Source organism: Luteibacter sp. CQ10, from assembly GCF_040900725.1.
Lineage (GTDB): Bacteria > Pseudomonadota > Gammaproteobacteria > Xanthomonadales > Rhodanobacteraceae > Luteibacter.
The window spans coordinates 1,753,478-1,807,367 of the sequence record NZ_JAEUYM010000001.1; the positions used below are offsets into that span (position 1 = coordinate 1,753,478).

Here is a 53,890-nt window from a genome sequence, read left to right on the forward strand (position 1 = left end):
ACCGGGCGTGCGATACGCATAGCCATCGAGGAAGACGGCGCCCGCCACGCGGGGATCGGTCGCGGCCACGGTATGCGCGTTCTGCGCACCGGAGCACAGCCCCACGAGCACGAAGCGTTCGCACCCGGAACGTTCGGCGAGCAGCGCCATCGCGTCCGACAGGTCGGCGCACACCTGCTGCGTGCGCGTGAGGCTGCCGCCCGCCGCGCCGCTGTCGCCGAGCGTGGACAGGTCGAAGCGCAAGGTGGGGTACCCGTCCTCGTTGAGACGACGGGCCATCTCGACATGCAGCCGGAACGGCCCGATGCGGTGGACCAGTCCGGCGTTGATGACGATGACGCCGACCTTCCCCCGCGCTTCGTCCGGCAGCCCGGCAATGCCGACGAGGTGTCTCGCGCGTCCGAAGCGATGGGCCTCTTCGCGGATCATGCGGCGGCTCCCAGGTGCGTGGTGACGGCCTGGATCAACGGGTGCGAGAGGATCGCGCTCTCCAGTCGGCCGAGGTCGTCCCAGGTGGTGGGATGGCCGAGCGACACCACGCGAGCGCCGTTGGCCGAGGGTTCGCCATGGCCCGACTCGATGAGCAGCGTAGGGACCGGCGGAGAGGCGATGCGCAACCCCGACAGCTGCGCGCGCAAACGCTCGCCGACGTTGAAACCCAGCCACTGGCCGGCCACATCGTCGTGCCCGCGCGGATGATTGAACCGTCCCGTGTCTTCGCGAAGCGCGACCTGCAAGCTGTCGAGGCGAGCCACGTGGGCCGCACCGTCGAGCACCGCGTCCCAACCGATCACCTCGGTGAAGCCGGCGCGCGTCGCGCTCATCGCGATGCTCGCGCCCAGGCGCGCACCGAAGGCCACGATGCGATCGGTGCCCGCGCGCAGGCGCAGTTCGCCCGCGGCGGTCGCCGTATCAGCCACGCAGCGCTGCCAGTCGACCTCGACACTGTCGCCGGCGGAATCGCCCGTACCGTGGTAATCGAAGCGCAGCACCGCCACGCCCTTGCCGGCGAGCGACTGCGCCATCTGCCGGTAGAGACGATGGCAGCGGATGAGGTCCTGGCCCAGGGGCGGGCACATCAGCACGCCCAGGCGCGCGCGTCCCGCGGGTGCGTGGTACATGCCGAACAGGCCGGCATCGGGTCCGAAGAAGAACGGAAGGTCCGAATCGGTGCGCATGGTTATCTCCTGTAGACCACGCCGACGAAGAACTGCGTTTCGCGGTAGCTCTGCCCCACCGCGTCGCTGGTGCGGCGCTCCCTGGCCACCGAGGCATGCCAGCTCCAGTGGCGGTTCCACTGCTGGGAGAGGTCCAGGCCGAGACGCACGGTGGTATCCCTGCGGTCGAGGGTGTCGTAGCGAAGCTTTTCGAACGTGCCGAATCCCGACAGCGTCAGCGTGGGACGGATGCGATAGCCCAGGCCGACGCTGACGCCGCGCGCCGTCTGGTCGAACGTATGGTCGTCGCGGTACCGAAGTGTGTTGAACGCCGGCGACACGGTGAGGTTGATCCGCTCCGACCGCCAGTTCCACGAGGCTTCCAGGCGCCGCTCCTTGTAGACCTGCGACCCGATCACCGCGCTGCCCACGCTGATGCCGGAGGCTGCGCCGCGGCCCAGGCCGCCGGTGTTGGCGAAGGGATCGAGCGACTCGACGCGGTCGGCCGCGTCGCCCAGGCCGCCGGCGCCGGTGGTGCCCGGCGCGGCGATGATGTCCTGCGCCGCATCGGCGTACTGGTAGGCACCGGCCAGCGTGAAGGCGTTGCGCGGCGTCGGCTGCCAGCCGATGCGCAGGCGCGCCAGCGGCGCGGACGAGCTCCCGCCGGTATTCCATTCCATTCGGGTACCACCCAGCACCACGTCGGCATCGAAATGCGCCAACGTGCTCGTGTAGCGCACGAAGGCTTCCTCGCGATCGTAGTTCGCGCTCGAAGGCTGGTTATTGAAATCGACGTGCTGGTACTCGACGTTCGCGGAGATCTGGTCGGTGGGACTGAGGTCGCGATAGAGGCGATACGCGACGAGACCGCGCCTGGAATCGAAGTCGTCCACCTTGGATGCGTAGCTGTCGATGTAGCGCAGTTCGAGCTGGCCGCGTGCCGCCCCGCCGAAGCGCATGCGCCAGGTCGGGCCGATCACGAGCACGTTGGTCTGCTGCTGGTTGTCCGGCGAATCGGATGCCAACTGGTCCACCGGCTGCACGCCGGCGTAATCCTCGACGGCCAGGTCGAAGCGGTCGGGCACGATCGTCCAGTTGAGCTGGCCCGCCAATTGGGTCTGGGTCTGCGAATCAAACCGGTTTTCCAGGTAACGACGGTATTCGAACGTGCCTGCGATGTTCGCCTGCAGGGTGGAACCCTGCTGGAGGAACTGGAACGTCGCGCCCGGCGTCAGCACGTTCTCGCTGAGCGGCCGGTCGGACGACAGGGCCACGTTGTTGCTGTGCTCCAGCCCCGCATACACCGTGTAGTCGAGCGTGCCGGCGCTCGCCACGACGGGAGCCGCGGCCAACGCAAGCAGGATCGCGCGAGCGAGCATCGTCGATGCCATGAAAGTTCCCCTTGCCCCCCTTCCGGCATGGCGTCCTGCCATGCACCGGACCGCCGCCGTCACGGCGTCTGGTTGAACACCACGCCGGCGAGCTTGGCGGGATCGAAATTGGCCACGGCCTGGTTGATCGACGCGGGCGTGTCGCGCCCGTAACCGGCCACCAGCACCACGACGTCCGCGAGGTCGGCGAGGATGCGCGCATCCGGCGACCCCTTCACCGGCGGCCCGTCGAGGAACAGGTAACGGTCGGGATAGCGGCAGCGCAACGAATCCAGCACCGCGCGCATGCGGAACGACGAGAAGTATTCGGCACCGTTCTCGCGCGACTTGCCCGCAGGAATCAGGCGCAGGCGCGGCACGCCGGTCTGGTACATGATCGACGCGATGCCGCGCGACGGATGCTCCAGGAAATCGATGAGCCCCCCGGTGGCCGGCTCGATGCCCAGCGCCTTGTGCTGGTTCGGATAGCGCAGGTTGCAGTCCACCAGCAGGCTGGTCTTGGCTTCGTCGAAGGCGAAGGCCGTGGCCAGGTTGCGTGCCACGAAGCTCGCGCCGGAGCGCGGGCTCACCGCGACCACCAGGGTCACGAAGTTGCCCTCGCCGGACATCTCCAGCAGGCGCGTGCGGATGCCACGGAACGCGTCCGACTGCTGGCGTACCGATTCCTCGCGATGGATGAGTCGCTTGCGCTCGCAGTCGATCGGCGCAAGCGCATGGGATTCCTCGCGCATCCGCGCGATGGTGCTGCCGGTGGACACGTGGGCGTCGGTGTCCACGAGGTCGGCGTAATCGATGGGGTCCACGGCGGTCTTTTTCATCGGTCAGCCCTTCATCCGGATCCAGAACATCAACAGGTACACCAGGCCGACGAGGGCTACGATCAGCACCAGCGTCATGTTCTGCAGGTAGTCGCGACGGCGGTCGCGGGGGGTCGGATAGAACGGCACCGTCGCCAGCACCGGGAACCCGGTGGCCTTTTCCAGCTGCGCGGCCGACCGTACGCGCGGGTCGAAGCGCGCCACGGCGAAGAGCAACCCGAACGGCACCGCCACGGACAGCAGGAGGCCGGCCAGGCCGAAATGCATGAAGCGCAGGCCCGACGGCACCAGCGGCAAGACGGCGGGGTTCTGCACCAGGAAGGTAAGGCCGCGCTGCTCGGCGTCGAGGTTCATCGACACGCGCGCGTTTTCGCGCCGCTTGAGCAGATCCTGGTAGACATCGCGGTTCACGGTGTAGTCGCGGGTCAGCTCCGCCGTGACGTTCTCGGAATTGGCGATGCGCTTGCTGCGCTCCAGTTCGGCCTGCAGCATCGATTCGCTGGCCGACACGCGGGCCGCGCTGGCGGCGGCATCGCTGCGTACGGCCGCGAGCTGGATGCGCATCTGCTGGTACACCGGGTTGAGCGTGGAGGCGTGGTCGATCGGCATCGGCGCGCCGGCCGCGCGGCGTGCGTCGGCCACCTGCATCTGCTTGCGCACGTCGTCCATCTGGTGACGCACGCGGATCACGTCGGGATACTCTTCGGTGTAGTTCATCAGCAGCTTGTCGAGCTGGCCCTGCAGGTCGGCGAGCTGGGTCTGGTAGATGCCGCCGACGGTCTGCACGGCGTTCACTTCCGATTCGCCCGACAACTGCCCCGCCATCGCCGCGGCCTGCGACTGTTTCTGCATGTAGTCCATGCGATTGGTTTCGATCTGCGTGCGCAGCTGGCTGATCCGCGAATTGGTGTCGATCTCGCTGCCGGGGCGCGCGTCGGGATTGGCGTCGCGATACGCCTTGAGCTTGTCCTCGGCGTCGGTCAGCTTGGTGCGGTAGGCCTCGACCTGGCTGTTGATGAACTCGTAGGCTTCGCGGCTTTCGCGCTGCTTCGAGGCGAGGCTTTCGCTGATGAAGAGCTGGCCGAAGGCGCGGGTGACCTCGAAGGCGCGACGCGGGTCGGAGTCGAAGTAGCTGATGGTGATGAGGTTGTCGCGCACGTTCGCGATCTTCGTGCGCGACTTGATGCCCTCGATGAGCTTGTCGCGTTCCAGCGGCGACGGCTGGGTGGCCGCCCAGCCGCCGCGCTCGAGCACGTCGTCGAGCACCTTGCGGCTGAAGATCACGTCGCGGGCGATGCCGGCACGGTTCTTGTTGCCCGTGGCGGCGGCGGCGCCCTCCATCAGCGGCGTGATGATGCTCGATTCCTGCGCGAGGATCGTCACCGAGGCCTCGTATTTCTTGGGCCACGCCACGCCGATGGCCAACGCCAGCAGCGCGATCGCCGCGAAGACCACGCCGATGGCGAGGCGCCGGCGTTTCGCCTCGCCCGCCAGGGCGGGCAACATGCCCGCGAAAGGAACCATTTCACCGCTCATCGATTACCCCTTGCCCCGTGTCGCGGGCACGTCAGAAGGCGCGCTGCGGCACCGTGATCACGTCGCCCGGCTGCACCGGGTAGTTGTTCTCCAGGTCGCCCTGCTGGAGGATCTTTTCCAGGCGCACCGCGTAGGACTGCGTGGCGCCCTTCGTGTCGTGGCGGAACAGTTCGGTACGGTCGGGCGCGGCGAATTCCGTGGTGCCGCCGGCGGCGAGCACCGCGTCGAGCACCGTCATGCCCTGGCGGTAGGGAATGGAGATCGGCGAGCGCACCGCTCCGGTGACGCGCACGCGCGAGAGGTATTCGTGACTGCGCAGCGCGGTGAGGATCACCGCCACCTGCGGATCGCGGATGTACTGGGCCAGCTTGCCCTGGATCTCGGCGCCGACCTCGTCGGTGGTGCGGCCGCCGGCGTCGACATCGCCGACCAGCGGCACGGTGATCTTGCCGTCGGGCCTGACCGGCACGCTCACGCTCAGGTCGGGGTTATGCCAGACCGTAATCTGCAACTGGTCGTCGACACCGATGCGATAGGCATCGACCACGGGAGTGGTCGCCTCCTGCCTCGGTGGCGGCAACGTGCTTCCGCCCGTGGCGCAAGCTCCGAGCAGCACGGTCGCGAGCACTACGGCGACACGATTCAGATACGTCATGGTGATCACCCGCCCCTGTGACTTCATTCGAGCGGTATCGTCATCGACGCGACGCCGTCGCGCCATTCGTCAGCCCGCCTATGCCGTTCGACCGAAGGCGGCCAGGGCCGGTTCGCGCGATCCTAGGCCCCCGTCATCGCGGCTTACCACCTTCGTCTTGGACTACGCGAGCCGCCTGCTGCATCCCGCGATCCAGTCCCTGCTGCTCGGACTGCTCGCCCTGCTGTTCATCGGCCTGCGCCATCCGCGCAAGGGCCTGGCCCTGGGCGCGCTCGCGATCGGATGGATATGGCTCGCCTCCACTCCCGTCCTGGCCCTCGCCCTGCGCGGTGGCCTGGTCGGTTTCTCCCCACCCGCGCCCTCGCGGGTGGGTGCCATCGTGGTGTTGGGCGGGGGCAAGCTGCCGCGCGACGGCACGGTGCCGGAGGGCACGCGCGCCGGCACGGCGTTACGGTTGTGGCATGAGGGGCGAGCCCCGCTCCTGCTGGTCTCCGGCCGCGACCAGGCCAACGAACTGGCCAGGCGCTTCCGCCGGGCGGGCGTGCCCGCCGACGACCTGCGCGTCGAGGGCGTCAGCGCCAACACGCACGAGAATGCACGCGACTCGGCGGCCATCCTCAAGGCGAATGGCGTGGACACCGTGGCGCTGGTGAGTTCGGATATCCACCTCCGGCGCGCGGCGGGGTGCTTCCGGCGCGAGGGGATCGGCGTCGTGCCGGTGGCGGCGAGGGAGGATCGCGACGGGTTGCTTCGGGCGCCAGCATGGCTGCCGCGAAGGGATGCGCTGACACTGACGGCGCGCAGCCTGCATGAGTATGTCGCGCTTTGGTTCTATCGTAGGCGGGGATGGCTGTAGACGTGGCGATCCTCCAACGGCGAAATCGACTACGGATCGCCCGTCTCGATCTGCAACGACGTCTTCCCGTCGCGCCGGATCAACCCCGGTCCGAACTGGGTGACCTTCCCGTCCTTCAACACGACGGTGTAGTCCTGATGGGAGAAGGAAAAGCGCGACGGCCGGCGATCGATCCAGCTCAAAACCTCATAACCGACCATGGTGCGATCGGAATCGGGCCGCCCGAGGCGATCGATGACCTCGTCGCGACCGGTGCCGACGTCGAGCCGGGCCATTTTCGCGCCCATGCCCTGACAGCCCGCCAGCACGACGGCGAGGGTAGCCATGGCGAACGCTCGTTTCATCGCAACTCCCCGCGGGACGGTATCCGCCGGATGGTAACGCACGCCCGCAAGAGCGTGCGAGCCCGTCAGCGCGACGAGGCCGGCGCCGGCGACTGACCCACGGGTTTCCCGTGGGGGTCGAGGGTATGGCCCTGCGCGTCCACGTCGTGCGTGTTCGCTTCGCGCACGCGCTGGGTCACGCCGGAGGCGGGCTGTACCGGCGGGAGGTGGCCCGCGGTCGTGGAGGAGTGCACCGGCGCCATGGCGGGGTTGGGCCTGGCGGCGTCGGTCGGGGACGGCGCGCCGGCCGGGTTGGTCGCATTCTGGGCGAAAGCGACCACCGGGCACAGCGCGAGCATCAGGACACGCAATCGCATGGACCTCTCCGGATGCGCCACGACGGCGGCGCTACCGGCACGACCCTAGCCTCGCCGACGTGAAGCCCGCATCGCGATCAGTTCAAGTCGTCCGGATGCGGGCCCATCCGCTTGCCCTTGTCGAGCCGCGCGATGGCGGCCATGTCTTCGTCGCGCAGCTCGAAATCGAATACCTGGATGTTCGAACGAATGCGTTCGGGCGTGGCCGACTTCGGGATCACCATGTGGCCCAGCTGAACGTGCCAGCGCAGCACGACCTGCGCGGGCGTCTTGCCGTGCTTCTTCGCCAGCGTCACGAGCGTGTCGTCCTTCAGCAGGTCACCGCCCTGCCCGAGCGGACTCCATGCCTCGGTGATCACGCCATGCTTCCGATTGGCGGCCACCACGTCGTTCTGGGCGAAATCCGGATGCAATTCGATCTGGTTGACCACCGGCACCACGCCGGTTTCCTGCACGATGCGATCCAGGTGCGCCGGCTGGAAATTGGATACGCCGATCGAGCGGACACGGCCCTGCTTGCGCAATTCGATGAAGGCCTTCCACGTGTCCACGTAGCGATCTTTCTTCGGCGTGGGCCAGTGGATGAGATAGAGGTCGAGATAGTCGGTGCCGAGCTTCTTCAGGCTTTCGTCGAAGGCGCGCAGCGTGGCGTCGTAACCCTGCTCCGAATTCCATAGCTTCGTGGTGAGGAAGATGTCCTCGCGCGCGACACCGGACGTGCGCAGGGCCTCGCCCACGCCTTCTTCGTTTTTGTAGATGGCGGCCGTGTCGATCGAACGATAGCCGGCGTCGAGCGCGGCCTTCACGGCCTGGGTGGTTTCGTCGTTGGGGATCTGGAAGACGCCGAAACCGAGTTGCGGCGCGGCGTGGCCGTCGTTGAACTTCAGCTTGGGTACGGACTGCGTCATGCCTGTCTCCTGCAGTGGTATGCCACCCATCATGATGACGGTGACGGCGCATGCAAGGTGTGACGGTTGCGCTTCGCAGGATTCGCCGATGAGATCGGCTCCCACGCCTTCGGCAGGAAACCTGCTACCGAAGGGGTGGGAGCCGATCGTATCCGCGAATCAATCGTGCCGAACCGCGTAATGCGTCTCGACGTAGTTGTCGAGGATCGCCACGAACTCGTCGGCGATGTGGTCGCCACGCAAGGTCATGGCCTTCTCGCCGTCGATGAACACCGGTGCCGACGGCGCCTCGCCATTGCCCGGCAACGAGATGCCGATATTGGCGTGCTTGGACTCGCCCGGCCCGTTCACCACGCATCCCATCACGGCGAGGGTGAGGTTTTCCACGCCGTCGTACTTCACGCGCCACTCCGGCATGCGCTCGCGAACGTGGCCCTGCACGGTCTTCGCCAGTTCCTGGAAGAATTCGCTGGTGGTGCGCCCGCAACCCGGGCAGGCCGTGACCAGCGGAGTGAAGGCGCGCAGGCCCATGGTCTGCAGCAGTTCCTGCGCCACGATCACCTCGCCCGTGCGCGACTGGCCGGGCTCGGGCGTGAGTGAGATGCGGATGGTGTCGCCGATGCCTTCCTGCAGCAGCACCGCCAACGCGGCGCTGGACGCCGTGATGCCTTTCGAACCCATGCCGGCCTCGGTAAGGCCCAGGTGCAGGGCGTAATCGCCACGACGCGCCAGGTCGCGATACACGGCGATCAATTCCTGTACGCCGGACACCTTGCAGGACAGGATGATCCGCTCGCGTGGCAGGCCGAGGTCTTCGGCGCGCGCGGCGGAATCCAGCGCGGAACGGATCAGTGCCTCGCGGGCCACGTGGCCGGCATCCCAGGGATCGGCGCGCAGCGAATTCTCGTCCATCAGCGCGGCGACCATCGACTGGTCGAGCGAGCCCCAGTTGGCGCCGATGCGCACGGGTTTGTCGTAGCGGATCGCCATCTCGATGATCGAGGCGAACTGGGCGTCCTTTTTCTTGCCGAAGCCCACGTTGCCCGGATTGATGCGGTACTTGGCCAGCGCCTCCGCGCAGGCCGGCTCGCCTTCGAGCAGTTGGTGGCCGTTGTAGTGGAAATCGCCGATGAGCGGCACCGAGATGCCCATCATGTCGAGCCGCTCGCGGATGCGCGGCACAGCGGCCGCCGCGGCGGGCGTATTCACCGTGATGCGGACCAGCTCCGAGCCCGCCCGCGCCAGCTCGGCCACCTGCCTGGCGGTGGATACCGGGTCTTCGGTGTCGGTGTTGGTCATCGACTGGACGACGATGGGCGCGCCGCCGCCGACCGTCACGCGGTCGATCTGCACCCCCGTGCTGGGGCGGCGGGCGCCGGCTTCCGCGGGTCGCGGGCGGCTGGAGAGGTCTTCGGTCATAGCCGGGCATTTTAGCGCAAGCGCGTGACAGGCCGGAGGACGGCTACACTCGCCGGCATGAACGTCCGCTACCGCCACGGCCTTTTCAACCGCCTCTTCGCCGAACAGGCACTCAGTCGCAGCGCCGGCGCCCCGCTCATCGAGGGCAACGCCGCCGACCTGCTGATCGACGCCCAGGCCCACTACGACGCCTGGCTGGAGGCCATCGCGGCCGCGCGAAGCCACGTGTTCCTCGAGAACTACATCATCCGCGACGATCCCGTGGGTCGGCGCTTCCTCGATGCCCTGGCGGCGCGGGCACGGGCGGGCGTCTTCGTGGCCGTCATCGCCGACTGGGGCGGCTGCCTGGGCCAGTCCCGCAGCGCTTTCTGGAACGACCTGCGCGCGGCCGGCGGCCAGGTGCGCATCTACAATCCGCCCAAGCTGGGCAGTGCCTTCGGCTGGGTCAGCCGCGACCATCGCAAGGTGCTGACGGTGGACGGCGCGGTGGGTTTTCTCTCCGGCGTCTGCATCAGCGAGAAATGGCTCGGCGATCCCTCCCGTCATGTGCCGCCCTGGCGCGACACCGGCGTCAGGCTGCGCGGCCCCGCCGTGGCCGAAATCGAGCAAGCCTTCGCCGATAGCTGGCGCGAAACCGGGGATCCCCTGCCCGAGGGCCTGCCCCCTTCCGCCGCCCCGCCGGCCGGTGACGTTTCGCTGCGCGTGATCGCCACGCAGCCCAGCACGGCCGGCATGTACCGCCTCGACCAGATGGTGGCGGCGATGGCGCGCGAGACGCTGTGGCTCACCGACGCCTACTTCGTGGGCGTAGCGCCTTACGTGCAGGCGCTGTCGGCCGCCGCGCGCGACGGCGTGGACGTGCGCCTGCTGGTCCCGGGAAGCAGCGACATCCCCATGGTCGCCGGCATGTCGCGTTCGGGATACCGCCCGCTGCTCAAGGCGGGCATCCGCGTGTTCGAGTGGAACGGCTCGATGCTGCACGCGAAGACCGCCGTGGCCGACCGCCGCTGGGCGCGCGTGGGCTCGTCCAACCTCAACATCGCCAGCTGGTTGAGCAATCGCGAGATCGACGTGGCCATCGAGGACGTGGGTTTCGCCTCGCAACTGGCCGAGCAATATGAGGCCGACCTCGAAAACGCCACCGAGATCCTGCTGCGCCCACGGAGCCGCCGCACGGGCAACGAGCGCATGCGCAGCCGCTCGCCGCGGCCGCCGCGACCGCGTCGTGGCGGTGGCAGCTCGGGCCGGGCCGCCGCGGGCGCGTTGCGCCTGGCCAATACCGTGGGTGCGGCGATCACGCAGCACCGCGTGCTGGGCGATACCGAGAGCGGGCCGTTGCTGGCCGGTACGCTGGTGGCGCTCGTGCTGACGGCGGTGGCGGTGATCTGGCCCGCGGTGATCGCGTGGCCCCTGGCGCTGGTGGGAGCGTGGTTCGCAGTGAACCTCGGCATCAGCTGGTGGAACATGCGCCGACGGCGCAAGCAACGGCATGATTGATGTCGACGAAGCCCCGCCTGGCAAACCCTGCTTGGTAGGAGCCGCTTCAGCGGCGATTCCTAACCGTGTCGCGACCTGGAATCGCCGCTGAAGCGGCTCCTACCAAGCGGGCCACGCGCCGGTCGTCATCACTGACGCGACTTGAAGGTCAAAGGCTGCGCGTCGCTACGCGCCGGCGCCGGCGCCGGGCCGCAGCTGTTGCACGAGCCGCACCCGTCGCCGCAGCTTCCCGTGGCCGCCGCGGGCTGCAACCGCCGCCCCATGCCACGCACGAAGGCCGGGCGGCCATCGTGGTTGAGGCTCGCCGATACCCGGGCCATCACCCGCGTCGACGACTTCGGCAACAACTTGCGATAAGCCACGTACGCGCTGACGAGTACCGCCAGCCCGATGACCGCACCCTGCACGATGTCGAACGTATTCACGAGAGCGCCCTCGCGATCTGATAGGTGAGCAGCGAACCGAGGTAGGCCAGCCCGAACAGGTAACCGGCGGCCACCGCGACGTTGCGCCAGGAGTTGGTTTCGCGGCGGATCACCGCCAGCGTGGACATGCATTGCGGTGCGAACACGTACCACGCCAGCAACGAGAGGGCCGTGGCGAGCGTCCACTGGTGCGCGATCACCGGGCCCAACTGTGCGGCCATGCTGTCGTCGCTGCCGGACATGGCATACACCGTGCCCAGCGCCGCGACCGCCACTTCGCGCGCGGCGAGGCCGGGCACCAGCGCGATGCAGATCTGCCAGTTGAAGCCGATCGGCGCGAACACGTATTCGAGCAGGCGGCCGAGGCGGCCGGCGATGCTGTAGTCGATGGCCGGTGCGGTGGCGCCTTCCGGCGGCCCCGGAAAACTGGACAGGAACCACAGCAGCACGGTGAGCGCGAGGATGATGCCGCCCACGCGTTTGAGGAAGATGAGCGCGCGTTCCCACAGACCGAGCGCCACGTCGCGCACGTTCGGCAGGCGATACGACGGCAGCTCCATCAGCAGCGCGTGTTCGCTCTTATCCTTGCGCAGCCGCTTGATCACGAAGGCGACGGCCAGCGCACTGAAGATGCCGGCGAAATACAGCACGAACAGCACGATGCCCTGCAGGTTGAACACGCCCCAGACGGCGCGGTCGGGAATGAACGCGGCGATCAGCAGCGTGTAGACCGGCAGGCGCGCCGAGCAGGTCATCAGCGGGGCGACGAGGATGGTGGTGAGGCGATCGCGCGGGTCCTGGATGCTGCGCGTGGCCATGATGCCCGGAATGGCGCAGGCGAAGCTCGACAGCAGCGGAATGAACGCCCTGCCCGTCAAGCCCACGCGGAACATCATCTTGTCGAGCAGGAAGGCCGCGCGCGGCAGGTAACCCGACTCCTCGAGCACCAGGATGAACAGGAACAGGATGAGGATCTGCGGCAGGAAGACCAGCACCGCGCCCAGGCCGGCGAACACGCCGTCGTTGAGCAGGCTGTGCAAGGCACTGCCTTCGGGGAGGAAGCCCGTGACCGTCGTGCCCAGCGCGGCGACGCCCGCCTCGATGGCATCCATCACCGGCTGCGCCCAGGAGAACACCGCCTGGAAGATCATGAACATGAGTACCGCGAGGATGCCCAGGCCGAACACCGGGTGGAGCACCCAGCGGTCGATGGCATCGTCGAGGGCGACCGTGTTGCGCGGCGTGGTCACGGTGGCCGCGAGGATGGCGCGTACCTCGGCGTGCAGCTGTTCCACGCCCGCCTCGTCGACGGGCATCGGCTCGATGGCGGGCACCACGCTGTCGATGCGCTCGACCAGCGCCTTCGCGCCGCCGCGACGCACGGCCACGGTTTCGACCACGGGCACGCCGAGACGGCGCGACAGTTCGGCCACGTCGATCACCAGGCCGCGACGGCGCGCGGCGTCCATCATGTTCAGCGCGAGCACCACCGGGCGGCCCAGGCGGCGCACTTCGAGCACGAAACGCAGGTGCAGCCGCAGGTTGGTGGCATCGGCCACGCAGACGATGAGGTCGGGCACCGCCTCGCCGGGATAGCGGCCCAGGCAGACGTCGCGGGTGATGGCTTCGTCGGGACTGGTGGCGTCGAGCGAATAGGCGCCCGGCAGGTCGAGCACCTGGAGCGTGCGGCCGGAGGGCGCGACGAAGCGGCCTTCCTTGCGTTCCACCGTCACGCCCGCGTAGTTGGCCACCTTCTGGCGGCCGCCGGTGAGCTGGTTGAACAGCGCGGTCTTGCCGCAGTTGGGATTGCCCACCAGGGCGATCCGCATCGACGAAGCGCTCATGCGGCGCCCTCCAGGCTCACTTCCACGCGATCGGCCTCGTTGCGCCGCAGGGCGAAGCGCGTGGAACCGATGTGGATGAGCAAGGGATCGCCGCCCAGCGGCCCACGGGCCACGAGGCGCACCGGCTCACCCGCGACGAAGCCCAGGTCGCGCAGTCGCTGTGCGATCTGATCGGCGGGATGGGCATCACTGACGGACTGGACCACGGCTTGGGCACCTTTCGGCGCGTCGGAGAGGCGCACTGGGCATACTCAAATAAGAACTGTTCGCATTATATGCCCTTGGCACGTGGCCTGCATCCCACGTCGGGGTGCGGCCGAAGAGCGCGCGCCGTGGGCCGACGGACGGCATCCACCGTTTATGATCGTGAACTTTGGTTTTCCGGAGTCTTTCCGCATGTCCGCCGTCGAAATCAGCCGCTCGGGTGCCGTCGCCCGCCTCACGATGAACCGCCCCGAGGTGCACAACGCGTTCGACGACGCGCTGATCGCCGATCTCACCGCCGCCATCGACGAACTGGATCGTGACGACGCGGTGCGTGCCGTGGTGCTCACCGGCGCCGGGGCCAGCTTCTCCGCCGGCGCCGACCTTCATTGGATGCGCGGCATGGCGAATGCCGGTGAGTCGGAGAATCGCGAGGATTCGTTGCGTCTTGCCCGGCTGATGCGCCGCCTGCAATTTCTTTCGAAACCGACGGTGGCGCGCGTGAAAGGCGCCGCCTTCGGCGGCGGCGTGGGCCTGGTGGCCTGCTGCGACATCGCCGTGGCCGCCGAGGGCGCCAAGTTCGCGCTATCGGAGGTGAAGCTCGGGCTCGTACCCGCGGTGATCTCGCCCTACGTCATCGCCGCCATCGGCCTGCGCCAGGCGCGGCGGTTGTTCGTCACGGGCGAGGTGTTCACCGCGCCCGCCGCGCAGTCGATGGGGTTGGTGCACGAGGTGGTGCCGGCCGATGGGCTGGATGCCGCGGTGGACGACGTGCTCGACCTGCTGGGCAAGGGCGGCCCCCTCGCGCAGGGCGAAGCGAAAAAGCTCGCCTTGGGCATGGGCGGCATGACCGAGGCGGCGATGGAAACGGTGGATGCCGAAAATGCCGCGTTAATCGCGCGGCTTCGGGTATCCGCCGAGGGCCAGGATGGCCTTTCGGCCTTCCTTTCGAAAATCCAACCCTCGTGGCTGGCTTGATTCCCGTCGCTCCGCCCTTCGGTATCAACGTGTCCGGACGTCTTGCTATCGAGGATTCAGGAGTGCCCGGGATCCTTCCCGCCAAAGCGCTGGAAGTCTTCGGAAGGGGTGCTACCGGAGGGGTGGGAGCGGACCGTGTCCGCGAATCCCGCGGAGCGCGCCGACGACGTCGGCTCCGAGGGTTGCTGCTGGGATGGTTGGCGTTCGCCCTCCCTGCGCACGCCGACACCCTCGCCCAGCGCATCGACGCCCACCTCGCCCAACCGCGCTTCGCATCCGCCTCCTGGGGCATCGCCGTGGTCTCCCTCGACGACGGCCACGTCGTCTACGAGCACGATGCCGGTCGCCTGCTCCTGCCCGCGTCCACCGCCAAGCTCTACACCGCCGCATTCGCGCTCGACCGGCTGGGGGCCGGCTACCGTACGCACACCGACGTCATCGCCGCGGGCGAGGTGAAACGCGGGCGCCTGCGCGGCCCGCTGGTGCTCCGTGGCCGCGGCGACGCCACGCTTTCCGGCACCGCATGGGCCGACACGCTCGCCAGCCAGGTCAAGGCACGCGGCATCCACCGCATCGACGGCGGCATCGTCGGCGACGACACGGCGTTCGCCGGGCCACCGCAGGGCAACGGCTGGGAGGTGGACGATCTTTCCCACGCCTACGGTGCCGCCACCGGTGCGCTCGTCGTCGACGAAAACACGATGACGATCGACATCGGAACGTCGGGCGTCGAACTGTCACCGGAAGACGCGGCCATCTCGGTAGCGCCCCAGGCGGCCGCCACGGCGGAGCTTTACCGCGAGCCGGGCAGCGCCACGGTTCACCTGCTGGGTAACGTCACCGGTCGCCAGCGCCTGTCGCTACCCGACCCCGCGCTCACCGCCGCGCGCCGCCTGCAGTCCGCGCTGGAACGCGACGGCATTCGCGTGAACGGCGAAGCCCGCAGCGTGCACTGGCCGGTACCCGCGCCGACGGGCGAGACGATCGCCTCCCTCCCCTCGCCGACGCTCGCCGAGATACTGCGTTCCGGCCTGAAGCGTTCGCAGAATCTCTACCTGCAGAGCGTCTTCCTGCTTACCGGGCTGGCGGCGGAAGGCGGCGAATCGCATACGGAAGACCGCGCGGCCGCCGCGCTCGCCGACTGGCTGGCCACCAAGGGCATCGGTCCGTCGTCGGCCACCCTCGTCGAAGGCACGGGGCTTTCGCGGCACGACCTCACCACGGCCGCCGCGCTGACGCACCTGCTCGTGGGGATGGACGGCGTTGCCGGCTGGCGCGATCTCCTGCCGGTGGCCGGGGTGGACGGCACGCTCGCCCGTCGCATGCGCGGCACGGCTGCCGCCGGGAACGTGCAGGCGAAGACCGGCAGCATGAGTTTCGTCAATGCGTTGGCGGGCTACGTCACCACGCGCTCGGGGCAACGGTTGGCCTTCGCGATCGTGTTGAACAACTATCGGGCGCCGTCGAGCGCGGCACCGGTGTCGGCGGAGGTGGATGCCATCGCCGTGATGCTGGCCGAGGCTAACTCGATTCTCTGACGCTCCGTAGCATTCGCCGATACGATCGGCTCCCACCCCTTCGGTAGGTGAGCCTGTTACCGAAGGGTGGGAGCGGACCGTGTCCGCGAAGCTCCCGAAGCATGCCTTCAGCCGGGAAGCCCGCTACCTAAGGGGTAGCATTCGCCGATGCGATCGGCTCCCACCCCTTCGGTAGGTGAGCCTGCTACCGGTGGGTGGGAGCGGACCGTGTCCGCGAAGCTCGCAAGGCATGCCCCCGGCCAGGAAGCCCGCTACCGAAGGGGTGGGAGCCGATCGTATCGGCGAAGCTCTCAGCCGAGCACTTTCGGAAGATCCTTGCCGATCTTCTCCGGCGTATCCGTCGGCGCGTAACGTTCCACCACCTCGCCGCGACGGTCGATCAGGAACTTGGTGAAGTTCCACTTGATCCCCTCGGTGCCGAGCAGGCCTTTCTTGCTCGACTTCAGCCAGCGATAGAGCGGATGCGCGCGGTCGCCGTTCACGTCGATCTTGGCGAACATCGGGAAGCTGACGTCATAGGTGGTCGAACAGAAATTCCGGATCTCGGCCTCGTCGCCCGGCTCCTGGTGGCCGAACTGGTCGCAGGGAAACCCCAGCACCTCGAAACCCTGGGCCCCGTACGTCCGCTGGAGGTCTTCCAGGCCCTTGTACTGGGGCGTGAAACCGCACTTGGATGCCACGTTCACCACCAGCAGCACCTTGTCGCGGAATTCGGCGAGCGAGCGCTCGTTGCCGTCGATGTCGCGGGCGGAGAAGTCGTAGATGCTGGTCACGGGCAGCCTCGTGCGTGGCGGGAGTGCGCGCAGTCTACGCCGGACTCGCCCGTGCGTGCGTCCGCTTCGGATACCATGGATGCCTTTTCCGGCCGGAAGACGCCCTCCGTGATCCGCTTCGCCGCAGCCTCCAAGTCCTATCGCGTCAACGGCTCGGCCGTGCCCGCCCTGCATCCGGTCGACCTCGAGATCGCGCGTGGCGAGGTGTTCGGCATCATCGGCCATTCGGGGGCGGGCAAATCGACCCTGCTGCGGCTGATCAACCTGCTTGAACGCCCCACCTCCGGCCAGGTGCTGATCGACGGACGCGACGTCACGCACGCCCAGGGCGCGGAGCTACGCCGCCTGCGCGCGGGCATCGGCATGATCTTCCAGCACTTCAACCTGCTCGCTTCACGCACGGTGGCCGACAACGTGGCCTTCCCGCTGCGCCTACACGGCGACATGGATGAGGCCGCCATCGGTGCGCGCGTGAGCGAACTGCTCGCCCTCGTCGGCCTGTCCGATCACGCGCGCAAGTATCCGGCCCAGCTCTCGGGCGGCCAGAAGCAGCGTGTCGGCATCGCGCGCGCCCTGGCCAGCAAGCCGTCGATCCTCCTCTGCGACGAAGCCACCAGCGCGCTCGACCCGCAGACGACCGCGTCGGTGCTGGAACTGCTGGCCGACATCAATCGCCGGCTGGGCCTCACCATCGTGCTGATCACCCATGAGATGGACGTGATCCGCCGCGTCTGCGATCGCGTGGCGGTACTCGACGCCGGCAAGGTCGTGGAACTGGGCGCCGTCACCGACGTCTTCCTGCATCCGCGCCACCCCACCACGCGACGCTTCGTCGCCGAGGCCGATCATCGCGAAGGCAAGGGCCCCGACTACCCCGGCGTGCCCGGCCGCCTGTTCCGCCTGTCCTTCCGCGGCGACGCCACCTATTCGCCGCTGCTTTCGCGGGTGGTGCGCGACACCGGCGTGGAATACAACCTGCTGTCCGGCCGCGTCGACCGCATCAAGGACACCCCCTACGGCCAGCTCACCCTGGCCATGCAGGGCGAGCGCCTCGACGACGCGCTCGTCCAGATACGCGCCGCCGGCGTCGATGTCGAGGAAATGGCCCGATGAGCTTCATGCAGACCCTGTTTCCCAATATCGACTGGGCCGAGATCGCCCAGGCCTGCCTCGACACCCTCGTGATGCTCGGCGGCTCGCTGGCGTTCACGCTGGTGCTCGGGCTGCCGCTGGGCGTGTGGCTGTTCCTCACCGCCCGCGGCCAGCAACACGCCCGGCCGGGACTCTACGGCGTGCTGTCGGTGGTGGTGAACGTGCTTCGTTCCATCCCCTTCATCATCCTGATGATCCTGCTGATTCCGCTCACCAAGGCCATCACGGGCGTGAGCATCGGCATCCGCGGCGCCATCGTGCCCCTGGTGATCGGTGCCGCCCCGTTCTTCGCGCGACTGGTGGAAAGCGCCCTGCGCGAGGTCGACCGTGGCGTCATCGAGGCCAGCCAGGCCATGGGCGCCACCACCTGGCAGATCGTCTCGCGGGTGTTGCTGCCCGAGGCCCGGCCCGGCCTGATCGCGGCCACCACCGTCACCACCGTCGCCCTCGTGGGCTATACCGCCATGGGCGGCATCGTCGGCGCGGGCGGCCTGGGCGCCCTCGCCTACCAGTACGGTTACAACGGCTACAAGTCGGACTACATGCTGGTCACCGTGGTACTGCTGGTCGTACTCGTACAGGTGCTGCAGATGCTCGGCGACCGCCTGGTGGCCCGTTACAGCCGACGCTGAACGCCGCCTCCCGGGACTTTTGCATCCGGACGTATGGACGTCTATGCTGACGCACCGCAGCATACGATCGGACGCGCCCGCCATGAAGAACTACCTCCTGCCCCTCGCCGCCGCCCTCGCCCTGCTCGTGGCCGGCTGTTCGAACGGCGGGGACGGCAGCAAGGCCGACGGCGGCATGGCCACCCTCACCGTGGCCGCCACGCCCGTGCCGCACGCCGAGATCCTGAAGGAGATCAAGCCGCTGCTGGCGAAGGAAGGCGTGGATCTCCAGATCAAGGTGTTCACCGATTACGTGCAGCCCAACCTGCAGGTGGCGCAGAAGCAGATCGACGCCAACTTCTTCGAATCCGACCCCTACCTCGCCGCCTTCAACAAGGAGCGCGGCACCGACCTGGTGAAGGTGATCGGCGTGCACATCGAGCCGTTCGGCGCCTATTCGCGCAAGTACACCGCCATCGACCAGTTGCCCGACGGCGCGAACGTGGTGATCCCCAACGACCCCAGCAACAATAGCCGCGCGCTGCTGCTGCTCGCCCAGCATCACCTGATCGAGCTGAAGAATCCGAACGATCGCCTCGCCACGCTGAAGGACATCGCGGCCAATCCCAAGAACCTGAAATTCCGCGAGCTGGAAGCCGCGATGTTGCCGCGTGTACTCGACGAAGTGGACCTCGCCCTCATCAACACCAACTACGCCCTGGCGGCCAAGCTCAACCCGATCAAGGACGCCCTGCTGATCGAGGACAAGGAGTCGCCGTACGTGAATTCGCTGGTGGCGCGTCCGGACGACAAGGACGACCCGCGCGTGCAGAAGCTGGCGAAGGCCCTCACCTCGCCGGAGGTGAAGGCGTTCATCGAGAAGACGTATGGCGGCGCGGTGATTCCGGCGTTCTGATACCCCCATTGGCCGATACGATCGGCTCCCACCCCTTCGGTAGCGAGCTTTCTACCAAAGGGGTGGGAGCCGATCGTATCGGCGATTCCAGGTTACCGCGGGCTTTCAGGCCACCGCAGGCAAATCGAACACCCTTCTCAAGTACGCCACATACTCGCGATCGTCGCACATGCTCTTCCCCGGCGAATCCGACAGCTTCGCCACCGGCTGGCCGTTGCAGCGGGTCATCTTGATCACGATGTTGAGCGGCGACGGCCCCACGTCGTTGGTGAGGTTGGTGCCCACGCCGAACGAGAGAACGCAGCGTCCCTCGAAATGCTTGTACAACTCCATCACCCTCGGGATGGTGAGCCCGTCGCTGAACACCAGGATCTTCGTGCGCGGGTCGACGCGATTGGCTTCGTAATGCTTCAGCATGCGATCGCCCCAGTCGAACGGATCGCCCGAGTCGTGGCGCGCACCGTCGAAGAGCTTGCAGAAATACATGTCGAAGTCGCGCAGGAAGGCGTCCATGCCGTAGACGTCGGATAGCGCGATACCCAGGTCGCCGCGGTATTCGCGGGCCCAGGCCTCGAGCGCGGCGGTCTGCGAATCGCGCAGGCGCGGCCCGAGCGACTGGAAGGCCTGCAAGTATTCGTGGGCCATGCTCCCGATGGGGACGAGGCCCTGGCGCATCGCGAACCAGACGTTGCTCGTGCCGGCCAGCTGCGAACCCCAGCCGGCCTTCATGATGCCGAGGGCCTCCTCGTGCCAGGCACGCGAGAATCGCCGACGCGTGCCGTAATCGGCCACGCGGACCTTGTCGTAACCCGGCGTGTCGCGCAGGAGTTCGATCTTCGCCCGGAGCCTCACCCTGCCCTCGTCGAGGTCGACATCCGGATACGTGCTGGCGAAGTACAGTTCGTTGACGATGGCCAGCAACGGCACCTCGAACAGGATCGTGTGCAGCCAGGGGCCGGCGATGACCAGTTCGATCTCGCCCGGCGCGTCGGCGGGCTTCACCGTGACGTACTTGGCGTTGAGCTGGAACAAACCCAGGAAGTCGACGAAATCGCTGTCGATGAAACGCAGGCCGCGCAGGTAGTCCAGTTCGCTTTGCGTGAAGCGCAGCGAACACAGCGCATCGATCTCCTCGCGGATGCGGCCGATGAGCGGCACGAGGTTCACGCCCGGCGTGCGGCAGCGGAAACGGTATTCCACGTGCGCGGCGGGATATTGATGCAGCACCACCTGCATCATCGTGAACTTGTAGAGATCGGTGTCGAGCAGCGAGCTGACGATCATGCGTGGGCTCCGGTCAGTGCCGCCTGCTTGTCCACCGCCTCGAGGAATCGGTCGGTGCCGGGCCATGACGTGATGCGGCCCAGCTTGCGGCCGCGATGGAAAAGGAAGAACGCGGGAATGCCGTGCAGGCCGAAGCGGGTGGCCATGGCCGGATCGTCGTAGACGTTGTCGTGCAGCCAACGCACGTCGTCGCGCCGGAAGCGCTCGGCGCTCAGCAGGATCTGCCGCTTGGCGATATCGCAATTGGGACAGTCGCGTCCCCAGAGGAACAGGATGACGAGGCGATCGTCATCGGCCGCGAGATCGGCGTCGAGCCCGGCGCAGTCGATGCGGGTCATCGGGAAGCGCTCGAAGAACTCGGGAACGGAAGTGTCGGCCATGCGGGAATCCGTGATCGGGTCGAACTGCCCACGTGAGGGCGGCAAGGCCATAATTCGAGGGTAACGCGACATTCCGTCGCCCGCCAGGAAGAGGTCATCCGTGCGTTCGGTCATTGCCCTGCTGCTGTCGCTGTGTTTCGCCGGTCTGGCGCACGCGGCCACCCTCACGATCGATACGGGGCACGGCGCCCGCCCGTGGACGACGGCCCAGTTACTCGCCCGCCCCGATGCGCGGGACATCCGCGTGCCCGGCGACGTGTCCTATCACGCGGAACGAACCTATCGGGCCGTACCGATGAAGGCCCTGCTGGACGGCGTGCCTCCCGATGCGCATCTGCAGTTCACGGCGCTGGATGGCTTCGCCGCCGAGATCCCGGCCGCCCTCATCCTCGATGGGCAAGGCGCGCAAGCCTGGCTCGCCGTGGAACCCGACGGTGCGCGGTGGCCGCCGCTGGGCGACGGCAAGCCGAGCGCGGGGCCGTTCTACTTGGTCTGGTTGAATCCGTCCAAGGGGCATGTCGGACCCGAGCAATGGCCTTACCAAGTGGCGTCGGTGAAGGTGTTGCAGGATCCGGCCCAACGTTTTCCCGCCATGCGTCCCGACGCGACCCTGCCGCCGGGGGCCGCGCCCGTGCGTGGCTTCGCGGTCTTCCAGCGCAACTGCATCACATGCCACACGCTCAACGGCCAGGGCGACGCGAAACTGGGACCGGACCTGAACATTCCGCACAATCCCACGGAATACCTCCGCGAGGACATGCTCCGCACGCTGGTGCGCAATCCGCAGAACCTGCGCCGTTGGCCGCAGGCGAAGATGCCGGGATTCGATGCGAAGGTACTGTCGGATCGGGACCTGGACGATCTGGTGGCGTACCTGAAGCACATGGCCGGCCGCAAGATCACGCCGTGAGGCATGCCCTTCGCCGATACGATCGGCTCCCACCCTTCGGTAGGAAGGCTGCTACCGAAGGGTGGGAGCCGATCGTATCGGCGAATCAATCGTGCTTCAGTCGCTCGAGTTCACGTGTCCGATCAGTCGGCGACAACGCCGCCAAGCGCGCCACCGCCGCATAGAACGAAGGCCACTCACGCCCCACCCCGTCGAACAACGCCGCGAACGACGGCACCCACGTATCGTAGAGACCGAACGGCAACAACCGCGCGTTGTTCAACGGCTGCGCCATCCATCGGTCGTACCGGCGATCGCCGCCTGCCTCGCCGTCGCGCCATGCCAGGTACCGTCCGCGAAAGTCCTCGAACTCCTCGGCCTTGGCGACCCGCTTCGCGTCGTCGCCCCAGGGCTGCGCGTAGATCGCCTTCAGCCTGTCGCGCAGGGCCAGGACCTGCGCGGTGAAGCCGTGCTCCAGTCGATCGCCTTTCTCGTCCGGCGCCGCCAGGCCGCGCGACCGCCGCCACTGCCGCACGCCTTCGTTCTCCACGAAGGTGGCGTACGACTCGTTGAACGACGAATCGTTCTTCACGTAGATCTTCTGATGCGCCAGCTCGTGGAAGATCGTGCCGACCAGGGTGTCGTCGTCCCAGCGCAGCATGCTGCTGAGCACGGGGTCGGCGAACCATCCCAGCGTGGAATAGGCCGGCACCTCACCGATCGACACGTCATGACCCAGCGCCCGCTCCCGCTCGGCCTCGCGCCGGGCGAGGTCTTCGCGGAAATACCCGCGATAGGCCACGCATCCGGCGATCGGAAAACAGTGCTGCACCGCCGCCACCGACAGTTCGGGCGTCGCGAAGACGTTCCAGGCCACCCATGGTCGGTCCAGCTGCACGTAGTAGGTGTAGCTGCGGTTCCCGGGCAGGCCCAGCGCGCTCGAAGCGAAGCGGCGCGCCTCGGCGGCGAGCGCGAGGCGGCGTCGCGTGGCGTCGGGTGTCTTCGGATCGTCCACCACCGCCTCGATGGAACGACGATGCACGATCAACGACGCCTGGCCATGCGCGACATGCGCGTAATAACCGAGCGAACGGTATCCGGCCAGCAGGACGACTAGGGCGATCAGGGGGATGCGCATGCCCGCATTGTGCCGGGCATGCGCGCCTGCTCGCTAGCGCCGACGGCCGCCGGTCATGCTGCGCAGCACGCCGTCCTGGCGGATGAGGCCGTGCATCAGCGCCGCGCCCATGTGGGCCAGGAAGGTCAGGAAGAACAGCCAGGCGAGGTAACGGTGCGACTCGCGCAACCACGCGAACAGCGCCGGATCGGCCGGCAGGATCGACGGCAGGCGCACGCCGCCACCGAGTACCACCGGATAACCGCCCGCCGAAAGCATGCCCCAGCCGATCAGGGGCATGGCCAGCATCAGCGCGTAGAGCATCCAGTGCGAGGCATGCGCGGCCAGCTTCTGCCACGCCGGCAGATCGGCCGGCAACGGCGGTGCGCGGTGGGTGAGACGAAAGCCGAGGCGTATTAGGGCCAGCACGAAGACGGCCATGCCCAGCGGCTTGTGGAGGTTGACCAGCCACGTGTGTTTCTCGGACAGCGTACTGACCATCCCCGCGCCGATGAACAGCATCGCGAGGATCATGATGGCCATCAACCAATGCAGCACGCGGGCGAACGGGTGAAACATCGTCTGGCCGTTCATCGGGAAGCCTCCTTCTTAGATGCCGTTCCCGGCAGATGGCCCTCTTCGGAGGTCCGCCTCAGGTAGGAGTCCGCATAGGCGGCCGACCGGGCGGCGAGTAGCGGATCGTTCGACACCTCGATGCCACGCGGCAGCACGGTCGGGTCGTAGTTCACGTCGCGGCAGGCACCGCTGTCCTGCGGCGTCACGCTGGCGACCACCACCGTGCCGGCATCGACCTCCTTGCGGCCGTCGGGCCAGACGCTGGCGGCGTCGTCCACCGGATCGCCGTCCGCCGCGAAGGTCATGATCATGTGCCAGCGCAGCGGGCCGGACGCGAGCCGGTTGCCGAGATCGGCATCGAGGTAATTCTTCTCCCCCTCAGCCGGTGCGGTGCCGGGAGAGGCGGCATCGGGCACGACTTTCCAGCGCACCGCCCGCCGCTCGCCTTGCGCGTCGCGCAGGTAGAAGGCGTTGATGCTGTTATAGGTTTCGGTGGCGAAGCTCGGCGAAGGCTTGGCGGTCTTTACCCAGGCGAGGAAGGCGGTGGTCTCCGGATGCGAGGCGAAGAACGCCTTCATGCGCTCCGGATCGGGCTTGCCCGTGGCCGGGTCGGGCCGACTCGCCACCTGCTGTTCGTAGAACGCTTCGGGCGTGGAAACCGGAAAGACCGGCATCGCGTTCATGCCCGTGCGCCACTGTTCGCCGTCGGCGAGGTCGAAGCGCAGGGCGAAGCTCCGGATCGGCACCGAGCTGTCGGGCGCGTACGGGTTGCCGCCGGGGATGGCGAAGCGGCCGACGAACGGCGTACGGCCCGGGCCGAACAGGGGCGACGACGAATACGGCGCGAGGGCGCCGTTGGACTCGAAATAACCGGCCACGCAAATACCCTTGGCGTGGTTGCGCCGGTAACCCGGATGGGCACCGCCGCTATTGGCCTGGAGGGTATCGATCATCTTCGCGGGGCTCAGCCGGCCCGGGGCCAGCCAGCCGCCGACGTAGCCAAAAGCGGCCGCCGAGCCCGCCACGGCGGCGAGGATCAAGGCCCAGCGCCCGATCGGGTTTGGTGGCCGCTTCGAGGGAGTGTCGCGCATGGTGGTATGTCTCCGTCCTCGGGATCGAGGTTTACAGGGTGGGACGCACGTCCACGACTTTTATTCCCTCGCGGAGGAATAATCAGCCTCGCCAATCGTCGTACGTCCGTGCGACACGCTCAGGCATGAGGCCAGGCCATGACCGACCCACACATCGACGAAGCCCTGCGCGCCCTGCTTCCGCGATTGCGGCGCTTTGCCCTTTGGCTGGCCCGCGACCCGAATGCCGCGGACGATCTCGTGCAATCGACGGTGGAACGGGCCCTCTCCCGATGGTCGACGCGCCGCGAGGCTGAAAGCCTGCGTGCCTGGCTGTTCGCGATCTTGTACCGGATTTACCTCGACGGCAAACGCCGGGCCGGTTTCTACGCCCGCATCCTCGGCTCCCTGGCCCAGGAGGAAGAACCCACCTGGCCGTCGGCGGAACGCGTGGCCGTGGCCCATTCCACCCTGGCCGCTTTCGCCTCGCTCCCGGTGGAACAGCGCAGCCTGCTGCTGTGGGTGACCGTCGAGGGCATGAGTTACCAGGAAGTGGCCGACGTCCTGCAAGTGCCCATCGGTACCGTCATGTCCCGGCTTTCCCGCGCGCGCCGCGCCCTCCGCCAGTTGGGTGAAGGGCACGTTCCCGAATCCCCTGCCCTCCGGCTCCTGAAATGACCCAGACCCCACCCAACGAGCACGACATCCACGCCTACGTCGACGGCCATCTCGATGGGCCGGCCCGTGGCGAGGTCGAACGCTACCTGGCGCGACATCCGGAACGGGAGGCAGAGGTGCTGGCGTGGCGACAGGATGCCCAGCAGTTGCGAGCCCTGCTCGCCGGCGACATGGCGCCCTCGGCCACCCTCGACCCCGCCCTGGTGCGCGCGCGGAAACGACACAGGCGCGTCGCGCGCCTGGCCATGGCCGCCGCGCTCGTCCTGTGCCTGGCCGTGGGTGGCGTGGCGGGCTGGGCGGCCCGCGGCATGGGCGCCGGCGACAGCCAGCCCATGGCCGATGCCATGGAGGCCTATCGCTTGCTTGCCGTGGATCATGGCCTGGGCATGGACATCACGACCGGCAACGAGGGCGACCTGCGCTCGTGGGTGGCCGGTCGCGTGGACCCCGACGTTCACCTTCCCGATCTGGCCGACGCCGGTTTCCGTCCGATGGGCGGACGGCTTTTCGCCACCAGCCAGGGCCCGGCGGCCATGCTGCTCTACGACGACGGCAACGGGCATACGGTGAGCTTCTACGTGCGGCCGCCCGGTCCGGTGCGTCACATGTTGCCGCGTGGACAGCGCGAGCAGGATGGCCTGCTCGCCGATTACTGGTCGCGCGATGGGCATAACTATGCGGTGGTGGCGCTGGCCAACGCGGCGGGCCGCCTGGCGGCGCAGCGTGTGGTGGGACGCTCGATCTAGACCACGCTTCCCAAGCGGGCGTCGCACCGGCCTGCGCCGGTGCGACGAGCCTACCGCTCGTGCAACTCACCGTTATGCAGTTCGAGCGTCCGGTCCATCCGCCCCGCCAATCGCGAATCGTGCGTGACCAGCACGAAACTCGTGCCGATTTCGCGGTTGAGCTCGAGCATCAGTTCGTAGACGTGGGCCGCATTGGCCTCGTCGAGGTTACCGGTCGGCTCGTCGCCCAGCACGCAGGCCGGTCGTGTCACCAGGGCACGCGCCACCGCGCAACGCTGACGCTCACCGCCGGACATCTCCGCCGGGCGATGGCGCAGGCGCGACCCCAGTCCCACGCGCTCGAGCAGGGCCGTGGCCTCCTTCTGCGCCTGCGAGATCGACACGCCGCGGATCAGCAGCGGCATGCAGACGTTCTCCAGCGCCGTGAATTCCGGCAGCAGGTGGTGGAACTGGTAGATGAAACCGAGCGAACGGTTGCGCTCCCGGCCGCGCTCGGCGTCGGACAGTTCCGACAGCACGCGTCCGTTCACTTCGACCGACCCGGCGCTGAGCGTATCGAGGCCGCCGATGATGTGCAGCAAGGTGGACTTGCCCGAGCCCGATGCTCCCACGATGGACAGCGTCTCGCCCTTGCGCAGGCTGAAGTTCACGTTGGAAAGCACGCCCGTGCGAAGGTCGCCTTCTTCGTAGACCTTGGCGACGCCCGTGGCGCGCAGCACGATGCCGTTGGAATCATTCATAACGAAGCGCCTGGGCGGGCTGCGTGCGCGAGGCACGCCATGCCGGATAGAGCGTGGCGAGCAGGGAGAAGGCGAAAGTGACCAGCACCACCCAGCCCACGTCCGACCAGAGCAACTGGCTCGGCAACTCGCTGATGTAATAGACGTCGGGCGACAGGAAAGTCTGCCCGGTGACGTGCTCGATCCACTTCACCAGGGCCGGCAGGTTGTACGAGAGCAAGGCGCCAAGGGCCACGCCGAAACCGATGCCGACGACGCCCACCAGGACACCCTGCACCATGAACATGCCCATGATGCTGCGCGGCGTGGAGCCGAGCGTGCGCAGGATGGCGATATCGGCCTGCTTGTCGGTCACCAGCATCATCAGCATCGAAATCAGGTTGATCACCGCGACGAGGATGATCAGCGACAGGATGATGAACATCACCTTCTTCTCCATGTCGATGGCACGGAAGAAGTTGGCGTGGGTATCCATCCAGGTTTCCACGCGGTACGACTGGCCCAGCTTGTTGACCAGTTCCTGCGCCACCGGAAAGGCCTCGCGCATGTCGTCCAGCTTCAGACGGATGCCCGTGGGGCCGTCGAATCCGTTGAGACGCTCGGCGTCGGGCATCGAAATCAGCGCCAGGTTGGCGTCGTATTCCTGCATGCCCAGTTCGAAAATGCCGCTGACCGTAAAGCTGCGCAGCTTGGGTACCGCGCCCATCGGCGTGGCCGTGAATTGGGGCACCACCACCGTCACCTTGTCGCCCTTCTGCACGCCGAGCGTCAGGGCCAGCTCACGGCCGAGCACGATGTTCCAGCTGCGGTCGGTGAGGTCGGTCATCTTGCCCTCGACCATGTGCTTGTCGAGGTCGGACACGTCAGGCTCCATCGACGGCACCACGCCGCGGATGAGCGCGCCGCTGGAGCGCCGGGCCTGCAGGAAGGCCTGGATTTCCACGTAGGGCGCGGCCCCCTTCACGTGGCCGATGCCTTTCGCCGTGGCAACGGCTTTCTGCCAGTCCTGCACGGTCTCGTCGATGCCGGACACGGTCACGTGCGACACGGCACCGAGGATGCGCGTGCGCAGCTCGGCGTCGAAGCCGTTCATCACCGACATCACCGTGATGAGCGCGGTCACGCTGATCGCGATGCAGACGATCGACACCGTCGAAATGAACGAAATGAACTGGTTGCGTCGCTTGGCCCGCGTGTACCGGAGGCCGACGAAAAGCTCGAGGGGTCTGAACATACCTGTCGGAAAGCCTTGTGAAGGGGGAGCCGCCACGAAAGACGGTCACCGCGCGGCAGAGTGCCCGATGCCGGGGCCTACGGCAAGGTCGCGCCGGAACGGCCGGCGAGCCGGACCCGCAGCACCCGCAGGTCGTCGGGATGGGCGTTGTCTTCGCAAAGGAAGACCGGGCATCGTCCGTTTTCCCAACGCAGCCTCAGCAGCACCCAGGTACCGACCACGCGAAAGCCGTCGAGTTCGGCCGGAAATGCCTCGCCATGCCGGTCGATCACCAGCCAGACACCATCGGAAGCCCATTCGGCCACCGCCAACGGCCCCCTGACGAGCCGCCCGATCCGAACCAGCCCGTGCGCGGCCAACGCCATCGAGAGGGGCCAACCCGCGTACCAGGGCCAGGCGGAGAACAGCGGCGCCATGGCGCCGGCACCTACGACGAACCTCAGAAGATGGATCAGCGCGACCGGCGGCCGGGTTTCAAAGGTGATGCCTCGAGCGGATCTCATCGATGATGACCTGCCAGTCGTCGCGCGGGGCGCGGGCATGGCCCATCACCCAATCCCAAAGATCGGGATCTTGGACGTCGAGCAGCTCATCGAATGCCAGTCGCGCCGATTCGTCGACGTGGGCGAAACGCTCGTCGAGCCACCAGCCGAACAGGCGATCGAGCTCGCGCGTACCGCGGCGGGTACGCCAGCGCAGGCGTTTGAGGCGGGCTTCTTCCATCGAGGTGGGGTTCCGGCTCTTGCTCGGTAGGAGCCGCTTAAGCGGCTCCTGCCGAGCAGGATGAGGCCGGAAGGTCGGATCAACCGCGACGCTGCACGATCAGCTTCTTGATCTCCGCGATCGCCTTGGCCGGGTTCAGTCCCTTCGGGCAGGTGCGGGCGCAGTTCATGATGGTGTGGCAGCGATAGAGCTTGAACGGATCTTCCAGGTCGTCGAGGCGGTTGCCCGTGTCCTCGTCGCGGCTGTCGACGATCCAGCGGTAGGCCTGGAGCAGGATGGCCGGGCCGAGGTAACGATCGCCGTTCCACCAGTAGCTCGGGCACGACGTGGAGCAGCAGGCGCAGAGGATGCACTCGTAGAGACCGTCGAGCTTCTTGCGGTCTTCCGGCGACTGCAGACGCTCCTTGTCGGCCGGCGCCGGGCTCTGCGTGCGCATCCACGGCTTGATCGAGGCGAACTGCGCATAGAAGTGCGTGAGGTCGGGCACCAGGTCCTTCACCACCGGCATGTGCGGCAGCGGGTAGATGTTGACGGACTTGGTGCTGCAGTCCGCGATGGCCTTGGTACAGGCCAGCGTGTTGGTGCCATCGATGTTCATCGCGCACGACCCACAGATGCCCTCACGGCACGAGCGGCGCAGCGTAAGCGTCGAGTCGATCTCGTTCTTGATCTTCAGCAGGGCGTCGAGAACCATCGGACCGCACGTATCGAGGTCGACCTCGTAGGTGTCGGTACGCGGGTTCTGGCCGTCGTCCGGCGTCCAGCGGTAGATCTTGAAGGTGCGCACGTTCTTCGCGCCCTTCGCCGGAAAATGCTTGCCGGCCGTGATCTGGGAATTCTTGGGTAGCGTGAACTCTGCCACGATTGCCTCTCCGGTCCGGTATCAGTAAACGCGCTTCTTCGGCGGCACGACTTCGACGTCGTCCGTCAGGGTGTACATGTGCACCGGACGGAAATCGAAGCTGGACTTGCCCTCGGGATCGATCCACACCAGCGTGTGCTTCTGCCAGTCGTGGTCGTCGCGGTCGGGGAAATCCTCGCGGGCATGCGCGCCACGGCTTTCCGGACGCTGTTCGGCCGAATGCATGGTCGCCACGGCCTGGGCGAGGAGGTTCGACAGTTCGAGGGTTTCGATCAGGTCGGAGTTCCAGACCAGCGAACGGTCGGAGACCTTCACGTCCTTGAACTTCGTGTACACCTCGGAAATCTTCCGCGAGCCGTCCTTCAGCGACTCGCCGGTGCGAAACACCGCCGCGTCGTCCTGCATGGTCTTCTGCATTTCGGCGCGGATCTGCGCGGTCGGCAGGCTGCCGTTCGCGTTGCGCAGGGCGTCGAAGCGGCCCAGCACCTTGTCGAGCGCGTTGGCCGGGAGATCCTTGTGCGGCATACCCGGCTTGACGATCTCGGCGCAGCGGTTGGCCACGGCACGACCGAACACCACCAGGTCGAGCAGCGAGTTCGAACCGAGGCGGTTCGCGCCGTGTACGGACACGCAAGCGGCCTCGCCGATGGCGAACAGGCCCGGCACCACCGAATCCGGATCGTCGTCGCGCTTGGTGACTACTTCGCCGTGATAGTTGGTGGGGATGCCGCCCATGTTGTAGTGAACGGTCGGAAGAACCGGGATCGGCTCCTTCGTGACGTCCACGCCCGCGAAGATGCGCGCCGACTCCGCGATGCCCGGCAGGCGCTCGTGGATCACCTCGGGGCCGAGGTGCATCAGGTTGAGGTGGATGTGGTCCTTGTTCGGGCCCACGCCACGACCTTCGCGGATTTCGATGGTCATCGCGCGGCTTACGACGTCGCGCGAGGCGAGGTCTTTCGCGTTCGGCGCGTAGCGCTCCATGAAGCGCTCGCCCTCGGAGTTGGTGAGGTAACCGCCCTCGCCACGCACACCCTCGGTGATGAGGCAGCCGGCGCCGTAGATGCCTGTGGGGTGGAACTGCACGAACTCCATGTCCTGCAGCGGCAGGCCGGCGCGCAGCACCATGCCGCCACCGTCGCCCGTGCAGGTGTGCGCCGAGGTGGCGCTGAAGTAGGCGCGACCGTAGCCGCCGGTGGCCATCACCACGGCGTGGCCGCGGAACAGGTGCAGGGTGCCTTCGTTCATGTCGAGGGCGAGCACGCCCACGCACTTGCCGTCCTCGAAGACGAGGTCGATGGCGAAGTATTCGATGAAGAAGGTGGCGTCGTGCGCCAGCGCCTGCTGGTAGAGGGTGTGCAGGATCGCATGGCCGGTGCGGTCGGCCGCCGCGCAGGTGCGCTGGGCGGTGCCCTTGCCGTAGTGCGTGGTCATGCCGCCGAACGGGCGCTGGTAGATCTTGCCCTCTTCGGTGCGCGAGAACGGCACGCCGTAGTGCTCGAGTTCGATGATGGCCGGGATGGCCTCGCGGCACATGTACTCGATGGCGTCCTGGTCACCGAGCCAGTCGGAGCCCTTGATCGTGTCGTAGAAGTGGAAGCGCCAGTCGTCTTCGCCCATGTTGCCGAGCGCCGCCGAGATGCCGCCCTGCGCCGCCACGGTATGCGAGCGGGTCGGGAACACCTTGGTGATGCACGCGGCCTTGAGGCCCTTCTCGGCCAGGCCGAAGGTGGCGCGCAGGCCCGCGCCGCCGGCGCCGACCACGATCACGTCGTATTTGTGTTGTTGAACCTTGTAGGCTTCCATGGATCAGCTTCCGAGCGCGACGCGCACCACCGCCAGCACGCCAGTGAGCGCGGCGAGTACGGCGATGAACTTGATGACGATGAGCGAGGTCACTTCGACCCAGCGCGTATGGACGTAGTCTTCGATGATCACCTGCAGGCCGATCACGGCATGCCGGAACATCGTGACCACGAAGGCGATCAGCAGCACCGCGTTCCAGGGCTTCATCAGCGTGGCGCGGGCCGTGGCGTAATCGGCGTGCAGCAGGCTCAGGATGGTGCAGAGGAGCCAGACGGTGAGAAACACCAGGGCCACGGCGGTGACGCGCTGGAGCATCCAGTGTCCGACGCCGTCTTTGGCCGAGCCGAGGCCGCGGGCCCGGGCGAGCGGGTTGCGCAGATCCTTGCTCATGCGTGGCCTCCGGCGAGCACATAGCCCCACACCAGCACGGTCAGCACGATGGCGGCGATGATCGAGACCCAGCTGGAGCGCACGAACGACGTGATCGCGTAGCCCTTGCCGGTATCCTGCACCAGGTGGCGGATACCGTTGGCGAGATGATAGAAGAAGGCGAGCGTCCACCCGATCAGCACGATCATGCCCAGGGGGCTGGCGGCGCAGGCGGTGAACGTGGCGAAGGCTTCTTCACCGGCGGCGAGGGACGCGAGCCCCCAGACGATGATCAGGCTACCGACGGCGAGGATGATGCCGGTGGCACGATGCAGGATGGAGGTAAGCATCTGCACTTGCCATTTGTAGACCTGCAGATGCGGTGAAAGCGGTCGTCCCGTTTGTGCCATGGCGGCTATCCTGGATTGGAATCGCTACGATGCCCAACCGCTCCCTCGTCGCCTTCCGGTCAGAAGTCGATGCAGCGTCCGTTCTTTTCCCAGTCGCCGTAACGCGTGGGGTCCAATGGCGCTTTCTCGACCCCTGGTTCGCCGTTCGTGGGGACGACCGGCGGTACGAGCGGTTTCGCCGGAGCGGAATCGTTCGCGTTTTCGGGTTCGGAGGGATGGTCGGACATGGTTATAAAGCCCTAAAAGCGTAATACCTGTGCCATCGCAGCACAACCTTCGGCTCAGCCGCCGGCCTTGGCTTGGCCTTGGCGCGACCGTATATCTTACTCCCCTGCCCCGGATCGCGCCCGCCCATGTCCAGCCGTACCACTCGCCCCATCCTCCTCGCCGGTCCCGACGCGGCCGGCTTCGCCCACGCCCAGCTCACCAGCGATGTGCTCTCGCTGGCGACGGGCCGATGGCAGTGGAGCGGCTGGCTCGACCCCAAGGGCCGGGTGCGTGCCCTGCTCCAGGTGGCCCGCGTCGACGACGGCCTGCTGGTCCTGCCGCGCGGTGGTGATGGCGAAGCGCTGGCGAACGATCTGAAGCGCTTCGTCTTCCGCTCCAAGGTGACGGTGACCGTTCTTGGCGCATCGCACGTGGCCGACGGCGACGCATACGACGACGGGCACGCACGCACGCTCGACGATGGCACGTTCGTCTTCGGCGAAGGTGACGCATCGATCCACGTCGGTCGGCGGGACGATGCGGATGCATGGGTCGCTCGCCACGTGCACAAGGGATATGCATGGCTTCCCGACGAGGCTCTGAACGAATTGCTTCCGCCCGCACTCTCGATGGAACGCCTCGGTGCGGTGGCGTTCGACAAGGGCTGTTTCCCGGGTCAGGAAATCGCCGCGCGATTGCACTTCCTGGGCGGACACAAGCGTCATCTGCGCGTCGTCGAATCCGACGCGCCACTGCGCGAAGGCCAATCGTTGCGCATCGACGGCCGCGATGCGGGCATCGTACTGATGCACAACACCTCTGCATCTAAGCTTACGTCGTTGGTCGTACTCGACGACGCATTGTCGCAGGCGGACACTGTTGAAAACGAAGGTATCCGTCTACACGTTTTGTCCACGTTCGCCGCGTAATTTCGCGACACGTTCGTAAAAATGCGTTCCTGAACGCGTGTGAGCGGAGCCTGAACCGAGCTGTGCCTACACTTGCGCAAAAGGTGATGCGCCACTAGGCTCCGCCGATCCACTTTTCGTGTCCATGGTGTTTCACCAAGGTCACATACGCGACGAACCGTCGACGATGACGGTTCTGGCGCGACCCGGCAGAGGCCGGAGAATCAAGCAGCGCGCGGCTTCCCCAGGCCGGCGCGCCGTCAGCCGACGGAGCCGCCGCAGCGCGAGCCGCTCCCTTTCGGTGCAACCCCATACCGACGGATGCGGACGTCCGTCTGGTTCAGTCACAGTGTGTGACGCCCGAGCCATTCACTTCAACGAATCCCAGTGAATGCCATCGGTTGGTCCAGGTAGTAACGGCCTGCCCGCCCGTCTACCGCTCATACGTCTCCCATGGCTCTTTCCAAGGCCGCAAGTGACGGAAAAGCTCGTTGGAGGCAGATACACATGAAACTTTCCGCATTGCTCTGGATGGCGTCCGTCCTTCCAAGCCACCTCGCCGACCAGACGTGCCTGGCGACGACGGTATACCTCGAGGCACGCAGCGAACCCACCATCGGCCAGTACGCCGTGGCGGAAGTCGCCCTTCGCCGTCGCGACCGACGCATGGGCGGCAGCAACATCTGCGACGTCGTTTCCGCGCCGCGCCAATTCGCCATCACCACCACGCCGAAGGATTTCGAAGTCAACGATCTCGTCGCATGGACCAAGGCCTGGAAGATCGCCGGCGACTCCATCAACAACTGGAGCCTGCCCAAGGGCGAACGCCTGGTTTACGTGCCGCAGGCCGATCATTTCGCCACCGTCGCCGTCTCGCCCGCGTGGTCGAGCAGCCGCGTGGTTCGCAAGATCGGTGACCACGCGTTCTACGCCGTCAACTGACGAAGCGCCAAAACGTGCGGGGAAAAGGAATCGAGGCGGGCAGCTTGCGATTCCCGGGAAAAGGGGCCCTCGGACGAGGGTCTTTTTTTTGCCTTCGAAAAAGTCGACCGGGAACCGAAGCTAAAATCGAAGCGCAAGGCGCTGTATTCCCGCGCCCACAGGAACGACAGGCTATAAGCGTTCGACGTTATCCGATATGACCTCACGTCGTTCCTGCGCACGCAGGAACCCAGCGCCTCGTGGCCGGTTTTCGCGACACCGCCGCCCCGCCTCCAAAAGAAAAGCCCGCGTCAGCGGGCTTTTCTTTTGGACACCTATACCGCCAAATCAACGACGATACACGCGATCACCCCGCACCTCGACGTAATCGCCACGCCGCAACTGCGGATCCTCGCGCTGCGTAACGGTAGCCCAGCGCCCGTCGTCGAGCCGGATGCGAACGCGGAACGCCGCCTCGTCGCCGTTACGCTTACCCACCGCGTTGCCGACGAAGCCGCCGGCGACCGCGCCGCCGACGGTCGCGGCCGAACGACCGTCACCCTTGCCGATGGTATTGCCGAGCAGTCCGCCCGCCACCGCGCCGATCACCGCGCCCAGCGGAGAGGAATCGCGTTGCGTGTAGACCTGTTCGACGTCTTCAACGGTTCCGCATTGCTGGCACCCGCGCGGCGGGCCGGAATAGACCACGCGATCTTCCCGGTACACGCGGCGCGGCTCCTCGTAACACGCCGTGAGCGACAGGGTGGCGAGCGCGGCGGCGACGATGCCCGCTTTCTGGACGAAGTTGTGCATGGTGACGTCCTCGATGGAATGATGCTGGATCAGCGGGAATCGGAAACGACGCTCACGCCTTCCTGCACTTCCACGCGGTCGCCCGGGTCGTGGTCCATGCGGGTGGTGCGGGTCACGCCGTTGTATTCGTAGCGCACGTCGTAGGCGACGATCCTGTCGCTGCTCTTTCCGGGCACGGAATCGCACTTGCGCACGGTGCTGGTTACCGTGTTGGTCTCCTGGCGGCGCTCCTGGATTTCGTGACCGGCATAGCCGCCACCGACGGCACCCGCCACGGTGGCGAGCGTGCGGCCCTTGCCGCCGCCGACCTGGTTGCCGAGCAAGCCACCGGCGATGGCGCCGATGGCCGTACCGGCGATCTGGTGCTGGTCCTTGACCGGTGCGCGGCGGGTCACGACCTCGTCGTGGCATTCGCGCTGCGGCGCCGTGGACGTGGTTTCACGCACGGGCTCGACACTGACCACGCGGCCGTATTTCGGACCGGCGGGCACGGACGCCGAGGCCGGGCCATTACCGCCGGCGGCCACGTCGGCATTCGCATCGCGATTGCAGGCGGAAAGGCTTAACACCAAGGCCGCACCCAAACCGGCGTTCAGGACGGAAATCTTCAACCTGCTCATAACCCTAGTCTCCTAACGAAGTCCGCGACCCCCGATGGCGCAATCGCCCATCTTTCGAAGGAAGTCGCCTCGGTGCCATTTGACAATCGCTAAACTGAACGACGCCTTAGACTGACCATCCACACGCCATCCACGCCCTGAACGCATGCCGGACCTCGTAGACACCCACGCCCACCTCGACGACGACAGCTTCGACGCCGATCGCCCGCTCATGTTCGAGCGCGCCGCGACGGCCGGCGTGCGTCGCTGGATCGTGCCCGCCACCGATCGCGGCAACTGGGAGGCCATCGAACGGCTGTGCAAGTCACGTGAAGGCGTTTTTCCGGCGTACGGGCTACACCCCCTGTGGACGGCTAGCCACGCGGACGCCCACCTCGAAGAGCTGCCCTCGTGGCTGGACGGGCATGCGGCGGTGGCCGTCGGTGAAATCGGCCTGGACTTCTACGTGGAGGGCCTGGATGCGGCGCGCCAGCGCGAGGTATTCGAGCGACAACTGCGTGTAGCGAAGGAGCACGATCTGCCGGTGATCGTGCACGCGCGCCGCGCCTTCGAGGAAACCATCCACACGTTGCGACGGGTCGGCGGCCTGCGCGGCGTGATTCACAGCTATTCCGGCAGCGAGGAGCAGGCGCGACAGCTGTTCGACCTGGGTTTCCACATCGGTATCGGCGGGCCGGTCACCTACGACAGAGCGCAGCGCATTCGCCGCGTGGTCGCCTCCATGCCGCTGGAGCGATTGCTGCTGGAGACCGATTCACCCGATCAGCCATGCGCGCATCATCGCGGTGAACGCAATGAGCCGGCATTCATGGTGGACGTGTTGGAGACCGTCGCTGCGTTACGGAGCACGACGATCGACGAAATCGCCGGGACCACCACACGGAATGCCGAGGCGCTGTTTTCCCTCGGCGACTGAGACCCGGGTTCCTGCCTGCGCAGGGAAGACGGACGGCAAGATGAAAGCGGATACCGCTCCTGCGCAGGCAGGAGCACGGCGCCGTGCGACCGGTGGACACTTGCCCTACGCCATGCCGCTTGCTAGCCTGATACTTCACCAGCGAAATATCGTCCAGCGAAATGTCCAGCCTGAAACCGTGCGTCGACGCCCTCTACGAAGGCGTCGACCGTGTTGCCGAACACATTCCCGGCGTTCCCAAATGCGAGGTCCTGCTCATACGGCTGCTGCTGCTCAACGGCGGGGCCCTGCAGCGAGACGTCGAAGACAAGCTCAAGCCGTTCGACATGAACGACAGCGATTTCCGCACGCTGATGATGCTGTACTCGTCCGCCGACGGCACGTCCACGCCGGGCGAACTCTGCGCGTTGGCCGAGCAGAAGCCTACGAATATGACGCGCATCACCAGCATGCTGGCCAAGCGAGGGCTCATCACACGCACCCACGCCACGCACGACCGGCGCCAGGTAGTGCTCAAGATCACGGCCGACGGCAGGCGCTTCGTACGCAAGCTGCTGCCGCCGATGTTCCCCGAGCTGGTGGCCAAGTTCTCGTGCTTCAGCGACACCGAACGCAAGACCTTCGAGCGCCTGCTCAGAAAGCTCGCCCTGCACCTCGACCCGGTGGCTCCCAGCCCATGATCCGACCTCCGCTACGCCACGCCCTGCTCGCCGTTGCGGTGGCCGTGTCGCTCGCCGCCTGCCACGTGCCGGCAAAGATCGATCGGCCCGCCCTGCGCGACGAGGCCCCCCTTGCCGGTCTCACCACGACCAGCCGCCCCGGCTGGCCCGCCGCCGACTGGTGGCGCGCCTATGGCGATCCCCAGTTGAATGCGCTCATCGAGCTGGCCTTGCGCGGCGCGCCCGACCTCGCCCAGGCCAAGACCCGCGTGGACACCGCACAGCAGAACATCCGCGTGGCAGCGGCACAGGCGGGCTTGCGTGTCGGCGCCAGTGGCCAGGCCACCCGGCAGCGGTTGAGCGAGCACGGCCTGATCCCGTCGCAGTTCCTCGGTTTCACCTGGTACAACCAGGCCGACCTCGGGCTGCAGGTGAGCTACGACTTCGACTGGTGGGGCAAGAAGCGTTATGCCATCGAAGCCGCCATCGACAGCGCCCGCGCCGCCGAAGCCGAGCGCTCCGCGGCATCGCTCTCGATCCAGGCGATGGTGGCCGACACGTATTTCGGCTGGCTCACCGACGAAGCCCGGGTGGCCCTGGCGGACCAGCTCGTGGCAACGCGCGAGCGCGCACTGCGCATCGCCGAACTGCGCGTGACACAGGGCATCGACGTTCCCGATACCGCCCAACAGGCGCGGGCCGAGCTGGCCGCCGCGCGCCAGCAGAAGGCGGCCCTGCAAGGCTCCGCGGACATCCGTCGCGCGTCGCTCGCCACCCTCGTGGGCATCTCGCCCTCGGCGCTGCCCGTGCTCACCCCGCGGCCGCTACCCGAGGTCGCGCCCGGCCTGCCGGCCGACACGGGTACCAACCTGATGGCCCGCCGGCCCGACATCGCCGCCAGCCGCTGGCAGGTGGAGGCCGCCCTGCGCAACACCGACGCCGCCCGCGCGCAGTTCTTTCCCGACGTCAGCCTCAGGGCGATGGCGGGCTTGTCCAGCATCGACATGGATAAGGTGTTTTCGCGCAGCAGCCGCGTGTTCTCCCTTACCCCGGCGATCGACCTGCCTATCTTCGAGGGCGGCGCGCTGGAGGCCGCGCATGGCGTCAGCCAGGCGCAGCTAAGCGCGGCGATCGCGCAATACGATGCGGCCGTCGCGGCGGCCGCGCGCGACGTCGCCACCCAGGCCCTCGGTGCCGAGCAGATCGCCGCACGTCGGGCGCAGCAGGCCGAACAGGTGGATGCCGCCTCGGCGCTCCTCTCCAGCGCGCAGGCCCGCGCCAGGCGCGGCGTGCGCGACGATCGCGAATCGCTCGCCGCCGAGGCCGCCGCGATCCAGCAACGCGACATGTCCACCGATCTTCATGGCCAGGCCCTGACGACCGACGTCGGCCTCGTGAAATCGCTTGGCGGCGGCTATCGCGCCGAACCCGTCACCTCCCTTCCCTCCTCTCGCACCGACGGAGCCTCCACCCCATGAGCGCCACCCCCAACGACACGAACGCCGCGACACGGGAAAGCGGCAACGCGCCGAAGGACAAGCGCAAACGGGCACGGGCGCTGCTCGTCGTACTGCTGGTCTTCGTGCTCGCCGCCGCCATCTGGCTGCTGCTGTGGCTGTTCGTCTTTTCCACCCGCGAAACCACCGACGACGCCTACGTCGGCGGCAACCAGGTGGGTATCTCGGCGCAGGTGCCAGGCATCGTCACGGCGGTTTATGCCGACGACACGCAACGGGTGACTGCCGGCCAGGTACTCGTGCGCCTCGACCCCACCGATGCCGACGTGGCCCTGCGCAAGGCCGCCAGCGCCCTGGCCCAGGCCGTGCGCCAGGTGCGCCAGCAGACCCAGTCCGCCGCCAGCGCCGACGCCGCGCTCGCCGCGCGCCGCCTCGACCTCAAGCGTGCCCAGGACGACCTCAAGCGCCGCCTGCCCCTGCTCGCCGAAAAGGCGGTGGCTCCCGAAGAGGTGCAGCATGCGCGCGACGCGGTGGACACGGCGCGGTCGGCGCTGGAATCGGCGCAACGCCAGGCCGACGCCAGCCGTGCGCTGGTCGACGGCAGCGACGTGCAGGACAACCCCGCCGTGCAACAGGCCCGCGCCAACTACCGCCAGGCCTGGGTGGCCGCGCAGCGCAATGCCATCGTCGCGCCGGTGGACGGCTACGTCGCCCAGCGCAGCGTGCAGGTGGGCAACAGCGTGCAGCCGGGGCAGCCATTGATGACCGTACTGCCGTTGCATGACCTGTGGGTGGATGCGAACTTCAAGGAAAGCCAGTTGCGCCACGTGCGCATCGGCCAACCCGCGAAGATCGAAGCCGACATCTACGGCGGCGGCGTCGAATACCACGGCAAGGTCGTGGGCCTGGGTGCCGGCACCGGCAGCGTGTTCTCCCTGCTGCCCGCGCAGAACGCCACGGGCAACTGGATCAAGGTGGTGCAGCGCGTGCCGGTACGCATCGCGATCGATCCGAAGGACCTCCAGTCGCATCCGCTGCGCATCGGCCTGTCCACGGCCGTCACCGTCGACATCACCGATGACAAGGGCGACGTGCTGGCGAAATCGCCCTCCACCGGGGCGGTGGCGCAGACCACGGTCTACGACGACGTCGCCGCGAAGGCCGACGCGGCGGCCGATGCCATCGTGACGTCGAACCTCGGAGCGGACGTGCCTTGAGCGACGCCGCCGCCCTCCCCGACACGCCGCCGGCGGGCCCCAAACCGCTGCATGGCGGCCCGCTGGTACTGCTGACGATCGCCGTCGCGTTCTCCACTTTCATGGAGATCCTCGACATGACCATCGTCAACGTGGCCGTGCCGCACATCGCCGGCAGCCTCGGCGTAAGCGCCAGCGAAGGTACCTGGGCGATCAGCTCGTACGCGCTCGCCAGCGCCATCATGCAGCCGCTCACCGGCTGGCTCGCGCGCCGCTTCGGCGAAGTGAAGACGTTCTGCGCGTCGGTGACGCTTTTCGTGCTCTTTTCCATGCTGTGCGGCATGGCCACGAACATGCCCATGCTGGTGATCTTCCGCCTGCTGCAAGGGGCGGGGTCGGGACCGATGGTGGCGCTGTCGCTGTCGCTGCTGCTGTCGAGCTACCCGAAGACGAAACAAGGCATCGCGTTGGCGATGTGGGCGATGACCGTGGTGGTGGCGCCCATCTTCGGGCCCATCCTCGGCGGCTATCTCACCGACAATTTTTCCTGGCCGTGGATCTTCTACATCAACGTGCCCGTGGGCGCGGCGGCCGGCGTCGTCACCTGGTCGATCCTGCGCCACCGCGAAACGAAGACCACGCGCGCGCCCATCGACACCGTGGGCCTGGCCTTGCTCGTGGTGGGCGTGGGCTCGCTGCAGTTCATGCTCGACAACGGCAACGACCACGACTGGTTCGCCTCGCCGATGATCCTCGCCCTGGGCCTGATCGCACTGGTAGCGCTGGTGTTCCTGGTCGTGTGGGAGCTCACGGCGAAATATCCCGTGGTCGACCTCTCGCTGTTCAGGCGGCGCAACTTCACGGTCGGCGTGATCGCGCTGTCGCTGGGCATGCTGGCTTTCTTCGGCATCAACGTGGTGTTTCCGCTGTGGCTGCAGACCACGCTCGGCTACACCGCCACCTGGGCCGGCCTCGCCACCGCGCCGGTGGGCATCCTCGCCTTCCTCATCTCGCCGATCATCGGCCGCAATATCCAGCGCCTGGAACTGCGCGCCGTGGTGACCTTCGCCTTCCTGGTGTTCGCCTTCACCTCGTTCTGGTTCGCCGGCTTCAACAGCGGCGCGTCGTACGCCACGCTGGTGCTGCCGCGTTTCATCATGGGCATCGCCATCGCCTGTTTCTTCATTCCGCTCAACCAGATCTTCCTTTCGGGCCTGGCGCCCGAGCAGATCGCGGGCGCGTCGGGGCTCGCCAACTTCTGCCGCACGCTGGCCTCGAGCGTGTCCACCGCCATCACCGTCACGCTCTGGCAGCACCGCGGCGAGTTCCACCACGCGTCGCTCACCGAGTACGTCAACCCCGCCTCGCCGGCCACCACGGCCTACACGCAGCGCCTGGCGTCGATGGGCGCGCACGGGCAACCGGCGCTGGGGGTGATCGACCAGGTACTCAACCGCGAGGCCCTCACGCTGGCCGTCAACGACGTCTTTTTCAGTTGCGCCGTCCTTTTTCTCGCCCTCATCCCCATCCTGTGGCTTGCCAGGCCGCCGTTCGGCAATGCCGGGGGTGCCGCCGGTCATTGATCGGTCATGGATTGAATCGATCTAAAAGAGGTCAGTGAAATCGACAAGGCAATACCGTGACTTGCCGCAACTGGTGCGGCGCAATACCTCGTGGTAGCTTTCGCCGCATGGCACAAACCCTACGCATCATTAAGAAGTACCCGAACCGTCGTCTTTACGACACGGAAATCTCGAGCTACATCACGCTGGAGGAGGTGCGCCAGCTGGTTCTCGACGGGGAGACTTTCGAGGTCCGCGACGCCAAGTCCGGCGAGGACCTCACCCGTTCGGTGCTGCTTCAGATCATCGCGGAGCACGAGGAGCACGGCCAGCCGATGCTCTCCACGCAGCTGCTCTCCCACATCATCCGCTTTTACGGCGACCCGCTGCAGGGCTTCATGGGTCCCTACCTGGAGCGCAGCCTGCAGGTCTTCCTCGACCAGCAGCAGCAGTTCCGCAACCAGCTCAACAGCCTCATGGGCCAGACCCCCTGGTCGATGCTCAACGACATGACCGAGCGCAACCTCGACGTCTGGAAGACGATGCAGCGCGGTTTCCTCGACGCCGCCACCGGTCGGCCGCCCGAGCCGGCGCGCCCGGCCCCGCACGGCCGCACCGGCAAGAAGACCGGCTGATCCTCCTGCCCCGCCGCCCGGGCTTGCCCGCGGCGGCGCTGCGGCGCACGATGCGCTGCCCCGCAATATCGCGATCCGCGGATACCGCCGCCCATGCCCCGTAACGACATCGCCGTGGTCGGCGCCGGATTGGTCGGCGCCCTGGTCGCCACCCTGCTGACCCAGCGCGGTTTTCGCGTCACGGTCTACGAAAAACGCCCCGATCCGCGGCAAGCGGGTTTCCAGGGCGGTCGGTCGATCAACCTGGCCCTGGCCGAGCGTGGCCTGCACGCCTTGCGCGCCACGGGCCTTGCCGACCAGGTGTTGGCCCAGGCGGTGATGATGCGCGGCCGGATGGTGCACGATCCCGCCGGGCACAGCGGCCTGCAACGCTACGGCGTCGACGATTCCGAGGTGATCTGGTCGGTGCCGCGCGGCGGCCTCAACGCGTTGATGCTCGATGCGGCGGAGGCCGCCGGGGCCACGGTGCACTTCGAACAGGGCCTCGCCGGGGCCGACCTCGACGCGGGCACGCTCACCCTGCGCGACGGCACCGGCCGCGAACGCACCGTCGACGCTCCCGTGGTGATCGGCGCCGACGGCGCCGGTTCCGCGCTGCGCGCCGCCATGCACCGGCATGCACCGCTCGGCGAACGCGTGGAGGAACTCGGCCACGGTTACAAGGAACTGGAAATCCCTCCCGGCACGGACCCCGCCACGCCGTTCGCGATCGAACGCAACGCGCTGCACATCTGGCCGCGCGGCCATTACATGTGCATCGCGCTGCCCAATCGCGAGGGCAGCTTCACCGTCACCCTGTTCCTGCCCAACGAAGGCGAACATCCGAGCTTCCGCAGCATCTCGGGCGCAGGCGCCGCCGAGGCGTTCTTCCGTGCCGATTTCCCCGATGCGCTGGCCTTGATGCCCGACTTCGCCACCGACTGGAGCGCGCATCCGGTCGGGACGCTGGCCACGCTCTATCTCGACCGCTGGCACATCGGCGGCCGCGCCCTGCTCATCGGCGACGCCGCGCATGCCATGGTGCCGTTCCACGGCCAGGGCATGAACTGCGGATTCGAGGACGCCGCCGAGCTCGCGTCGCTGTTCGAGGTCACTCCAAACGATCCGGCCGCCGTGTTCGCGGCCTTCGAGGCGCAACGCAAGCCCAATGCCGACGCGATCGCGCGCATGGCGCTGGAAAACTACGTGGAGATGCGCGACAAGGTGGCCGATCCGCGCTTCCTGCGCATGCGTGAACTCGGCACGCTGCTCGCGCAGCGCTCGCCCACGCATTACATGCCGCGGTATCGCATGGTCACCTTTACCCACCTGCCGTATGCCTACGCGCTGGAGCGTGGCATGGCGCAGGACGTACTGGTGGAGCAGTTGTTGAAAGGGCACGAAGCGGTGGGCTCGGTCGATCTCGATGGAGCGGTTCGCGCCCTGGAAGCCACCCTGCCGCCCTTGCCCGCACAGGCGTTCGAGCGAGATTGATTCGCCGATACGATCGGCTCCCACCCCTTCGGTAGCAACCTTCCTACCGCAGGGGATTGATTCGCCGATACGGTCGGCTCCCATCCCTTCGGTAGCCGCCTTCCTACCGGAGGGGTGGGAGCCGATCGTATCGGCGAATCCAGGTCGCGACGGCCCGAACGAAATAGACAAACGGCGACACGGCCCGCAACAATCCCAGGATGACCACCGCAACGCCCCTGCTCGAAGCACGCGCCCTGACCTTCCTGCGCCAGGACGAACCCGTGTTCGGGCCGATCGACTTTGCGCTGCACGCTGGCGAGATCGCCCTCGTCGAAGGCGACAACGGCAGCGGCAAGACCACCCTGATGCGCGTACTCACCGGCATGCTGCGTGCGGGCGGCGGCGAGGTGCTGCTCGAGGGCACGCCGTTCGCGCTGGACGAAGTGGCGGGCGAGGTGGTGTTCCTCGGCCATCAACTCGGCCTGAAGAACGACCTCTCCCCTCGCGAGAATCTCGCCCTTGCCCAGGCGCTCTACGGCCGCCGCGAAGGGGCCTCCCTCGCCGCCGCCCTGGTCGAGGTAGGCTTGGGCGGCTACGAGGACGAACCCGTGCGCCGCCTGTCGGCCGGCCAGAAGAAACGCGCGGCACTGGCGCGCCTGCTGCTGCTCCCCGCCCGGGTCTGGTTGCTCGACGAACCCTACGCCAACCTCGATCGCGAGGGCATCGCGCTGGTCAACCGCCTGATCGATGCCCATGCGGCGCGTGGCGGCGCCGCGCTGGTCACGAGCCACGGCGCCGTCAGTTTCGCGGGCGAAGCACCTCGCCGCATCCGGTTGCACGCATGACGCCGGGGCATCTGGGCGCCGCCTGCGCCGCATTGCTCAGGCGCGACCTCACCCTGGCCTGGCGTCGTCGCGGAGACGTCGCGATGCCCGTGCTCTACGCGCTCATCGTGGGGACGCTGTTTCCGTTCGCCATCGGTCCCGAACCCGCCCTGCTCGCGCGCATCGCGTCAGGCGTCGTGTTCGTCACCGTGCTTCTGTCGATCCTGCTATCGCTCGACACCCTGTTCCGTGGCGACATCGAAGACGGCTCGATGGAGCAGCTCATGCTCGCGCCGCAACCGCTGGCCCTGCTGGTAGGCATGAAGATCCTCGCGCACTGGATCACCTCGGCGCTCCCGTTGATCGTCGTGGCGCCCGTGCTCGCGTCGATGCTGCATTTTCCCACCGGCACCCTGCCCGTGCTGGTGCTCGCCCTCGTGCTCGCCACGCCGCTGCTGAGCCTCCTGGGCGCGGTGCTCGTGGCGCTGGCGGGCGGCGCGAAGCGCTCTGGTATGCTTCTGGCGCTGATGTTGCTGCCCTTGTGCGTGCCGGTGGTGATCTTCGCGGCAGGCGCCGTGTCCGCTGCGCAGCAAGGCCTGCCGTGGATCGCGCCGATGGCGTGGCTGGGCGCGGGACTGGCGCTGGCCGTGGTGCTGGGCCCCCTGGCCTGCGCGGCAGCGCTGCGGATCGCGCTGGACAGCTGATCCGATGCAACCGGGCACGGGACGGGAGGGACTCACCATGGATGTACCGAATTCTGTAACGAGGACCGATGGCTAACTGGGTACCGCTCTGGCTCCACCGTCTGGGATCGCCACCGGTGTTTTACCGTTTCGCGGGCGCCGTGCGTCCGTGGGCCCTCGGGCTGGCCCTGGTGCTCGGCGCCGTCGCGCTCTACGGCGGCCTCTTCGTCGCTCCCGCCGATTACCAGCAGGGCGACGCATACCGGATCATCTTCATCCACGTGCCCAGCGCCTGGATGAGCCTGTTCATCTACGGTGCGATGGCGCTGGCCGCCTTCATCGGCTTGGTCTGGCGCATCAAGCTCGCCGAGACCGTGGCCATGGAATCCGCCCCGGTCGGCGCCGCGTTCACCCTCATCACCCTCGCCACGGGCTCGCTGTGGGGCAAGCCGATGTGGGGCACCTGGTGGACGTGGGACGCGCGCCTTACTTCCGAGCTCGTGCTGCTGTTCATCTACCTGGGCGTGATCGGCCTCTACCACGCCTTCGAAGATCGCCGCCAGGGCGCGCGCGCCGCCTCGTTCCTCGTGCTGATCGGCGCGGTGAACGTGCCCATCGTGCATTTCTCGGTGAACTGGTGGAACACCCTCCACCAGGGATCCACCATCCGCCTGCTCGGCCCGTCGCACATCGACGCCAGCATGGTCTGGCCGCTGCTCACCATGATGGCGGCCACCAAGTGCTACTACGTATCCAGCCTGTTCGCGCGCGTGCGCGCCGATCTCGTCGCCTCCGAAAGCGGCAAGGGTTGGGTGCGCGACCTCGCCCTGGGCGACGAAGCGAAGGACCCAACGGCATGACCGACCTCGCCATGGGCCATTACGGCCTCTACGTGTGGTCGTCGCTGGCCATCTTCGTCCTGGTGCTCCTCATCGACACGCTGGGGCCGCTCGCGCGGCGCCGGCGCAACCTGCGCGAACTGCGTGCGCGACTCGCACGACAGGAAAACCGCCGCCGGCCCGGAACCGCACAGAGCCCATGAATCCCACCCGTAAACGCCGCCTCGCCATCGTGGTCTCGGTGGTCATCGCCGCCTCCGTCGCGGTGAGCCTCACCGTGTTCGCGCTGCAGCGAAACATGAACTACCTGTTCACCCCCAGCCAGGTGCAGGAAGGCCAGGCCACGCAGTACGCCACCTTCCGCCTGGGCGGCATGGTGAAATCCGGCTCCATCCAGCGCTCCGGCGACAGCCTCAAGGTGAGTTTCATCGTGGTCGACGACGGCGGCGCGATGCCCGTGGAATACACCGGCATCCTTCCCGACCTGTTTCGCGACAACCAATCGGTGATCGCGACGGGACGCATGGCCGACGGTCGCTTCATCGCCAGCGAAGTGCTCGCCAAGCACGACGAGAACTACATGCCGAAGGAACTGAAGGACGCCATGGCCAAGGCGCACGACAAGCGCCACATCGACGACACGCCGACGAAGGACGCGCCCAAGTGATCCCCGAACTCGGCCAGTTCGCGCTGGTGCTGGCCTTGTTGCTGGCGCTGGCCCAGGGCATCCTGCCCATCGTCGGCGCCTGGCGCGGCAACGCGGCGCTGATGGCCGTGGCCCGCCCCGCCGCCGCCGGCCAGGCCGTGTTCGTGTTCGCCGCCATGGCGATCCTCATCCATGCTTTCCTCGCCTTCGATTTCTCGGTGGCCTACGTCGCCGACAATTCCAACCTCGCGCTGCCCTGGTATTACCGCATCACCGCGGTATGGGGCGCGCACGAGGGCTCGATGCTGCTGTGGGTATTCATCCTCAACGTGTGGTCGCTCGCGCTGGCCGCCTTCAGCCGCCATCTGCCACCGGCGTTCCTGTCGCGCGTGCTCGGCGTGCTCGGCCTGATCGGCGTGGGCTTCCTCGCCTTCATCCTGTTCACTTCCAATCCCTTCCTGCGCGAACTGCCGATGCCCGCCGACGGCGGCGACCTCAACCCGGTGCTGCAGGATCCGGGCATGACCTTCCACCCGCCGGTGCTCTACATGGGCTACGTGGGTTTCTCGGTGGCCTTCGCCTTCTCCATCGCCGCCCTGCTCGGCGGTGAGCTGGAGCAGGCGTGGGTGCGCTGGGCGCGACCGTGGACCAACGTGGCCTGGGCGTTTCTCACCATGGGTATCGTCGCGGGCAGCTGGTGGGCCTACGCCGAGCTCGGCTGGGGCGGCTGGTGGTTCTGGGATCCGGTGGAAAACGCCTCGTTCATGCCCTGGCTCGTCGGCGTGGCGCTGATCCACGCGCAGGCCGTCACCGAAAAGCGCGGCTCGCTGCCCGCATGGACGGTGCTGCTGTCACTGTTCGCCTTCTCGCTGTCGCTGCTGGGTACCTTCCTGGTGCGTTCGGGCGTGCTCACTTCCGTGCACGCGTTCGCCTCCGATCCGCGCCGCGGCCTCTACATCCTCGGTTTCCTGGTGGTGGTGATCGGCGGTTCGCTGCTGCTCTACGCCATCCGCGCGCCGAAGGTGGCCACCGGCAAGCCGTTCGACGCGATGTCGCGCGAGACCGGCATCATGGTCGCCAACCTGCTGTTCACCACGGCGGCGGCGATGGTGCTGCTGGGCACGCTGTTCCCGCTGATCGGCGACGCCTTCAACCTCGGCCGCATCTCGGTCGGGCCGCCCTACTTCGGTTTCCTCTTCGTGCTGCTGATGGCGCCCGCCGTGCTGCTCTTGCCGTTCGGCCCCTACCTGCGCTGGGGCCGGGCCGAAGGGCGCCAGCTCACCGCCATGAGCCTGCGCGCGGGCGTGGCCACGGTCATTTGCGCCCTCGCCGCCGCCTGGTTCACCGACGGCCGCCTGCGCGCCGTGGCGGGCGTGGCCGGCGCCGCCTGGGTGGCGGCCGGGACGCTCACCTACACGGTCAAGCGCTGGCGCGAGATGCCGTTCGGCCGCCGTTATCCCGCCGAGATGGCGGGCATGCTGGTGGCGCATGTCGGCGTGGCGATCTTCATCATCGGCGTGATGCTGTCCGAATCGCTCAGCATCGAGCGCGACGTTCGCCTCGCGCCCGGCCAGACCGAATCCGTGGGCGGCTACCAGTTCCGGTTCGACGGCGTCCGTGAAACCGAAGGCCCCAACTGGACCGCCGACGAAGGCGAGGTGGCGGTCATGCGCGACGGCGCGCTGGTGACCACGATGCATCCGCAAAAGCGCACCTATTCGCGCGGCCAGGTGCAAAGCGAGTCCGCGATCGATCCCGGCTTGTTCCGCGACGTGTACGTGGCGCTGGGCGAACCCATGGACGCCAACCATCCCGAAGGCGCCTGGGCCGTGCGTCTCTATCACAAGCCCTTCGTGCGTTGGATCTGGCTGGGGGGCCTGTTCATGATGGCCGGCGGCTTCCTCGCCGCCGCCGAACGGCGTTTCCGCGTGAAGAAGCAGGCCCGCGAGACGATGACCGCGCCGGCGACGGAGACGATCGCATGAGCCGCCTCGCGCCGTTGTTCGGTTTTCTGCTGCTCGTGGCGCTGTTCGGCTTCGGCATCTGGTGGAACACGCGGCACGACCAGCACGAGATCGTGTCGCCCCTGATCAACAAGCCGGCACCGGCCTTCGTGCTGCCCCGCCTCGACGACCCCACGCGCACGGTGAGCAAGGCCGACCTCCTGGGCAAGCCCTATTTCCTCAACGTGTTCGCCAGCTGGTGCATCGAGTGCGTGCACGAGCATCCCGAACTGATGGGGCCGATGAAGCAGCTCGGATTGCCGCTGGTCGGCTTCAACTACAAGGACGATCCGCAGGCGGCCACCGCGTGGCTCGGCGAGCACGGCAATCCCTTCGATGCCATCGTGGCCGATCGCGACGGCCGCGCGGGGCTGGACTTCGGCGTGTACGCCGCGCCGGAAACCTTCCTCGTCGATGCGAAGGGCATCGTCCGCTACAAGCGCATCGGCCCCATCACGCCCGACGTGATCGAGAGCGAGATCAAGCCCGCCCTCGCCGCGCTAGCGAAGGAGTCGCCGTGATCCGCCGCCTGTGCGCCTTGCTCGCGTTCGCGTTGTTGCCCCTGCTCGCGATGGCGCAGGCGATCCAGCCGCTGCCCTTTCGCGATCGCGCGGAAGAAGTGCGTTTCCAGAACCTGAGCGCCGAACTGCGTTGCCCGATGTGCCAGAACGAAACGCTGGCCGATTCCAACGCGCCCATCGCGCACGACCTGCGCCGCCAGGTGTTCGAGATGATCCAGGCGGGCAAGAGCGACGCCGAGATCAAGCGCTACCTCGTCGACCGCTATTCCGACTTCGTGCTCTACAAGCCGCCCATGCAGCCCTCGACCTGGTTCCTGTGGTTCGGTCCGTTCGTGCTGCTGCTGGCCGGCGCACTGGTGGTGTACGTCAACGTGCGCCGTCGCCGACGGCTCCAGGCCGGTGCCACGCCGCCGGCTTCCAACATCGATGACGGGGACGATTGGTGACTGTCGTGTTCTACCTCGTCGCCGCGGCGATGCTCGCGGTGGCCCTCGCGCTCCTGCTCGTTCCCCTTGTTCGCCACGGCCGTCGCCAGGGGCGTTCCCGAGGCATCTTCGCCACGGCCGTCGCCATCGCCGTGCTCGTGCCGCTGGCCAGCGTCGGCACGTATCTGCTCGTCGGCCGACCGGCCACGCTCGGCGGCGTGGCACCCGCCGAGGACATGACCGTCGACCAGGGCATCGCCGCGCTCCGCGCCCAGGTCAAGGCCCATCCGGACGACCTCCCGTCGTGGTTGCTGCTGGGCCAGACCTTCACGATGCTCAAGCAGCCCGTGGAAGCCCGTGCGGCCTACGACGGCGCCTTGCACGCCGACGCACGCAACGTCGTCGCGATGGTGGGTTGGGCCGAGTCCGATTCGCTCGTGCGCGACGACCACCTCATCGAAGGCCGCTCGCGCGAACTGCTCGAATCCGCACTCGCCATCGAGCCGACCAGCCAGCGCGCGCTGTGGCTGCTCGGCATCAGCGATTTCCAGCACCAGCGCTATGCCGAGGCATCGGCCACGTGGAAAAAGCTGCAACCGCTGCTCGATCCCGACTCGAACGTGGCGCGCGCCGTGGCGAAGCAGATCGCGCTGGCGGACGAGCGTTCCGCGAAGCCCACCTCGAATTGAGGTAGGCGCACGCTCGCCCCTCGTGCCACCATCCCCGGCATCGCAAGAAGGAGCCTTCCATGGGTGACGCCCGCCGCTACCACGTCCTTCCGTCGCCGTTCCGCATGAAGCGCGGCGGCGAGCTGCACGGCGCCCGCGTGGCCTACGAAACCTGGGGCACGCTCAGCGAGGCGCGCGACAACGCCGTGTTGATCCTCACCGGCCTGTCGCCCAGCGCGCATGCCGCGTCCAACGCGGACGACCCGACGCCGGGCTGGTGGGAGGCGATGATCGGGCCCGGGCGGGCGTTCGACACGGACCGTTTCCACGTGATCTGCGTCAATTCGCTCGGCAGCGACAAGGGCTCCACCTGCCCCGCGTCCATCGATCCGGCCACCGGCGAGCCCTATCGCCTCACCTTTCCCGAACTGTCGCTGGAAGATGTCGCCAACGCCGCATACGAAGCGGTGAAGGGCCTGGGTATCGCGCGGCTCGCCTGTCTCGTCGGCTGTTCGATGGGAGGCATGAGCGCGCTGGCCTACATGCTGCTGCATCCCGGCGCGGCGCGCACGCACATCAGCGTGGACACCGCGCCTCAGGCCCAGCCCTTCGCCATCGCCATCCGCTCGTTGCAGCGCGAAGCCATCCGCCTGGATCCGCACTGGAACGAAGGCCGATACGAAGGCGACGAGTGGCCCGAACATGGCATGAGCATCGCGCGCAAGCTGGGCGTCATCACCTATCGCTCGGCCATGGAGTGGAACGGCCGCTTCGCGCGCATCCGGCTGGATGCCGACGAACGGGACGGCAACGAACCGTTCGGCTTCGAATTCCAGGTGGAGTCGTACCTCGAAGGGCATGCACGCCGCTTCAATCGCCAGTTCGACCCCAACAGCTACCTGTATCTTTCGCGCGCCAGCGATTGGTTCGACGTGTCCGAATACGGCGAGGGCGACGTGATGCGCGGGCTGGAACGCATCCAGGTCGAGCGCGCGCTCGTCATCGGCGTGAGCACGGACATCCTGTTCCCGCTGGAGCAGCAGGAAACCATCGCGCGCGGCCTCGAGGCGGCCGGCGCCTCGGTGGATTTCGTCGCGCTCGATTCGCCGCAGGGGCATGACGCCTTTTTGGTGGATATCGAGAACTACAGCCGGGCGATCGGCGGGTTTCTTGCCTCGATCTAGCTATCCGTCGCACCGGCGCCGCGCAAGTGCAAGCGACATGTTGGCGTGATCGCCTCCCGGCCGGCCTGTTATGATGTACGCCAGCCGCGCCCTCCCGCGGCGGCGCATCCGAAGAGGCCCCACCCCCATGATCACGGTCGAGTTCCCCGGCTGTCGCAAGCTGATCGAGGCCATCGACGCCTCCGTCGCCCAGCCCACCATGCCCCAGATCACCGACACCCTGCGCAACCAGCTGTGCAAGCTGATCCGGTCCAAGGAAGTCGAACTGCCCGCCTGCGTGTTCGAGACCGCCGGCGACCGCTACGCCCGCCGCGAGCTCTACCGCAGCGACGAGCACGGCTACAGCGTGGTCGCCATGACCTGGGGTCCCGGCCAGGGCACGCTGATCCACGACCACAGCGGCATGTGGTGCGTCGAGGGGGTATGGAACGGCGCGCTGGAAATCGTCCAGTACGAGCTACTCGGACACGAGGCGGAGCATTACCGCTTCCGCGCCGTCGGCTCGATCCAGGCCGGTCCCGGCTCGGCCGGCAGCCTGATCCCGCCGCACGAGTACCACACCATCCGCAATCCCAGCGACGACGCCGTGGCGGTCAGCCTGCACATCTATTCCGGGCGCATGACCCAGTGCGCCGTGTTCAACCCCGAGGGCGGCGATCTCTACCAGCGCATGGAACGCCAACTGGGTCTCGACCGCGTCCACTGATTCGCGCATAATCGCGGGTTCAAGCCGAAATGGCGGAATCGGTAGACGCAGCGGACTCAAAATCCGCCGGTAGTGATATCGTGTGGGTTCGAGTCCCACTTTCGGCACCAATGGCTAAAGCCGCTTTCGAGCGGCTTTTTTCATGCCCCGGGCGTGCCCGCGCGGCCTCCCTTCGCATGAGGTAAAGTCCCAGCCCATGGCATTCCTTCCCATTCCCGGCGGCCTGCTCATCGCCATCGAGGGCATCGACGGCGCCGGCAAGACCACCCTCGCCCAGGCCCTTCGCGACACCCTTGCCGCCGGGGGCACGACGGTCATGCTGAGTAAGGAGCCGACCAACGGGCCCTGGGGCACCCGGCTGCGCGAATCGGCCTCCACGGGTCGTCTCACGCCCGACGAAGAGCTCGACCTGCTCATCAAGGACCGCCGCGAACACGTCGACACCCTTATCCGTCCCGCCCTGGAACGCGGCGAGGTCGTGATCCTCGACCGGTATTTCCCCTCGAACGTGGCCTACCAGGGTGCCGCGGGGCTGGACGTGGACGCCGTGCTGGCGAAGAACGATTTCGCTCCCCGCCCCGATCTGCTGCTGTTGCTCGACCTGGAGCCGTCGGTGGGCCTGGAGCGCATCCGCCGGCGTGGCGACAAACCCAATCACTTCGAGACCGACGACAATCTCTCCCGGTGCCGCGCCATCTTCAAGGCGATGACGCTTGAGCATAGGGTTCAGATCGATGCGACGGCATCCGCCGAGGTCGTAGGGAAGCAAGCGATGGATGCGGTGACCGAAGCCATGTCGCGCAAGAGGGCTGCCGCTTCGGCATGAAGACATCGCTCCGCGGATATCGCGGACGCGGTCCGCTCCCACCCGTCCGGTAGCCAGGCTCGGAAGAACCGACGGCTGAGCGCGGGAGCCGATCCTATCGGCAACGGATTCGCGACAAGCTCGAGAGGTACGCCATGTTCGACATCCACGCCATCGCCGTCGTTCTTTCCGTGTACGTCGTCGGCGTGATCGTGCCCGGTCCGAACTTCGTCGCCGTGGCGCACAAGGCCGCATCCACCACCGTGCACGAGGCACTCGGCACCGTGGCGGGCATCGTGCTGGTGAACCTGTTCTGGGCCAGTTGCGCCATCCTCGGCGTCGGCATCGTCTTCGCCGCGTTCCCTTGGATCGCGCTGGCGGTGAAAGTCGCCGGTGCCGGCTATCTCGTCTGGTTCGGCGGCCGGCTGATCTGGAAAGCCGGCGCGCAAGGCGAAACGCCGATGACGGCCCGACTGGGCGGCGTTCGCCGGGCGTTCCGCGAAGGCATCGCCACCAACCTGGTCAATCCGAAGTCGATGGCGTTTTTCGCCGCGGTATTCGCCGCCGCCGCGCCGGCCCACGTGTCGGTGCCCACCTTTCTGGGCATGCTCGGCACGGTGGCCGTCGTGGCGTCGTCATGGTACGGCGCGGTGGCGATCCTGTTCGCCACCCCGCGCGTCGCCCACCGCTATCGTCGCCACAAGGCATCGATCGACCGCGCCTGCGGCTCGATCATCGTAGCCCTGGGGCTTCGCCAGTTGGTGAAATGACCGTCGCTCAGGCGAGGTAACCGCCGTCCACCGTCAGCTTGGCGCCGTGCACGTAACGCGCCTCGGGGCCGGCGAGGAAGGCCACCATGCCGGCGATTTCCCAGTCTTCGCCGATGCGCTGCTGGGCGATCAGGCCCTTCAGATGGTCGTGCCACTCCTCCGGGTTCATTGCGGTGAGCGTCGGGCCCGGCGAGACGTTGTTGAC

The 53,890-nt window shown here is 67.3% G+C and carries 63 protein-coding genes and 1 tRNA gene (2 of these 64 cut by a window edge); 33 read left to right on the forward strand and 31 right to left on the reverse strand.

Translation table 11 applies throughout. From position 1 onward, the window contains the following. The 6 genes in view from JNG39_RS07710 to JNG39_RS07735 are tightly spaced (at most 59 nt apart) and all read right to left on the reverse strand, a layout consistent with a single transcriptional unit that may run on beyond the window. On the reverse strand, window positions 1–429 hold the 5' portion of the coding sequence (locus JNG39_RS07710) for an alpha/beta fold hydrolase (protein ID WP_368310564.1). It extends 408 nt beyond the left edge of the window; 429 of the gene's 837 nt are visible here — the first part of the coding sequence; its start codon is at window positions 427–429; its stop codon lies beyond the left edge, outside the window. Then, entirely contained in the window at window positions 426–1,178 is a 753-nt protein-coding gene (locus tag JNG39_RS07715) for an alpha/beta hydrolase (protein ID WP_368310565.1), read from the reverse strand. The genes JNG39_RS07710 and JNG39_RS07715 overlap by 4 nt, the downstream gene beginning before the upstream one ends. Window positions 1,179–1,180: 2 nt before the next feature. Continuing rightward, window positions 1,181–2,548, reverse strand: a complete 1,368-nt coding sequence (locus JNG39_RS07720; RefSeq protein ID WP_368310566.1) for an outer membrane beta-barrel protein — start codon at window positions 2,546–2,548, stop codon at window positions 1,181–1,183. Window positions 2,549–2,607: 59 nt separating this feature from the next. After that, window positions 2,608–3,366, reverse strand: coding sequence for a polysaccharide biosynthesis protein (locus JNG39_RS07725; RefSeq protein WP_247366822.1), 759 nt, complete (start codon window positions 3,364–3,366; stop codon window positions 2,608–2,610). Between the two features lie 3 nt (window positions 3,367–3,369). Further along, window positions 3,370–4,902 (reverse strand): XrtA system polysaccharide chain length determinant, encoded by a 1,533-nt coding sequence (locus tag JNG39_RS07730; protein WP_368310568.1) that lies wholly within the window; start codon window positions 4,900–4,902, stop codon window positions 3,370–3,372. Between the two features lie 31 nt (window positions 4,903–4,933). Further along, window positions 4,934–5,557 (reverse strand): XrtA/PEP-CTERM system exopolysaccharide export protein, encoded by a 624-nt coding sequence (locus tag JNG39_RS07735; protein WP_368310569.1) that lies wholly within the window; start codon window positions 5,555–5,557, stop codon window positions 4,934–4,936. Between the two features lie 157 nt (window positions 5,558–5,714). Between JNG39_RS07735 and JNG39_RS07740 the strand changes: the two genes are divergently transcribed. Further along, a complete protein-coding gene (locus JNG39_RS07740) occupies window positions 5,715–6,413 on the forward strand; it encodes a YdcF family protein (protein WP_368310570.1) in 699 nt (232 codons plus the stop codon). Between the two features lie 29 nt (window positions 6,414–6,442). Here the strand turns inward: JNG39_RS07740 and JNG39_RS07745 are convergent, their stop codons facing one another. From JNG39_RS07745 to ispG, 4 genes are all read right to left on the reverse strand, one after another. Next, the gene (locus JNG39_RS07745) at window positions 6,443–6,739 is read right to left on the reverse strand and encodes a hypothetical protein (RefSeq protein WP_368310571.1); all 297 of its coding nucleotides are present in this window, start codon (window positions 6,737–6,739) and stop codon (window positions 6,443–6,445) included. 83 nt (window positions 6,740–6,822) lie between these two features. After that, window positions 6,823–7,113, reverse strand: a complete 291-nt coding sequence (locus JNG39_RS07750) for a hypothetical protein (protein WP_368310572.1) — start codon at window positions 7,111–7,113, stop codon at window positions 6,823–6,825. A 77-nt stretch (window positions 7,114–7,190) separates the two neighbouring features. Continuing rightward, window positions 7,191–8,021 (reverse strand): aldo/keto reductase, encoded by an 831-nt coding sequence (locus JNG39_RS07755; protein ID WP_368310573.1) that lies wholly within the window; start codon window positions 8,019–8,021, stop codon window positions 7,191–7,193. 159 nt (window positions 8,022–8,180) lie between these two features. Then, window positions 8,181–9,440 (reverse strand): flavodoxin-dependent (E)-4-hydroxy-3-methylbut-2-enyl-diphosphate synthase, encoded by a 1,260-nt coding sequence (gene ispG, locus JNG39_RS07760; RefSeq protein WP_368310574.1) that lies wholly within the window; start codon window positions 9,438–9,440, stop codon window positions 8,181–8,183. A gap of 57 nt (window positions 9,441–9,497) precedes the next feature. Here ispG and JNG39_RS07765 point away from each other — a divergent pair, with 57 nt between their 5' ends. Continuing rightward, on the forward strand, window positions 9,498–10,937 hold the full coding sequence (locus tag JNG39_RS07765; protein ID WP_368310575.1) for a phosphatidylserine/phosphatidylglycerophosphate/cardiolipin synthase family protein: 1,440 nt from the start codon (window positions 9,498–9,500) through the stop codon (window positions 10,935–10,937). Window positions 10,938–11,065: 128 nt separating this feature from the next. On the opposite strand, the gene JNG39_RS07770 is transcribed toward JNG39_RS07765, so the two are convergent. The 3 genes from JNG39_RS07770 to JNG39_RS07780 are packed head-to-tail and all read right to left on the reverse strand — an operon-like array spanning window position 11,066 to window position 13,448. Then, on the reverse strand, window positions 11,066–11,362 hold the full coding sequence (locus JNG39_RS07770; protein WP_368310576.1) for a DUF6587 family protein: 297 nt from the start codon (window positions 11,360–11,362) through the stop codon (window positions 11,066–11,068). Next, window positions 11,359–13,206: a ferrous iron transport protein B gene (gene feoB, locus JNG39_RS07775; protein WP_368310577.1), complete on the reverse strand. Its 1,848-nt coding sequence runs from the start codon at window positions 13,204–13,206 to the stop codon at window positions 11,359–11,361. Before feoB ends, JNG39_RS07770 begins: the two co-directional genes overlap by 4 nt. Beyond that, on the reverse strand, window positions 13,203–13,448 hold the full coding sequence (locus tag JNG39_RS07780) for a ferrous iron transport protein A (RefSeq protein WP_368310578.1): 246 nt from the start codon (window positions 13,446–13,448) through the stop codon (window positions 13,203–13,205). Before JNG39_RS07780 ends, feoB begins: the two co-directional genes overlap by 4 nt. Window positions 13,449–13,602: 154 nt before the next feature. Between JNG39_RS07780 and JNG39_RS07785 the strand changes: the two genes are divergently transcribed. Next, window positions 13,603–14,388 carry an enoyl-CoA hydratase-related protein gene (locus tag JNG39_RS07785; RefSeq protein ID WP_368310579.1) on the forward strand — a complete coding sequence of 262 codons (786 nt, stop codon included), beginning with the start codon at window positions 13,603–13,605 and terminating at the stop codon, window positions 14,386–14,388. A gap of 197 nt (window positions 14,389–14,585) precedes the next feature. Then, on the forward strand, window positions 14,586–15,926 hold the full coding sequence (gene dacB / locus JNG39_RS07790) for a D-alanyl-D-alanine carboxypeptidase/D-alanyl-D-alanine-endopeptidase (RefSeq protein WP_368310580.1): 1,341 nt from the start codon (window positions 14,586–14,588) through the stop codon (window positions 15,924–15,926). A 290-nt stretch (window positions 15,927–16,216) separates the two neighbouring features. On the opposite strand, the gene JNG39_RS07795 is transcribed toward dacB, so the two are convergent. Further along, a complete protein-coding gene (locus JNG39_RS07795) occupies window positions 16,217–16,699 on the reverse strand; it encodes a glutathione peroxidase (RefSeq protein ID WP_368310581.1) in 483 nt (160 codons plus the stop codon). A 108-nt stretch (window positions 16,700–16,807) separates the two neighbouring features. Between JNG39_RS07795 and JNG39_RS07800 the strand changes: the two genes are divergently transcribed. The 3 genes from JNG39_RS07800 to JNG39_RS07810 all read left to right on the forward strand — a co-directional run bounded on the left by JNG39_RS07800 (window position 16,808) and on the right by JNG39_RS07810 (window position 19,378). Beyond that, window positions 16,808–17,812: a methionine ABC transporter ATP-binding protein gene (locus tag JNG39_RS07800; RefSeq protein WP_368310582.1), complete on the forward strand. Its 1,005-nt coding sequence runs from the start codon at window positions 16,808–16,810 to the stop codon at window positions 17,810–17,812. After that, window positions 17,809–18,483: a methionine ABC transporter permease gene (locus tag JNG39_RS07805; protein WP_368310583.1), complete on the forward strand. Its 675-nt coding sequence runs from the start codon at window positions 17,809–17,811 to the stop codon at window positions 18,481–18,483. Before JNG39_RS07800 ends, JNG39_RS07805 begins: the two co-directional genes overlap by 4 nt. Window positions 18,484–18,565: 82 nt before the next feature. Further along, window positions 18,566–19,378, forward strand: a complete 813-nt coding sequence (locus tag JNG39_RS07810; protein WP_368310584.1) for a MetQ/NlpA family ABC transporter substrate-binding protein — start codon at window positions 18,566–18,568, stop codon at window positions 19,376–19,378. 105 nt (window positions 19,379–19,483) lie between these two features. On the opposite strand, the gene pncB is transcribed toward JNG39_RS07810, so the two are convergent. Both pncB and JNG39_RS07820 read right to left on the reverse strand, forming a co-directional pair. Continuing rightward, window positions 19,484–20,662, reverse strand: coding sequence for a nicotinate phosphoribosyltransferase (gene pncB / locus JNG39_RS07815; RefSeq protein ID WP_368310585.1), 1,179 nt, complete (start codon window positions 20,660–20,662; stop codon window positions 19,484–19,486). Next, window positions 20,659–21,042: a thioredoxin family protein gene (locus tag JNG39_RS07820; protein ID WP_368310586.1), complete on the reverse strand. Its 384-nt coding sequence runs from the start codon at window positions 21,040–21,042 to the stop codon at window positions 20,659–20,661. The genes pncB and JNG39_RS07820 overlap by 4 nt, the downstream gene beginning before the upstream one ends. A gap of 100 nt (window positions 21,043–21,142) precedes the next feature. On the opposite strand from JNG39_RS07820, the gene JNG39_RS07825 reads away from it, so the two are divergent. Further along, the gene (locus JNG39_RS07825; RefSeq protein WP_368310587.1) at window positions 21,143–21,952 is read left to right on the forward strand and encodes a c-type cytochrome; all 810 of its coding nucleotides are present in this window, start codon (window positions 21,143–21,145) and stop codon (window positions 21,950–21,952) included. Between the two features lie 85 nt (window positions 21,953–22,037). Here JNG39_RS07825 and JNG39_RS07830 read toward each other — a convergent pair whose 3' ends face one another. The 3 genes from JNG39_RS07830 to JNG39_RS07840 are packed head-to-tail and all read right to left on the reverse strand — an operon-like array spanning window position 22,038 to window position 24,715. Then, window positions 22,038–23,069, reverse strand: a complete 1,032-nt coding sequence (locus tag JNG39_RS07830) for an aminopeptidase (RefSeq protein ID WP_368310588.1) — start codon at window positions 23,067–23,069, stop codon at window positions 22,038–22,040. A 33-nt stretch (window positions 23,070–23,102) separates the two neighbouring features. Continuing rightward, entirely contained in the window at window positions 23,103–23,642 is a 540-nt protein-coding gene (locus JNG39_RS07835; RefSeq protein WP_368310589.1) for a cytochrome b, read from the reverse strand. After that, entirely contained in the window at window positions 23,639–24,715 is a 1,077-nt protein-coding gene (locus JNG39_RS07840; protein ID WP_368310590.1) for a catalase family peroxidase, read from the reverse strand. Before JNG39_RS07840 ends, JNG39_RS07835 begins: the two co-directional genes overlap by 4 nt. A gap of 138 nt (window positions 24,716–24,853) precedes the next feature. Here JNG39_RS07840 and JNG39_RS07845 point away from each other — a divergent pair, with 138 nt between their 5' ends. Continuing rightward, window positions 24,854–25,372 (forward strand): sigma-70 family RNA polymerase sigma factor, encoded by a 519-nt coding sequence (locus JNG39_RS07845; RefSeq protein ID WP_368310591.1) that lies wholly within the window; start codon window positions 24,854–24,856, stop codon window positions 25,370–25,372. Then, window positions 25,369–26,118 (forward strand): anti-sigma factor, encoded by a 750-nt coding sequence (locus JNG39_RS07850; RefSeq protein WP_368310592.1) that lies wholly within the window; start codon window positions 25,369–25,371, stop codon window positions 26,116–26,118. The genes JNG39_RS07845 and JNG39_RS07850 overlap by 4 nt, the downstream gene beginning before the upstream one ends. Before the next feature lie 50 nt (window positions 26,119–26,168). Here the strand turns inward: JNG39_RS07850 and lolD are convergent, their stop codons facing one another. The 9 genes from lolD to JNG39_RS07895 all read right to left on the reverse strand — a co-directional run bounded on the left by lolD (window position 26,169) and on the right by JNG39_RS07895 (window position 32,489). Beyond that, entirely contained in the window at window positions 26,169–26,858 is a 690-nt protein-coding gene (gene lolD / locus JNG39_RS07855; protein ID WP_368310593.1) for a lipoprotein-releasing ABC transporter ATP-binding protein LolD, read from the reverse strand. Beyond that, window positions 26,851–28,092, reverse strand: a complete 1,242-nt coding sequence (locus tag JNG39_RS07860; RefSeq protein WP_368310594.1) for a lipoprotein-releasing ABC transporter permease subunit — start codon at window positions 28,090–28,092, stop codon at window positions 26,851–26,853. Before JNG39_RS07860 ends, lolD begins: the two co-directional genes overlap by 8 nt. 77 nt (window positions 28,093–28,169) lie before the next feature. Beyond that, on the reverse strand, window positions 28,170–28,508 hold the full coding sequence (locus tag JNG39_RS07865) for a hypothetical protein (protein WP_368310595.1): 339 nt from the start codon (window positions 28,506–28,508) through the stop codon (window positions 28,170–28,172). Between the two features lie 58 nt (window positions 28,509–28,566). Beyond that, window positions 28,567–28,815, reverse strand: a complete 249-nt coding sequence (locus JNG39_RS07870; RefSeq protein ID WP_368310596.1) for a succinate dehydrogenase assembly factor 2 — start codon at window positions 28,813–28,815, stop codon at window positions 28,567–28,569. Between the two features lie 79 nt (window positions 28,816–28,894). After that, the gene (locus JNG39_RS07875; protein WP_368310597.1) at window positions 28,895–29,677 is read right to left on the reverse strand and encodes a succinate dehydrogenase iron-sulfur subunit; all 783 of its coding nucleotides are present in this window, start codon (window positions 29,675–29,677) and stop codon (window positions 28,895–28,897) included. Window positions 29,678–29,698: 21 nt separating this feature from the next. Continuing rightward, the gene (gene sdhA, locus JNG39_RS07880) at window positions 29,699–31,483 is read right to left on the reverse strand and encodes a succinate dehydrogenase flavoprotein subunit (RefSeq protein ID WP_368310598.1); all 1,785 of its coding nucleotides are present in this window, start codon (window positions 31,481–31,483) and stop codon (window positions 29,699–29,701) included. Window positions 31,484–31,486: 3 nt separating this feature from the next. Continuing rightward, window positions 31,487–31,873, reverse strand: coding sequence for a succinate dehydrogenase, hydrophobic membrane anchor protein (sdhD, locus tag JNG39_RS07885; protein WP_247366907.1), 387 nt, complete (start codon window positions 31,871–31,873; stop codon window positions 31,487–31,489). Beyond that, window positions 31,870–32,262, reverse strand: coding sequence for a succinate dehydrogenase, cytochrome b556 subunit (gene sdhC / locus JNG39_RS07890; RefSeq protein WP_368310599.1), 393 nt, complete (start codon window positions 32,260–32,262; stop codon window positions 31,870–31,872). Before sdhC ends, sdhD begins: the two co-directional genes overlap by 4 nt. 59 nt (window positions 32,263–32,321) lie before the next feature. Continuing rightward, on the reverse strand, window positions 32,322–32,489 hold the full coding sequence (locus JNG39_RS07895) for a DUF1674 domain-containing protein (protein WP_368310600.1): 168 nt from the start codon (window positions 32,487–32,489) through the stop codon (window positions 32,322–32,324). A 126-nt stretch (window positions 32,490–32,615) separates the two neighbouring features. Between JNG39_RS07895 and JNG39_RS07900 the strand changes: the two genes are divergently transcribed. Together JNG39_RS07900 and JNG39_RS07905 are read left to right on the forward strand one after the other, a co-directional pair. Further along, the gene (locus JNG39_RS07900) at window positions 32,616–33,398 is read left to right on the forward strand and encodes a folate-binding protein YgfZ (protein ID WP_368310601.1); all 783 of its coding nucleotides are present in this window, start codon (window positions 32,616–32,618) and stop codon (window positions 33,396–33,398) included. Window positions 33,399–33,884: 486 nt separating this feature from the next. Continuing rightward, a complete protein-coding gene (locus JNG39_RS07905) occupies window positions 33,885–34,319 on the forward strand; it encodes a cell wall hydrolase (RefSeq protein ID WP_368310602.1) in 435 nt (144 codons plus the stop codon). A gap of 327 nt (window positions 34,320–34,646) precedes the next feature. Here JNG39_RS07905 and JNG39_RS07910 read toward each other — a convergent pair whose 3' ends face one another. Beyond that, a complete protein-coding gene (locus JNG39_RS07910) occupies window positions 34,647–35,111 on the reverse strand; it encodes a glycine zipper 2TM domain-containing protein (RefSeq protein WP_368310603.1) in 465 nt (154 codons plus the stop codon). A gap of 29 nt (window positions 35,112–35,140) precedes the next feature. Beyond that, window positions 35,141–35,680 (reverse strand): glycine zipper 2TM domain-containing protein, encoded by a 540-nt coding sequence (locus JNG39_RS07915; RefSeq protein WP_368310604.1) that lies wholly within the window; start codon window positions 35,678–35,680, stop codon window positions 35,141–35,143. A gap of 196 nt (window positions 35,681–35,876) precedes the next feature. On the opposite strand from JNG39_RS07915, the gene JNG39_RS07920 reads away from it, so the two are divergent. The 21 genes from JNG39_RS07920 to JNG39_RS08020 all read left to right on the forward strand — a co-directional run bounded on the left by JNG39_RS07920 (window position 35,877) and on the right by JNG39_RS08020 (window position 53,685). Continuing rightward, window positions 35,877–36,647 carry a TatD family hydrolase gene (locus tag JNG39_RS07920; RefSeq protein WP_368310606.1) on the forward strand — a complete coding sequence of 257 codons (771 nt, stop codon included), beginning with the start codon at window positions 35,877–35,879 and terminating at the stop codon, window positions 36,645–36,647. A gap of 161 nt (window positions 36,648–36,808) precedes the next feature. Continuing rightward, entirely contained in the window at window positions 36,809–37,327 is a 519-nt protein-coding gene (locus JNG39_RS07925; RefSeq protein ID WP_368310607.1) for a MarR family winged helix-turn-helix transcriptional regulator, read from the forward strand. Beyond that, entirely contained in the window at window positions 37,324–38,784 is a 1,461-nt protein-coding gene (locus JNG39_RS07930; RefSeq protein WP_368310608.1) for an efflux transporter outer membrane subunit, read from the forward strand. The genes JNG39_RS07925 and JNG39_RS07930 overlap by 4 nt, the downstream gene beginning before the upstream one ends. After that, on the forward strand, window positions 38,781–39,980 hold the full coding sequence (locus JNG39_RS07935) for an HlyD family efflux transporter periplasmic adaptor subunit (protein ID WP_368310609.1): 1,200 nt from the start codon (window positions 38,781–38,783) through the stop codon (window positions 39,978–39,980). The genes JNG39_RS07930 and JNG39_RS07935 overlap by 4 nt, the downstream gene beginning before the upstream one ends. Beyond that, window positions 39,977–41,542: a DHA2 family efflux MFS transporter permease subunit gene (locus JNG39_RS07940; RefSeq protein WP_368310610.1), complete on the forward strand. Its 1,566-nt coding sequence runs from the start codon at window positions 39,977–39,979 to the stop codon at window positions 41,540–41,542. Before JNG39_RS07935 ends, JNG39_RS07940 begins: the two co-directional genes overlap by 4 nt. 107 nt (window positions 41,543–41,649) lie before the next feature. After that, window positions 41,650–42,156 carry a polyhydroxyalkanoate synthesis repressor PhaR gene (gene phaR, locus JNG39_RS07945; RefSeq protein WP_144908878.1) on the forward strand — a complete coding sequence of 169 codons (507 nt, stop codon included), beginning with the start codon at window positions 41,650–41,652 and terminating at the stop codon, window positions 42,154–42,156. 93 nt (window positions 42,157–42,249) lie between these two features. Then, a complete protein-coding gene (locus JNG39_RS07950; RefSeq protein ID WP_368310611.1) occupies window positions 42,250–43,629 on the forward strand; it encodes an FAD-dependent oxidoreductase in 1,380 nt (459 codons plus the stop codon). 200 nt (window positions 43,630–43,829) lie between these two features. After that, window positions 43,830–44,456: a cytochrome c biogenesis heme-transporting ATPase CcmA gene (gene ccmA, locus JNG39_RS07955; protein ID WP_368310612.1), complete on the forward strand. Its 627-nt coding sequence runs from the start codon at window positions 43,830–43,832 to the stop codon at window positions 44,454–44,456. Then, window positions 44,453–45,139: a heme exporter protein CcmB gene (gene ccmB, locus JNG39_RS07960; protein WP_368310613.1), complete on the forward strand. Its 687-nt coding sequence runs from the start codon at window positions 44,453–44,455 to the stop codon at window positions 45,137–45,139. The genes ccmA and ccmB overlap by 4 nt, the downstream gene beginning before the upstream one ends. 68 nt (window positions 45,140–45,207) lie before the next feature. Next, on the forward strand, window positions 45,208–45,978 hold the full coding sequence (locus JNG39_RS07965) for a heme ABC transporter permease (RefSeq protein ID WP_368310614.1): 771 nt from the start codon (window positions 45,208–45,210) through the stop codon (window positions 45,976–45,978). Then, entirely contained in the window at window positions 45,975–46,160 is a 186-nt protein-coding gene (ccmD, locus tag JNG39_RS07970; protein WP_368310615.1) for a heme exporter protein CcmD, read from the forward strand. Before JNG39_RS07965 ends, ccmD begins: the two co-directional genes overlap by 4 nt. Then, window positions 46,157–46,624 (forward strand): cytochrome c maturation protein CcmE, encoded by a 468-nt coding sequence (gene ccmE / locus JNG39_RS07975; RefSeq protein ID WP_368310616.1) that lies wholly within the window; start codon window positions 46,157–46,159, stop codon window positions 46,622–46,624. Before ccmD ends, ccmE begins: the two co-directional genes overlap by 4 nt. Next, window positions 46,621–48,588 carry a heme lyase CcmF/NrfE family subunit gene (locus tag JNG39_RS07980; RefSeq protein WP_368310617.1) on the forward strand — a complete coding sequence of 656 codons (1,968 nt, stop codon included), beginning with the start codon at window positions 46,621–46,623 and terminating at the stop codon, window positions 48,586–48,588. Before ccmE ends, JNG39_RS07980 begins: the two co-directional genes overlap by 4 nt. Further along, the gene (locus tag JNG39_RS07985) at window positions 48,585–49,127 is read left to right on the forward strand and encodes a DsbE family thiol:disulfide interchange protein (RefSeq protein WP_368310618.1); all 543 of its coding nucleotides are present in this window, start codon (window positions 48,585–48,587) and stop codon (window positions 49,125–49,127) included. Before JNG39_RS07980 ends, JNG39_RS07985 begins: the two co-directional genes overlap by 4 nt. Beyond that, on the forward strand, window positions 49,127–49,573 hold the full coding sequence (locus JNG39_RS07990; RefSeq protein WP_368310825.1) for a cytochrome c-type biogenesis protein: 447 nt from the start codon (window positions 49,127–49,129) through the stop codon (window positions 49,571–49,573). Before JNG39_RS07985 ends, JNG39_RS07990 begins: the two co-directional genes overlap by 1 nt. After that, the gene (locus JNG39_RS07995; protein WP_368310619.1) at window positions 49,570–50,241 is read left to right on the forward strand and encodes a tetratricopeptide repeat protein; all 672 of its coding nucleotides are present in this window, start codon (window positions 49,570–49,572) and stop codon (window positions 50,239–50,241) included. The genes JNG39_RS07990 and JNG39_RS07995 overlap by 4 nt, the downstream gene beginning before the upstream one ends. Window positions 50,242–50,300: 59 nt before the next feature. Continuing rightward, window positions 50,301–51,404 (forward strand): homoserine O-acetyltransferase, encoded by a 1,104-nt coding sequence (locus tag JNG39_RS08000; RefSeq protein ID WP_368310620.1) that lies wholly within the window; start codon window positions 50,301–50,303, stop codon window positions 51,402–51,404. Between the two features lie 127 nt (window positions 51,405–51,531). Beyond that, window positions 51,532–52,110 (forward strand): cysteine dioxygenase, encoded by a 579-nt coding sequence (locus tag JNG39_RS08005; protein ID WP_368310621.1) that lies wholly within the window; start codon window positions 51,532–51,534, stop codon window positions 52,108–52,110. A gap of 23 nt (window positions 52,111–52,133) precedes the next feature. Further along, window positions 52,134–52,220 (forward strand) — tRNA-Leu (locus JNG39_RS08010). 86 nt (window positions 52,221–52,306) lie between these two features. Continuing rightward, complete coding sequence (tmk, locus tag JNG39_RS08015; RefSeq protein WP_368310622.1) at window positions 52,307–52,936, forward strand: dTMP kinase; 630 nt, start codon at window positions 52,307–52,309, stop codon at window positions 52,934–52,936. A gap of 134 nt (window positions 52,937–53,070) precedes the next feature. Then, complete coding sequence (locus JNG39_RS08020; protein ID WP_368310623.1) at window positions 53,071–53,685, forward strand: LysE family translocator; 615 nt, start codon at window positions 53,071–53,073, stop codon at window positions 53,683–53,685. 7 nt (window positions 53,686–53,692) lie between these two features. On the opposite strand, the gene JNG39_RS08025 is transcribed toward JNG39_RS08020, so the two are convergent. Next, window positions 53,693–53,890, reverse strand: partial view of an SDR family NAD(P)-dependent oxidoreductase gene (locus JNG39_RS08025; RefSeq protein WP_368310624.1) — the end only. It continues 537 nt past the right edge of the window; 198 of the gene's 735 nt are visible here — the last part of the coding sequence; its start codon lies off the right edge, out of view; its stop codon occupies window positions 53,693–53,695.

What these genes read in the sequence shown, in the direction of transcription:
- JNG39_RS07735 (WP_368310569.1), bottom strand. Translation starts at nt 5,557, where the DNA reads ATGACGTATCTGAATCGTGTCGCCGTAGTGCTCGCGACCGTGCTGCTC.
- JNG39_RS07845 (WP_368310591.1), top strand. Translation starts at nt 24,854, where the DNA reads ATGACCGACCCACACATCGACGAAGCCCTGCGCGCCCTGCTTCCGCGA.
- JNG39_RS07860 (WP_368310594.1), bottom strand. Translation starts at nt 28,092, where the DNA reads ATGTTCAGACCCCTCGAGCTTTTCGTCGGCCTCCGGTACACGCGGGCC.
- JNG39_RS08000 (WP_368310620.1), top strand. Translation starts at nt 50,301, where the DNA reads ATGGGTGACGCCCGCCGCTACCACGTCCTTCCGTCGCCGTTCCGCATG.
- JNG39_RS07840 (WP_368310590.1), bottom strand. Translation starts at nt 24,715, where the DNA reads ATGCGCGACACTCCCTCGAAGCGGCCACCAAACCCGATCGGGCGCTGG.
- JNG39_RS07730 (WP_368310568.1), bottom strand. Translation starts at nt 4,902, where the DNA reads ATGAGCGGTGAAATGGTTCCTTTCGCGGGCATGTTGCCCGCCCTGGCG.
- JNG39_RS07810 (WP_368310584.1), top strand. Translation starts at nt 18,566, where the DNA reads ATGAAGAACTACCTCCTGCCCCTCGCCGCCGCCCTCGCCCTGCTCGTG.
- JNG39_RS07725 (WP_247366822.1), bottom strand. Translation starts at nt 3,366, where the DNA reads ATGAAAAAGACCGCCGTGGACCCCATCGATTACGCCGACCTCGTGGAC.
- JNG39_RS07755 (WP_368310573.1), bottom strand. Translation starts at nt 8,021, where the DNA reads ATGACGCAGTCCGTACCCAAGCTGAAGTTCAACGACGGCCACGCCGCG.
- JNG39_RS07905 (WP_368310602.1), top strand. Translation starts at nt 33,885, where the DNA reads ATGAAACTTTCCGCATTGCTCTGGATGGCGTCCGTCCTTCCAAGCCAC.
- JNG39_RS07985 (WP_368310618.1), top strand. Translation starts at nt 48,585, where the DNA reads ATGAGCCGCCTCGCGCCGTTGTTCGGTTTTCTGCTGCTCGTGGCGCTG.
- JNG39_RS07765 (WP_368310575.1), top strand. Translation starts at nt 9,498, where the DNA reads ATGAACGTCCGCTACCGCCACGGCCTTTTCAACCGCCTCTTCGCCGAA.
- ccmE (WP_368310616.1), top strand. Translation starts at nt 46,157, where the DNA reads ATGAATCCCACCCGTAAACGCCGCCTCGCCATCGTGGTCTCGGTGGTC.
- phaR (WP_144908878.1), top strand. Translation starts at nt 41,650, where the DNA reads ATGGCACAAACCCTACGCATCATTAAGAAGTACCCGAACCGTCGTCTT.
- ccmD (WP_368310615.1), top strand. Translation starts at nt 45,975, where the DNA reads ATGACCGACCTCGCCATGGGCCATTACGGCCTCTACGTGTGGTCGTCG.
- tmk (WP_368310622.1), top strand. Translation starts at nt 52,307, where the DNA reads ATGGCATTCCTTCCCATTCCCGGCGGCCTGCTCATCGCCATCGAGGGC.
- JNG39_RS07865 (WP_368310595.1), bottom strand. Translation starts at nt 28,508, where the DNA reads ATGGCGCCGCTGTTCTCCGCCTGGCCCTGGTACGCGGGTTGGCCCCTC.
- JNG39_RS07900 (WP_368310601.1), top strand. Translation starts at nt 32,616, where the DNA reads ATGTCCAGCCGTACCACTCGCCCCATCCTCCTCGCCGGTCCCGACGCG.
- JNG39_RS07720 (WP_368310566.1), bottom strand. Translation starts at nt 2,548, where the DNA reads ATGGCATCGACGATGCTCGCTCGCGCGATCCTGCTTGCGTTGGCCGCG.
- ispG (WP_368310574.1), bottom strand. Translation starts at nt 9,440, where the DNA reads ATGACCGAAGACCTCTCCAGCCGCCCGCGACCCGCGGAAGCCGGCGCC.
- JNG39_RS07965 (WP_368310614.1), top strand. Translation starts at nt 45,208, where the DNA reads ATGGCTAACTGGGTACCGCTCTGGCTCCACCGTCTGGGATCGCCACCG.
- ccmA (WP_368310612.1), top strand. Translation starts at nt 43,830, where the DNA reads ATGACCACCGCAACGCCCCTGCTCGAAGCACGCGCCCTGACCTTCCTG.
- sdhC (WP_368310599.1), bottom strand. Translation starts at nt 32,262, where the DNA reads ATGGCACAAACGGGACGACCGCTTTCACCGCATCTGCAGGTCTACAAA.
- sdhD (WP_247366907.1), bottom strand. Translation starts at nt 31,873, where the DNA reads ATGAGCAAGGATCTGCGCAACCCGCTCGCCCGGGCCCGCGGCCTCGGC.
- JNG39_RS07785 (WP_368310579.1), top strand. Translation starts at nt 13,603, where the DNA reads ATGTCCGCCGTCGAAATCAGCCGCTCGGGTGCCGTCGCCCGCCTCACG.
- JNG39_RS07835 (WP_368310589.1), bottom strand. Translation starts at nt 23,642, where the DNA reads ATGAACGGCCAGACGATGTTTCACCCGTTCGCCCGCGTGCTGCATTGG.
- JNG39_RS08005 (WP_368310621.1), top strand. Translation starts at nt 51,532, where the DNA reads ATGATCACGGTCGAGTTCCCCGGCTGTCGCAAGCTGATCGAGGCCATC.
- JNG39_RS08020 (WP_368310623.1), top strand. Translation starts at nt 53,071, where the DNA reads ATGTTCGACATCCACGCCATCGCCGTCGTTCTTTCCGTGTACGTCGTC.
- JNG39_RS07935 (WP_368310609.1), top strand. Translation starts at nt 38,781, where the DNA reads ATGAGCGCCACCCCCAACGACACGAACGCCGCGACACGGGAAAGCGGC.
- JNG39_RS07850 (WP_368310592.1), top strand. Translation starts at nt 25,369, where the DNA reads ATGACCCAGACCCCACCCAACGAGCACGACATCCACGCCTACGTCGAC.
- JNG39_RS07745 (WP_368310571.1), bottom strand. Translation starts at nt 6,739, where the DNA reads ATGGCTACCCTCGCCGTCGTGCTGGCGGGCTGTCAGGGCATGGGCGCG.
- JNG39_RS07715 (WP_368310565.1), bottom strand. Translation starts at nt 1,178, where the DNA reads ATGCGCACCGATTCGGACCTTCCGTTCTTCTTCGGACCCGATGCCGGC.
- JNG39_RS07895 (WP_368310600.1), bottom strand. Translation starts at nt 32,489, where the DNA reads ATGTCCGACCATCCCTCCGAACCCGAAAACGCGAACGATTCCGCTCCG.
- pncB (WP_368310585.1), bottom strand. Translation starts at nt 20,662, where the DNA reads ATGATCGTCAGCTCGCTGCTCGACACCGATCTCTACAAGTTCACGATG.
- JNG39_RS07920 (WP_368310606.1), top strand. Translation starts at nt 35,877, where the DNA reads ATGCCGGACCTCGTAGACACCCACGCCCACCTCGACGACGACAGCTTC.
- JNG39_RS07750 (WP_368310572.1), bottom strand. Translation starts at nt 7,113, where the DNA reads ATGCGATTGCGTGTCCTGATGCTCGCGCTGTGCCCGGTGGTCGCTTTC.
- JNG39_RS07820 (WP_368310586.1), bottom strand. Translation starts at nt 21,042, where the DNA reads ATGGCCGACACTTCCGTTCCCGAGTTCTTCGAGCGCTTCCCGATGACC.
- ccmB (WP_368310613.1), top strand. Translation starts at nt 44,453, where the DNA reads ATGACGCCGGGGCATCTGGGCGCCGCCTGCGCCGCATTGCTCAGGCGC.
- feoB (WP_368310577.1), bottom strand. Translation starts at nt 13,206, where the DNA reads ATGAGCGCTTCGTCGATGCGGATCGCCCTGGTGGGCAATCCCAACTGC.
- JNG39_RS07910 (WP_368310603.1), bottom strand. Translation starts at nt 35,111, where the DNA reads ATGCACAACTTCGTCCAGAAAGCGGGCATCGTCGCCGCCGCGCTCGCC.
- JNG39_RS07925 (WP_368310607.1), top strand. Translation starts at nt 36,809, where the DNA reads ATGTCCAGCCTGAAACCGTGCGTCGACGCCCTCTACGAAGGCGTCGAC.
- JNG39_RS07870 (WP_368310596.1), bottom strand. Translation starts at nt 28,815, where the DNA reads ATGGAAGAAGCCCGCCTCAAACGCCTGCGCTGGCGTACCCGCCGCGGT.
- sdhA (WP_368310598.1), bottom strand. Translation starts at nt 31,483, where the DNA reads ATGGAAGCCTACAAGGTTCAACAACACAAATACGACGTGATCGTGGTC.
- JNG39_RS07950 (WP_368310611.1), top strand. Translation starts at nt 42,250, where the DNA reads ATGCCCCGTAACGACATCGCCGTGGTCGGCGCCGGATTGGTCGGCGCC.
- lolD (WP_368310593.1), bottom strand. Translation starts at nt 26,858, where the DNA reads ATGAATGATTCCAACGGCATCGTGCTGCGCGCCACGGGCGTCGCCAAG.
- JNG39_RS07805 (WP_368310583.1), top strand. Translation starts at nt 17,809, where the DNA reads ATGAGCTTCATGCAGACCCTGTTTCCCAATATCGACTGGGCCGAGATC.
- JNG39_RS07830 (WP_368310588.1), bottom strand. Translation starts at nt 23,069, where the DNA reads ATGCGCATCCCCCTGATCGCCCTAGTCGTCCTGCTGGCCGGATACCGT.
- JNG39_RS07930 (WP_368310608.1), top strand. Translation starts at nt 37,324, where the DNA reads ATGATCCGACCTCCGCTACGCCACGCCCTGCTCGCCGTTGCGGTGGCC.